The sequence below is a fragment of the Parapedobacter flavus genome, assembly GCF_035818675.1.
In the GTDB taxonomy this organism is placed as follows: domain Bacteria; phylum Bacteroidota; class Bacteroidia; order Sphingobacteriales; family Sphingobacteriaceae; genus Parapedobacter; species Parapedobacter flavus.
In genome coordinates, this window is record NZ_JAYKZZ010000009.1 from 115343 (window position 1) to 173013 (window position 57671).

Annotated in this window: 44 protein-coding genes (2 of these 44 running past the window's edge); 26 read left to right on the plus strand and 18 right to left on the minus strand. The window is 50.8% G+C overall.

Translation table 11 applies throughout. From position 1 onward, the window contains the following. Window positions 1-224 carry the 3' portion of a glycoside hydrolase family 76 protein gene (locus U9S71_RS08605; RefSeq protein WP_326326769.1) on the plus strand. The gene continues 1240 nt to the left of window position 1, outside the view, so the window shows 224 of its 1464 coding nt (coding positions 1241-1464); its start codon lies beyond the left edge, outside the window; its stop codon occupies window positions 222-224. Between the two features lie 24 nt (window positions 225-248). After that, window positions 249-602 carry a DUF4180 domain-containing protein gene (locus U9S71_RS08610; RefSeq protein WP_326326770.1) on the plus strand — a complete coding sequence of 118 codons (354 nt, stop codon included), beginning with the start codon at window positions 249-251 and terminating at the stop codon, window positions 600-602. Window positions 603-606: 4 nt separating this feature from the next. Here the strand turns inward: U9S71_RS08610 and U9S71_RS08615 are convergent, their stop codons facing one another. Genes U9S71_RS08615 through U9S71_RS08630 form a run of 4 tightly spaced genes read right to left on the minus strand, consistent with a single transcriptional unit; the run spans window position 607 to window position 7293 of the window. Beyond that, complete coding sequence (locus U9S71_RS08615) at window positions 607-1731, minus strand: cytochrome-c peroxidase (protein ID WP_326326772.1); 1125 nt, start codon at window positions 1729-1731, stop codon at window positions 607-609. 17 nt (window positions 1732-1748) lie between these two features. Next, a complete protein-coding gene (locus U9S71_RS08620) occupies window positions 1749-3269 on the minus strand; it encodes a DUF6850 family outer membrane beta-barrel protein (RefSeq protein WP_326326774.1) in 1521 nt (506 codons plus the stop codon). A 9-nt stretch (window positions 3270-3278) separates the two neighbouring features. Next, entirely contained in the window at window positions 3279-4478 is a 1200-nt protein-coding gene (locus U9S71_RS08625; protein ID WP_326326776.1) for a DUF4876 domain-containing protein, read from the minus strand. Window positions 4479-4500: 22 nt separating this feature from the next. After that, window positions 4501-7293, minus strand: coding sequence for a TonB-dependent receptor (locus U9S71_RS08630; protein ID WP_326326838.1), 2793 nt, complete (start codon window positions 7291-7293; stop codon window positions 4501-4503). 328 nt (window positions 7294-7621) lie between these two features. Here U9S71_RS08630 and U9S71_RS08635 point away from each other — a divergent pair, with 328 nt between their 5' ends. Further along, a complete protein-coding gene (locus U9S71_RS08635; RefSeq protein WP_326326778.1) occupies window positions 7622-8518 on the plus strand; it encodes a hypothetical protein in 897 nt (298 codons plus the stop codon). An 84-nt stretch (window positions 8519-8602) separates the two neighbouring features. Beyond that, the gene (locus U9S71_RS08640; RefSeq protein ID WP_326326779.1) at window positions 8603-9484 is read left to right on the plus strand and encodes a hypothetical protein; all 882 of its coding nucleotides are present in this window, start codon (window positions 8603-8605) and stop codon (window positions 9482-9484) included. 716 nt (window positions 9485-10200) lie between these two features. Here U9S71_RS08640 and U9S71_RS08645 read toward each other — a convergent pair. Continuing rightward, window positions 10201-10650, minus strand: a complete 450-nt coding sequence (locus tag U9S71_RS08645) for a cold shock domain-containing protein (RefSeq protein WP_326326781.1) — start codon at window positions 10648-10650, stop codon at window positions 10201-10203. A 316-nt stretch (window positions 10651-10966) separates the two neighbouring features. Here U9S71_RS08645 and U9S71_RS08650 point away from each other — a divergent pair, with 316 nt between their 5' ends. Together U9S71_RS08650 and U9S71_RS08655 are read left to right on the plus strand one after the other, a co-directional pair. Beyond that, on the plus strand, window positions 10967-11812 hold the full coding sequence (locus U9S71_RS08650) for a CPBP family intramembrane glutamic endopeptidase (protein ID WP_326326782.1): 846 nt from the start codon (window positions 10967-10969) through the stop codon (window positions 11810-11812). A gap of 488 nt (window positions 11813-12300) precedes the next feature. Beyond that, complete coding sequence (locus U9S71_RS08655; RefSeq protein WP_326326784.1) at window positions 12301-14709, plus strand: FtsX-like permease family protein; 2409 nt, start codon at window positions 12301-12303, stop codon at window positions 14707-14709. 246 nt (window positions 14710-14955) lie between these two features. Here the strand turns inward: U9S71_RS08655 and U9S71_RS21025 are convergent, their stop codons facing one another. Genes U9S71_RS21025 through U9S71_RS08665 form a run of 3 tightly spaced genes read right to left on the minus strand, consistent with a single transcriptional unit; the run spans window position 14956 to window position 15716 of the window. After that, window positions 14956-15306, minus strand: coding sequence for a putative toxin-antitoxin system toxin component, PIN family (locus U9S71_RS21025; protein WP_436410310.1), 351 nt, complete (start codon window positions 15304-15306; stop codon window positions 14956-14958). Window positions 15307-15309: 3 nt separating this feature from the next. Next, on the minus strand, window positions 15310-15522 hold the full coding sequence (locus U9S71_RS08660) for a DUF8507 family protein (RefSeq protein WP_326326786.1): 213 nt from the start codon (window positions 15520-15522) through the stop codon (window positions 15310-15312). A gap of 44 nt (window positions 15523-15566) precedes the next feature. After that, the gene (locus U9S71_RS08665; RefSeq protein WP_326326787.1) at window positions 15567-15716 is read right to left on the minus strand and encodes a hypothetical protein; all 150 of its coding nucleotides are present in this window, start codon (window positions 15714-15716) and stop codon (window positions 15567-15569) included. Between the two features lie 72 nt (window positions 15717-15788). Here U9S71_RS08665 and U9S71_RS08670 point away from each other — a divergent pair, with 72 nt between their 5' ends. Beyond that, complete coding sequence (locus U9S71_RS08670) at window positions 15789-17810, plus strand: M3 family metallopeptidase (protein ID WP_326326788.1); 2022 nt, start codon at window positions 15789-15791, stop codon at window positions 17808-17810. 21 nt (window positions 17811-17831) lie between these two features. On the opposite strand, the gene U9S71_RS08675 is transcribed toward U9S71_RS08670, so the two are convergent. Continuing rightward, window positions 17832-18461 (minus strand): HAD family hydrolase, encoded by a 630-nt coding sequence (locus U9S71_RS08675; protein WP_326326789.1) that lies wholly within the window; start codon window positions 18459-18461, stop codon window positions 17832-17834. A gap of 70 nt (window positions 18462-18531) precedes the next feature. Then, window positions 18532-20604, minus strand: a complete 2073-nt coding sequence (locus U9S71_RS08680; protein WP_326326791.1) for a TonB-dependent receptor — start codon at window positions 20602-20604, stop codon at window positions 18532-18534. Between the two features lie 133 nt (window positions 20605-20737). On the opposite strand from U9S71_RS08680, the gene U9S71_RS08685 reads away from it, so the two are divergent. Further along, entirely contained in the window at window positions 20738-21379 is a 642-nt protein-coding gene (locus tag U9S71_RS08685; RefSeq protein ID WP_326326792.1) for a hypothetical protein, read from the plus strand. A 9-nt stretch (window positions 21380-21388) separates the two neighbouring features. Here the strand turns inward: U9S71_RS08685 and U9S71_RS08690 are convergent, their stop codons facing one another. Continuing rightward, on the minus strand, window positions 21389-22264 hold the full coding sequence (locus U9S71_RS08690; RefSeq protein ID WP_326326794.1) for a Rossmann-fold NAD(P)-binding domain-containing protein: 876 nt from the start codon (window positions 22262-22264) through the stop codon (window positions 21389-21391). Between the two features lie 249 nt (window positions 22265-22513). On the opposite strand from U9S71_RS08690, the gene U9S71_RS08695 reads away from it, so the two are divergent. From U9S71_RS08695 to U9S71_RS08710, 4 genes are all read left to right on the plus strand, one after another. Further along, window positions 22514-23764, plus strand: coding sequence for a DASH family cryptochrome (locus tag U9S71_RS08695; RefSeq protein ID WP_326326795.1), 1251 nt, complete (start codon window positions 22514-22516; stop codon window positions 23762-23764). 119 nt (window positions 23765-23883) lie between these two features. Continuing rightward, complete coding sequence (locus U9S71_RS08700) at window positions 23884-26679, plus strand: 2-oxoglutarate dehydrogenase E1 component (protein ID WP_326326797.1); 2796 nt, start codon at window positions 23884-23886, stop codon at window positions 26677-26679. A gap of 22 nt (window positions 26680-26701) precedes the next feature. Further along, the gene (gene odhB, locus U9S71_RS08705; protein ID WP_326326798.1) at window positions 26702-27949 is read left to right on the plus strand and encodes a 2-oxoglutarate dehydrogenase complex dihydrolipoyllysine-residue succinyltransferase; all 1248 of its coding nucleotides are present in this window, start codon (window positions 26702-26704) and stop codon (window positions 27947-27949) included. Between the two features lie 21 nt (window positions 27950-27970). Then, the gene (locus U9S71_RS08710) at window positions 27971-28990 is read left to right on the plus strand and encodes a lipid A deacylase (RefSeq protein ID WP_326326800.1); all 1020 of its coding nucleotides are present in this window, start codon (window positions 27971-27973) and stop codon (window positions 28988-28990) included. Here U9S71_RS08710 and agaR read toward each other — a convergent pair. Beyond that, window positions 28977-29738, minus strand: coding sequence for a transcriptional repressor AgaR (gene agaR / locus U9S71_RS08715; RefSeq protein WP_326326801.1), 762 nt, complete (start codon window positions 29736-29738; stop codon window positions 28977-28979). The two genes, U9S71_RS08710 and agaR, sit on opposite strands and share 14 nt — an antisense overlap. 137 nt (window positions 29739-29875) lie before the next feature. On the opposite strand from agaR, the gene U9S71_RS08720 reads away from it, so the two are divergent. From U9S71_RS08720 to U9S71_RS08765, 10 genes are all read left to right on the plus strand, one after another. Next, complete coding sequence (locus tag U9S71_RS08720; protein ID WP_326326803.1) at window positions 29876-31486, plus strand: glycerol-3-phosphate dehydrogenase/oxidase; 1611 nt, start codon at window positions 29876-29878, stop codon at window positions 31484-31486. Between the two features lie 407 nt (window positions 31487-31893). Then, entirely contained in the window at window positions 31894-33246 is a 1353-nt protein-coding gene (locus U9S71_RS08725; RefSeq protein WP_326326805.1) for an IPT/TIG domain-containing protein, read from the plus strand. A gap of 17 nt (window positions 33247-33263) precedes the next feature. Then, window positions 33264-36392 carry a SusC/RagA family TonB-linked outer membrane protein gene (locus tag U9S71_RS08730; RefSeq protein ID WP_326326806.1) on the plus strand — a complete coding sequence of 1043 codons (3129 nt, stop codon included), beginning with the start codon at window positions 33264-33266 and terminating at the stop codon, window positions 36390-36392. Window positions 36393-36413: 21 nt separating this feature from the next. After that, on the plus strand, window positions 36414-38462 hold the full coding sequence (locus U9S71_RS08735) for a RagB/SusD family nutrient uptake outer membrane protein (RefSeq protein ID WP_326326807.1): 2049 nt from the start codon (window positions 36414-36416) through the stop codon (window positions 38460-38462). A gap of 41 nt (window positions 38463-38503) precedes the next feature. Next, window positions 38504-39400, plus strand: a complete 897-nt coding sequence (locus tag U9S71_RS08740; RefSeq protein ID WP_326326808.1) for a BT_3044 domain-containing protein — start codon at window positions 38504-38506, stop codon at window positions 39398-39400. A gap of 5 nt (window positions 39401-39405) precedes the next feature. Further along, a complete protein-coding gene (locus U9S71_RS08745) occupies window positions 39406-41409 on the plus strand; it encodes a calcineurin-like phosphoesterase family protein (protein WP_326326809.1) in 2004 nt (667 codons plus the stop codon). Between the two features lie 37 nt (window positions 41410-41446). After that, window positions 41447-42700: a BACON domain-containing protein gene (locus tag U9S71_RS08750; protein ID WP_326326811.1), complete on the plus strand. Its 1254-nt coding sequence runs from the start codon at window positions 41447-41449 to the stop codon at window positions 42698-42700. Between the two features lie 203 nt (window positions 42701-42903). Further along, window positions 42904-44388 (plus strand): glycerol kinase GlpK, encoded by a 1485-nt coding sequence (gene glpK / locus U9S71_RS08755; RefSeq protein WP_326326813.1) that lies wholly within the window; start codon window positions 42904-42906, stop codon window positions 44386-44388. A 16-nt stretch (window positions 44389-44404) separates the two neighbouring features. Then, the gene (locus U9S71_RS08760; protein WP_326326814.1) at window positions 44405-45145 is read left to right on the plus strand and encodes an MIP/aquaporin family protein; all 741 of its coding nucleotides are present in this window, start codon (window positions 44405-44407) and stop codon (window positions 45143-45145) included. Between the two features lie 49 nt (window positions 45146-45194). Then, window positions 45195-47687, plus strand: coding sequence for a phosphocholine-specific phospholipase C (locus U9S71_RS08765; protein WP_326326815.1), 2493 nt, complete (start codon window positions 45195-45197; stop codon window positions 47685-47687). Between the two features lie 9 nt (window positions 47688-47696). Here the strand turns inward: U9S71_RS08765 and U9S71_RS08770 are convergent, their stop codons facing one another. From U9S71_RS08770 to rpe, 5 genes are all read right to left on the minus strand, one after another. Beyond that, window positions 47697-48650 (minus strand): exonuclease, encoded by a 954-nt coding sequence (locus tag U9S71_RS08770; RefSeq protein ID WP_326326816.1) that lies wholly within the window; start codon window positions 48648-48650, stop codon window positions 47697-47699. Then, the gene (coaE, locus tag U9S71_RS08775) at window positions 48650-49246 is read right to left on the minus strand and encodes a dephospho-CoA kinase (protein ID WP_326326817.1); all 597 of its coding nucleotides are present in this window, start codon (window positions 49244-49246) and stop codon (window positions 48650-48652) included. The genes U9S71_RS08770 and coaE overlap by 1 nt, the downstream gene beginning before the upstream one ends. A 20-nt stretch (window positions 49247-49266) precedes the next feature. Beyond that, a complete protein-coding gene (locus tag U9S71_RS08780) occupies window positions 49267-50214 on the minus strand; it encodes a hypothetical protein (RefSeq protein ID WP_326326819.1) in 948 nt (315 codons plus the stop codon). Between the two features lie 85 nt (window positions 50215-50299). Then, on the minus strand, window positions 50300-52564 hold the full coding sequence (locus U9S71_RS08785; RefSeq protein ID WP_326326820.1) for an aconitate hydratase: 2265 nt from the start codon (window positions 52562-52564) through the stop codon (window positions 50300-50302). A gap of 100 nt (window positions 52565-52664) precedes the next feature. After that, window positions 52665-53348, minus strand: a complete 684-nt coding sequence (gene rpe, locus U9S71_RS08790; protein ID WP_326326821.1) for a ribulose-phosphate 3-epimerase — start codon at window positions 53346-53348, stop codon at window positions 52665-52667. A gap of 374 nt (window positions 53349-53722) precedes the next feature. Between rpe and U9S71_RS08795 the strand changes: the two genes are divergently transcribed. The 4 genes from U9S71_RS08795 (at window position 53723) to U9S71_RS08810 (ending at window position 56891) form a co-directional block, all read left to right on the plus strand. Next, on the plus strand, window positions 53723-54367 hold the full coding sequence (locus U9S71_RS08795; protein ID WP_326326823.1) for an outer membrane beta-barrel protein: 645 nt from the start codon (window positions 53723-53725) through the stop codon (window positions 54365-54367). A gap of 43 nt (window positions 54368-54410) precedes the next feature. Next, the gene (locus U9S71_RS08800; protein ID WP_326326824.1) at window positions 54411-54788 is read left to right on the plus strand and encodes a hypothetical protein; all 378 of its coding nucleotides are present in this window, start codon (window positions 54411-54413) and stop codon (window positions 54786-54788) included. A gap of 81 nt (window positions 54789-54869) precedes the next feature. Beyond that, a complete protein-coding gene (locus U9S71_RS08805; RefSeq protein WP_326326825.1) occupies window positions 54870-56120 on the plus strand; it encodes a DUF4934 domain-containing protein in 1251 nt (416 codons plus the stop codon). Window positions 56121-56243: 123 nt separating this feature from the next. Continuing rightward, entirely contained in the window at window positions 56244-56891 is a 648-nt protein-coding gene (locus U9S71_RS08810; RefSeq protein WP_326326827.1) for a hypothetical protein, read from the plus strand. 419 nt (window positions 56892-57310) lie between these two features. Here U9S71_RS08810 and U9S71_RS08815 read toward each other — a convergent pair whose 3' ends face one another. Next, window positions 57311-57671, minus strand: partial view of an Rpn family recombination-promoting nuclease/putative transposase gene (locus U9S71_RS08815; RefSeq protein ID WP_326326828.1) — the 3' portion only. Its footprint extends 590 nt past the window's final position; only the last 361 of its 951 coding nucleotides appear in the window; its start codon lies beyond the right edge, outside the window; it ends in the stop codon at window positions 57311-57313.

Sequence of the window (57671 nt, forward strand, 5' to 3'; positions counted from 1 at the left end):
CCTATCCGATATACCGTGGTGCAGAACCATACCTCCACCCGTTCCAACAAAACCTCGATTATGGCTACACCCATTTCCTGCATCGGGGCATCCTCCCGCCCGACCTGCTAAACGGATGGACGGATGACCGCCGGGTGGAGGGGATGTTTGCCTTTACGTTTGCGGCCCAATATGCGCTTCTTTCGGAATATGCATTATCTTTGACATCATCTTATGTCTTTTAGGAATTGACAATTGGGCGAATGGATATGGAATTTCAGGCAATCGGGAATACAGGAATCGCAGCGGTCATTACTGGCGAAGTCATTGTCAATAACGCGGAAGACGGCGTAGACTTGATTGGAAACGCATACTATCAAGGGTTTGACAAGATCTTGCTTTATAAAGAAAACCTTTCGTCCGATTTTTTTGATCTGAAAACCGGAATGGCGGGAGAAATTCTACAGAAATTTTCCAATTACCGGGTTCGGCTAGCCATCGTAGGTGATTTCAGCGAATATAACAGCAAGAGTTTGCGAGACTTCATCCGCGAAAGCAACACGGGTAAATTGGTTAACTTCCTTTCGTCCAAAGAAGAGGCGATCGATCGATTAACGGTTTAGTGGTTCACCGAGGTAATTCGGGGCGCTGCATACGGTATTGCGTGGCCGTTATGGCACCGAGAAAAGCCACCACAGCTTCCTTTTCATCGGCTGTAAGTTCTAGGGGCCGCAAGATGGGGTCTGTCACCGGATAGAGCGGATCGGCCGCTTTCTCTTCGGCCGATGGATTGATCATGTGCATGCCACTGTTATAAATATTTACGACACCCATGATGTTTGAAAACAGTCCATTATGCATCCATGGATCATTATGCATTACATCGCGCAACGACGGTGTACGGAAACGCCCCACATCTTCCGGGTCTTTCGTTACCTCATAGCGACCTAGGTCTTCGTATTTCCGTTTGTAATACGTCAACCCGATATTGTGGAACTGCTCATCGGTAAAATGCGGTCCGAAGTGGCAGTTCATGCAGCGCGCCTTGGTGCGGAAAAGGTGTAGGCCTTTGATTTCCTGGTCGGTCAATCGTTCATACTCTCCCTCCACAAAGCGGTCGAAACGGCTGCGGCGACCAATGATGGTCCGCTGGAAAGCGGCCAACGCCTCCCCTACACGGTCGAACGATGCCACCGAATCGCCATACGCCTCAGCAAACAGTTCGCGGTATCGGGGGATGGCCTCCAGTTTTTCCCGAATCTCCTGCGGATCTGAGGCCATTTCATGGTGCGCCTCAATGGGGCTGAGCACTTGCGATTCGAGGGTTAGTGCGCGGCCGTCCCAGAATAGCGATTTGCGTGCCCCCACATTCAAGAGCGATGGCGTATTGCGCATGCCTTGCAGGTGGTCGTTCCCCAGTGCTACCGACCGCTGGTCGGCCCACGACCGCTGCGGGTCGTGGCAGCTGCTGCACGATATCTGGTTCGATCCCGAAAGCAACGGGTCAAAGAACAGCAATTTACCCAGCGCTTCTTTCGGCTGGGAGATGATCCGGAAATAGCTGGTGTCCGGGCCGGGCAGTGCTTCAAATTCCTGCCAATGTATACCACTATCGATATCGGGCGTCGGCCACTCCGTTATCGGGCGGCTATACAGTGCCCGCAGGCCATCATCTTCGCCTTCAGGGGTCAGGAAAGCCGACCCCACTACGAAAACGAGTAATCCTGAAACGACGAGAAGCGCTTTATACATGTTGCAAAAATAATGGATTAAAACAAAAAGCCGACATTTACGCCCAGCATGCCGCCACGGTGGTCCGCATCATAGCAGACCAGTTGGCCATCGATGTTCACAAACCCCACCAGTGCCGGGTTTAGCTGTACCTCTGTCCGTAAGGCGGCCTTCCAGCGCTGCTGGCTGGCCGAGAGGTAGGCGAAATTGCCCGCAAGCATTTGATAGATCCCCCTGCCAGGGCTTACGTCGGCCCATTGCGACACGATGGCGGTTGCCGCCCGGTGGTTGTAGCCCAGTTGGGCGGTCAGCCACGTAGCCGACCAGCTTTTGGTAGCCGATAGATGTACTCCCCCATGCAGGTAGCCCACTTCCATCCGCCGGGTGGGATCTACATATGCCCTACTGTTGTACACATAACCGCCGGTGCCGGCTATGGCCCACCGCAGGGACGGGCCTTCCCGCTCGAAAGCGGCGTTAAGCGCAAGGGCATAGTGATCATGGACATAGCGGAGCGCCTCATCAATTTTTGTCATACCCGTCTCCGCATCGCGGTTGTTGAAGCGTGCTTCGTAGCCGTTACGTTGCTGTAGCTGCCCCTGCGCACCTGCATATAACCGTTTGTTACCCCATTCGGTGGCATAGCCAATAGCTCCTGACCAGGTACCTGCTGATATTTTAGCTATGGGATCTAAAATGTTCGACAGTTCCTTATCCATTGAAAAACGGCGGTAGCCGATATCGGCCATCCATCCTTGCCGGCTTGTCGGCGCCAGGTAAACCGTGGGTGCCCAACTGTAGCCGGTATAATACGCATCGGTGCGCGTACCCGCCAGTAGCGTGTTGAACACGCCGAGCCCAGCATCGTGGTACACGAGGGGGGTCCCCACTTCGCTGACAAAGTCGAGGTGGTTTACCTGCCTATACCTGCTACCGCCGAGGCTGGTCGCTAGTTGGTAACGGGAGCTGATGGCCACGCTGGCCGCTAGGGTGGCGTCGATGTCGGCCACCACGGCATTCAATCGGGGGTCGCGGTCGCGGTATCCTTGGTCGCCACGGAAACCCGCCTCGGCACCATAGCCCCAGCGCCCGTGTTGCCACGCATAGCCACCGCGGAATGCGTAGCGCTCGGTTTGGAGGCTGCCCCCCACCGTATCGGCCATCACATAAGGCGCGATGATTTCGTAGTCCAGCGACTCGTTGTAATTCACCCCGAAGGTGCGCTTGTTTTGATACTGGGCATCGCCCCACAGGGTGCCTTTCGCGACGTGGCGTAGCGATGCGGCGCTGACGCCCAGTTGGCGGTAGCCACTTCCCTCCTGGTAGATGTACCTGTCGCTGGACTCGTACCGGTGACCGGCATCAATGGTCGATACATCCCAGCTGCGCAAAAAGCGCTTCAGGGATGGCGAACGGTAGTGTTGGTCGACCAGCCGGACCACCACTGATTGCTCTGTGCGTACCCGCTGGACGATATCCACGGTATCCTGGGCGCATACCGGGTATGCGCCCAAGATCACCAGGGCTAGCACATAGAGGATGGACAACCTACCGTACATCGCAACTAACTAATTGGCCAGTGAAAGTGCTGCTTCCGGTTCGAAATCTTCGGTGGAGTTGTTAGTATCTTGCAATACCTGGCGACCATCTGCCGTAGTGGAAGCTACCTTGCGGCGCACACTCTTACCGTAGCGGTTGTCATCGCTGTTCACTTTACCGCAATACGTCCAGCCCATATCCAATGAAGGGTCCGTCACGATCCATTCAAATTCCGATTCCACGCTGAGGTTCACGGCATCCACGATCCATTCGTTCGGAATTTTGTAGGATGCAACAGTCCGCATGGAGCCGCCACCCCTATCGTATTCGTATTCATACGCTTGTTGGGCTTGGAAAGCTTCCACATCCCCTTCAAATTTGGCCAGCACATAGCTCTTGAAGCCGCGGTTGTGCATAGTGAGGTAAGGCGCTACGTTGACGAGGTCGGTTACCTGGGGATTATCCACATTGAGGGCTGACAGCAGTTCCACTTCAAAATCAGCGCCGCTCAGGTCGATCGAGTTGGCATTGAATTCCCGGTGGTCGATGGCGTTGTTTGCCACAACAACAGAAGCTCCGGGCTGCACAGGATAATCATCGCCATCGCCGGGAATCATCACGATGGTAGCGCTGGTGAATGCCGATGCCATTACATCAGGGGTGTATTCGCGCTTGGTGGTGGTGAGGAAGTCCGATTCGGCGAATACCAAACCATCGGCATACAATACGACGTCTGAGTTGTTGTACACCACGAAATACTTATCACCATTGTACGTTTTGCCTTCCGGGGTTTGCGAACCCGTGAAATAAATCTCGCTGAGTACAAATCCGGTTTTGTTATTGTAGAGAAACAGCTCCAGTGTTAACGCTTTTTCCGTTCCCGAGATGACCACCCCGTTCTGCACACCGCGTACTTCACCGTCATAGTCAAACCCATCGCGCGAATAGCTGACGCTACCGATTACCGTAACGGCATACGATCCAGCGGGTGCATCGATGGTGAATTGGCCGTTCTCGAAGACGGTGGCGCTGTACGTCGCGCCGCTATTGATCTCGGTGAGGGTTAATGTAGCCGCATCGATGGAGACGTTGTCGATGCCTTCGGGGTTGGTCACCGCTACGGTTACCGCAGTACGCTCCAGGGCTGGGACGTCCTTCTTACATGCTTGGAAGGCGAGCGCTATACCCAAGACCAGTCCAAGTGTTTTCAAAATACGTGTGTTACTCATGATTGATAATGTATGATGTTTATTAAAAATTAAAATTTAATTCCATTCCGAAATAAGGGCCTTGGGTATCCCTTCGCGAGTATCGGACACCATATGACTCGTAATCCGGTGAATATACCAGTACCCGATTTACGAACATAGATACGCGTATCTGATCGCGGAACACTTTGGCGGCTTTGAAATTCACTGTCGTTGCAAAGGGTACCAACCGGCGTCGGAACTGGGCATCGGTAACCGGGTCTACGAGCCATTGCAACACCGGGTCGTTTGCCTCCGTTTCGGTATATGGGTGCGTTTGCCCGTCTATCCCTTGGTAGGCCACGGGTATGCCCGTGCGCGGTATGGTCTGTTTTACCTGGAACCATTCGCTTTGCACCGAGACGTACGTATGCAGCCCGATCCGGGGCAGATAGCCGTCGGCCGTCAAGTTTGTGTTAAACAACTGCCGATCATAGCTTTGGGCGTGGTGTTCATAAGTACCCACATACTGGTAAATATCCCCATTACTATCGATAGCCGATACCGGTATCCGCATGCCGTATCTACCCGTATTGCGGTATTTCGTGTGGAACCAGGCGCCGTTTAAGGTCATGCGCATATTCAATAGCGTCATCCGCCGCGATGCGAACTGAAACTCAAGCCCTTTTTTCTCGATGGTAGAGTTGTTTCCTGTTTTACCGTATCCCTCATATTCGGTGACTTCCCGGTATTCAAAGTCGTCTAGCTGCGGCGGCGCCGTTAGCGCACCAGCATCTATGGACGTGCCATCGTACTGGCGATAGGTAAAGGGGAGATAATGGTTCTCCGACCGGAAAGCCGACCCCATGTATTCGTAAAAATAAGTGATGGAAAGGCGGTTGCCCAGCCATTGCCAGTCGCCAAATACTTCCCATTTGTGGTTCACCGCTGCCTGAAGCGCAGGGCTTTCGCGGTCTACGATGTACGTCATTACGTTCGCCTTCCGGTATTCGGGGTTATTGTGGTAAAAATTCAGCTGGATAAAGTCGACGTACTGGGGGGCTGGGTATAATTGCTGGAGGGTGGGCGTTTTGGAATGTCGGCCGTACCCACCCCCTATCGCCATCCAAAGCGGCTGCCCGCCAACGTCTACGGCAGGCAAGTTCCAACGGAGGTTCACCCGCGGATCGAGCAGTACCTTACCGGTCAAGTCGTAGTCGTTGGGCAGGTTAAGCAGCCGCATGCCGCGGATGCCCAGTCGTGCCGACAGGCGGTGGGCGCCCAACGCAAGCGTCGCCAGGTCTTCCCCATAAAGCGCTGCGGTATGCATGGCCGGGATGTCGCGGAAGGCGCGCGGCCGTCCGGTAGTTCCCAATTGGTTAGGTGGGAAATCAAGATCATACACTTCCCCATCGCCAAAATTCTTGCTGTAATTGCTTTCGGCACCCAGCTTGATCGCATGGCGTATGCCACCCGTGCGGGTGTGCAGTTGTAGTTTTGCCTTTACCATGGCAGTAAGTGGCCGGCCGCCCACCCACAGATGCGCCGCATAGCTTGGCGTCATGTAGTGGGCATCGTGTGCACCTTCTTCCAACGCGTTGGCCAGTATGGTGGCCGAACGTGCCTGGATCCATTTCACCTGGTCGATCTCATCCTGTTGGTAGTTCACGTTGGTAGTCACCTCGAGCGACTGCCACAGGGGATGTTCTTTCCACGACCATTGCAGCTGGTTGTATAGTCCGTACCGGTTGTAGGTAGATCGGTACCGATCTACCGGTGCATAGCCATTATCGGGATCCACCTTATCCCGGTCAATGTTGGTTTGATAGTCCAGTGCGGCATTCCAGCGAAGTTTCCCGCTTTCGCGCAGCCAGTCTTTCGTCGTCCGTAACGACGCGTTGATGCGTTGGTAGGTCTCGAAGTTGTTGGTCGGGTTCTGTTTGGCATCCAAAAAACCGGCATCCAGATTAATGGCTAGGTGCTTCTTTTTCACATCGAAGCCCTTGCCTATCGCCACCAGTTTCGAAAAGCCATCGGCTTTCGCACGGAGGGTGTATGGTCGGGCGCCCTTGCGCCGCTCAATCTCAATGAGCCCGCTGGTCAGGTCGCCATACTCGACCGAAGGGATGCCCCGCACTACCTTTACCGTTTCGATATCGTCGGTGGTGATGAAGCGCATGTCTACCCCAGCGTTTACCGCACTCCGATTATAATCGGGCCCCACCTGGTTTTCCCCCGCGGTGCGGACAGTGCTTTGCAGGTTCGCGTTGGTGTTGATTTGGGCGCCGTCGATAACGAATGCCGTGCCGAGCGAGCTTGTCTCGTAGTCGCCCCTACCCGCTAAACCCACCTCGCGCAGGTGAATCCGGTTAGCCTCGGTCAGCAATGGGTCGGCCGATTGCCCGCCGGGTAGCAATTCCAGTAAATCTGTGAAACTCGCGGGCTGAAGAAGTTCCATCGCTTTCCTATCGATCACGGAGGCTGCGGTAAGATCCGTCGCCTCCGAAGCCGTTACATACACCTCGTCAATGGGCCGTTCGGCCGGCTCCAACAGCAGATGCAAACTGTCCTCATACGGTATTTCAAGTGATTGCGTCAACACCGCGAAGCCCAAGGTTTTCACTTCCAGCAGGTAATTGCCCTGGGCCAACCCCGTGAAACGAAATGACCCGTCTTCGTGGGTTATCGTTAATAAGTGTTTATCCCCTAGGTTCAGTCGTATGGTGATGAAGCTGATCGGCTGTATAGTTTTTTTATCCACAACGGTTCCGGCAATTGAATGACTAGCCTGTCCAAATGCCCCTGACGGTACGATCGCCAATAGGCCAACAACAATAAATATAGCAGCGGAACGCACGTATCTCAAACTTTTTAATAGGCCTAATACTATTTAGACTTATTACTAATTGCGCAAAAGTACGGATTTATGTGAAGCCTGCAAGTTAAAATGCAAAAACGTGCACCGCGCTATTTTCGTCGGTTTATTTTTCTATTTTTGGTTTGACTATTTCTTATGTGGTATTCGGTGGCCCGCCGTCAGTTAAGGCCGAGAGGCTTAGGCGGCCGAAATGAGAATCAAATTAAAAATTTAACGAATGATAGGTAAACAATTATCAATCATATTATTATGCCTACTACCAAGCATTTATTCGTGTGCTCAGAACCGCTCCGAAGAACCGCAGCTTATGACAATAGAACAGCGAATCGCACATCTGAAAAATAGCATAACGCACTACGATCAGCAACCGGTATACCGATTACAGATCGAAACAACGAACGCTTATAAAGTGATGATTAACGGTTTTCCCGTAGGCAATAACTTTGGAAACATCACTCCCCATCTCAACGTCATCGTTAATCATGCCTTGTTAGAAAGTGGCGACCAGCGGTTAGCCATCCAGGTGCACCCATCCTACCATGAAGATGGATCGGCGCAGGCACTTTCCGACCGAGACGATTTCAGTTTGCGTATTGTACGGACCGGGTTGGCGAATGGCGAACAGCAAGCACCGGAAACCATCTATGAATTTAACCTGCGGGATCAAGAAGGATATGCCGATAAACCTACATTTGCTCTTGAGGATCATTTTGAAGCGGGTGTCCCCTATCGCTTAAACGGGTGGAGCGAAGCGCAACCTTTCAACGTATCGGATAGTGTAACGATAAAGAAAAAGCTGTACGCCGCATATAAGGAAATGATTGAGGCCTATGAGAAGAAGGATATTGATTTTATCTGGAATGCCTACCTGGATGCAGATGCCGAATGGTATCAGTCTGAATATCTCGATGCCGCGGCGATTGAAGATTTTCAACGTAACTATATGCGACGGGGGAAGACCTATACCTACGGCCGGGCCACCGAAGCGATAGATGGCGTTCGGTTCTTTCCGCTAGAAAATTTCAATTTAGCTTTTTATTGCGATAACAAAATTGCCTGTCTTGAGTTTGCTTCGGATAAATTCAAGGGGGAGTCGAAATTCGCTTACCAAGCGGTGGCCTCTTTAGGCAGGAATGAAGTGCAGTTTTTTGATTTGTTTTATATGCAAGATCCAAAGAGCGGTGAATTGGTCGTTGTGCGGTAGCGTATGAAAGTCGTCGTTTTATTACTGATAACATGCTGCACGTCAATCAGAACGATTGCGCAATCTAATGTACCAGATTTCGCGATGGAACTCAAAAAGCTGTTGGAATTGCATTTTTCGGGAACAGCTATCCGAGATGTAGCTGCTGATTTTATACTCAAATACAATGCTATTAGCAATGAATACGAGCTAGGAGGCGGTATCCGGCAATTGATCGAATCCCCGTCGATCGTCGCTATTGAGCAAAAAACCGCCAGTTTGCGCCCTTCGGCGGATACGACGACCTTCGCAGGCACCGTTTATTTTGATCGTTATACAGCTCATGCGGTCGTGAATGTCCATCCTGTCAATCAAGCGAATAGCGTATTTCATACGGTATCTACTGTACTGAATCCAAAAGGTGGGCTGGAGGCATTTTCCCGACGCTTTCATGATTTCTTAAGAAGCCGACATGGTAGGGAGACCGACACAGAAACCGTTGAGAACCTGTCAACGTTCCGATTTCTGGTAGAGCGGGACGGCTCACTGATGCCGCTGGATACCGGTATAGCCGAAACGTTGTTTCGTGCCTTTGCGCGACAGGAGATAAAGTGGTCGCCCGGAATTTCGAGTGGACCGCCGTCAAGAAATGAAGTGACTTTGCACCTAATCACCGAATTTATCCGTACCGGGCAAGGATGGCCAGATGAATATAATTGGGTAAGCATCCGCAGACTACCTCATTTCGATATCGGCGAACAGCTTACCTATTGCGTAACGAGCAAGGCGTCGCTACCGCCAGGATTGGTGGTCATTTCTGCAATACGCGACCCCATGTTGGGTACCTACCGTTGGCCAATGATCCATGGCGGCCCTGCCGAAGCTGCTCAATTGCTCATTAAGGATATACAGGCGGCTTTCGAAAAAGGAACTCCCCTCGAACATCATTCGTTATACAGACGGGTTTATTTTTATCGAGACAGGTGAAGGTGAAACGGGCGGTAAACGGGGGCAATTCAGATTGTAGCTAGGCAGCTTTCACCTTTAGTATGTCGGTGGCACCCGGGAAGATGTCCCGTAATACACTGTAAAAAACGAAACTGTGGTCCGACACAATGTTGTCTCATGTCAAAACAATACTGTTACATACCGGCATAGCATACGTTCACCCCATTACAACATCGTTTCGAGTGTACACAACGTTATGTGGGGTCAACCCAGCATCGTTCCGACTTGAACCAATACCCTATCGAACCGGCACAACACCGTGTCGAGTCAGCCCGTGCTTGTCTTGCCGCATCCAAGGGCTGTGGTAACGCAATACAACGTTGTCCCGCGTCGCTATAACATTGTAGCGACTAGATACAGCCTTATGTTGACGAGTGACGATGCCGTCTTCACTTGACCTAACAACGTTCCGGCTAGCCACAACCTTGTGTCGATAAGAGACGATGCTGTCTCGACGCGACCTATTATCGTTTCGACTAGCGATAGCCTTGTATTGGGGCAAGACGATACGGTTTCGATGTAACATGTTATTGTGTTGGCATGCTACACGCCGTGCCATATATTATATGTAGGGACATATAATAGGGAGCCGGTCGGACTAATCCGGTGGATAGTTTGCGGGATGAGCAATTGATGGAATGAACAATCGGGGCTTGCTAACGCATACATGACCGAGGTATGAAGGTAATTACTCACTAACGTTTTGCCACTGCCGTAGCCTGCATGCCGCGAGGACTCCGCATGGGGGTATACGATACCTTATCGCCTATGCTTAGTTCCGTAGTTGGCTGGGCAAAGCTGTTCACGTGTACGAAAAGGCGCTCCTGGGTTTGGTCGTTGACAATAAACCCGTATCCTTTGGAAGGATCGAAATAACTGACAACGCCAGTAGGTGTAGCATCGGGGTCTTCAGGGAGGGCTCTGGGGATGTCGATGATAATGTCTTCCGCCGCCACTTTATAAGCGTTTTTCGGATCGGGTGGCGTGTCCGAAAGGTTTCCGTTTTCATCCACGTAAGCCATCATTTCTTCGAGGCTTTTTTGTTTCACCGGCATTTGCCGCCGCTCATCCCTACGGAATTCTTTTTCTCTTCGTCTTTCAATTTTTTTCTTTCGTCGTTCTCGTTTGCTAAATGTTTCTGCCATTAATTTGTCCTTTTTTTTATTTTATGTTGTGATTATTTTTTTAATGAATGTTACAAAGCCACCCACGGCTTTTGCCACAGGTGTACCTCGGGTTTCAGAAAGGGAAACTTATCAGAAAGCGGTGCCGGAAAGCAACGCCAAAGCGTATGTGTAAGCTTGATTCGTCATGGAATTGCACGAATATACGAAAAATTGTCGAGCTTTTGAAATGTGACACACACCCCAAAGGCCGCGAGTACTACGGGATGAATGATTTTATTAAGAAAACGATATATTTGGTGGCATGATGACCGACGAAATAATCTAACCTTTACGCATGTTCCGATCACTCTTCAATGACTTACGGTTATTCTTACGCGATCCGCAGCAAATCGTTGACGGGCCTCACGACCGGCCATTCCGCACGTGGTTGGCCGTATTGATAGTCGATATCGCCATTACGTCGGTCGTTATCGTTCCACTCATTTTCCTTATTGATGAGCACGTACTTCATTTGAGGCCAGGCCCGGAAATCACCAGGCCGATGACATTCTGGTTCATGGTGACGCTCGTTATTGGGGTTGCGCCAGTAATGGAGGAGCTGTTTTTCCGCTACCCGTTGAAATTTGTTAGAAACCGTGTTTTGAAGGTGGCCATGTATATTTCGAGCGTGTTCTTCGGCTTGTACCACCTGTCTAATTATGCTAACCAAGAGGTGTTGTTTTATGCGCTTGCACCGATTATCGTCGGTTCGCAGCTCCTTGGCGGATTCCTACTCGCCTATCTCCGGTTGAAATACGGCCTTCGCTGGGCCATTCTCTTGCATGCCGTATTCAATGCGCTGTTCACCATCCCAACGGTGCTTTTATACCATGGAAAGACCATTATCGACCACCAATCTTCCGAATATTCCCTGGTCGTAACTGAATACGCATATGTGGATCGGCCAGAACGCATGCGGATTTCCCGCAAGGATAATGGGATTGACACGCTCATTGTCCGGCAAATGGGCTTGCAGAGCGTACTGGATTCAATAGGCAAACCCGAAACATATTACATAGAAAACGTGTTGGTCGATATCGACCTCAGGGCCGCCTACCCTATCCCACTAGACAGTTTAATCAATCGCCTCGGGCAGGAATACAAGATTATCCCACATATAACATTGCATTCCAGCAGGTAGTGGCAGAGAATACCAACCGGCTCAGTAATCAGTCGATACATACCTGCCTTTGAAATCCGCCAGTGAAACAGGATTTCCATTTACCTTGCCTACTATTTTGCACTTCCTCGGGTAACGTGGCAAATGGAAAACTACCGTGTCAACATCGGTCGCATAGACATTCAGGGGTGTCACGACTTGTATCCACCTGATACGTAGCCCATATATAGGCAATATGTAGCACTATAAGAGGTACACTACAGGTACACTACAGGTACATATCACCTACAGATGACGCACGGAATAGGTGGGTAAATGACCGTTTTGTAGCGGGTGGCAGTGCACCAGGCCTGCTGCGGAAGCCCAGAGGTACAACAAGGAACTGTTCACAATCGAACAGTTGGTGTTCGATATCGTACACGCGTAAATTCAACGGATATGATAAACAACTTATAAACAGCCGCTTGAATATTTGGCCTAATAACTGCGTTGTTAGTTGGCAGAACGCAATGGTAAAAACACATTTCAAAACAACACTTCGATATCTTTGGCGCAACCGGTTGTTTACGGCATTGCATATCCTGGGGCTGGCCGTCGGCATCAGCGCCTGTTGGATGATCTTCGTTATTGTCAATTACGAGGGGCGGTTCAATAAACGTATACCCGACGGCGACCGCGTATTCCAGGTGGTAAGTAGCGTCGCCAGCGTCCCCCGCCCGATGGTTAAGTTTGTAGCGGACGAAATTGCTGGGGTTGAACTGACCGTACCCGTTCACCTCCAAACCAAGTACGATGGCCATGGCGATATGCCGGGTGCATCCATCATAAACGATCCCGAGAAGCAGATTGCCACGAATAGCCAGTATTTCGATCTGGTTCACTATGAATGGCTAACCGGTAATAAAGCGACAGCCTTGGATGCACCGGATAAGGTCGTGCTGACGCAAAGCCGTGCCAACCAGTATTTCCCAGGTATGGATATGCAGGATGTCCATGGCCATACCCTTTTGTATAACGACTCCATACCCTATATCATATCGGGTATAGTTGCCGACCTACCCTATCAGAGTAGCTTCGAATGGCAAGAGTTCTTCCGGATAGCGTTCAAAAAGGATCACCGACGGGCAGATTCCTGGAATGTGAGCAACGTAAACGAACTACTATACGTAAAACTGAAGCCCCACGTTGTTGCTGAAGAAGTCGGCCATCAGATCGACGCCATTAACGCACTGCACAATAAGGAGAACTTCGAAAAATATCAGTATACACAAACCTATCGGTTACTCCCCTTGTCGGAGTTCCATTATGCTTCCGCCATCGGCGGTATGCGGCATCGCACGGTCGACAAGGCGGTGCTGTACGGACTCACGGGCATTGCCGTCTTTCTCATCTTACTTGCCGTGATTAATTATATTAACCTGAGCACGGCACAACTGCAACAGCGCGCATCGGAAATAGGCATCCGGAAAACCCTGGGCAGCAACCCCCGCCAATTGATCGGCAGGTTTCTCATGGAAACATTGGCCATCACATTCGTGGCGGCGTTATTTTCTATATTGCTCTCCGAGGTGTTTTCCCGCCTGCTGGCCGACTTTATGCCGCCAGACATCAACCTATACGATCATTTGGGGTTGAAATTGCTTTTTCTTGTCGCGTTGATCGCCGTTGTTACCCTCGTGGCTGGCATCTATCCGGCGTGGTTGGTTATACGGGTCCGAACGGTGAACATGCTGAAACCGCAGGCGCTAAATTCCGTAGGTGGTGGCCGCATCAATTTACGCAAAGCGTTGGTTGTTTTCCAATTTGCCGTCGCTATGGTTTTTATCAGCTGTTCCCTCATCATGGGCGAACAGTTGCGGTTTGCCTTGACAAAAGATTTGGGCTTTGCATACGATGCGGTGTTATCGGTGAATATCCCCGAACGTATCCATCAGCAGCCAGCGAACCAGGAAAAGCAGCTGCGGTTGAAGCGGGCGTTGGAACAGTATCCAGTGATTGTTTCTGCATCGATAGGCCATCCCCCAATGGATGATATATTGGGTCACACTACGTTTTTCCGCCAAAGGGATACCGGCTTGATGGAAGTCGCGTCGGGTGCAAAATACATTGATGAAGATTACCTGAAGACCTTTAGCATGGAAGTATTGGCCGGAAGGAATATTGACGTAACAAAGGGTACGCCCGGGTTAATTTTGAATAACGCTGCCGTTAGCGCCTTTGGTTTTAAGTCTCCTGACGATGCTGTAGGAAAGATGCTTCTCAGCGGTTCAAACCCCGAACCGGTGCCTATTGCTGGTGTGGTAGCAGACTTCCATCAGCAGGATTTCAGAAACCCGATGAGCCCAGTAGTACTGATGTTCGGCTATCACATGCAGCGCGATATCCATATTAAGTTAGCTTCGGCCAACCCGGAAGACTGGCACGACGCGATTGCCAAAATTGAGACGGAATGGAAGGAAATCTATCCCGAAGCCCCATTTACATTCCGTTTCTATGATGAGGTCGTCTCTGCATTGTATATAAAGGACCGTCAAACGTCGAAATTGATCAACGCCGCGACAGGCATCACCATCTTCATCAGCTGCTTGGGCTTGTTTGGGTTAGCAACGCTAATGGCTTTCCAACGCACCAAAGAAATCGGTATCCGTAAAGTGCTGGGTGCTTCGGTATCGGGTATTGTAGCCATGCTGTCCAAAGACTTCGTAAAACTGGTCATTGTCGCAATCGTTATCGCGTCACCCATCGCCTGGTGGGTAATGGATAAATGGCTGGAAGATTTCGCATACCGCATCGACATCCAATGGTGGATGTTTGCGTTGGCAGGTTTGGCAGCGGTAGTGATGGCGTTGCTGACCGTAAGCTGGCAGGCCATACGTGCAGCGGTGGCTAATCCGGTGGGTTCACTGCGGGATGAATAGAGAAATTACGGCTCAAGATTTTCGAGATCATTTAAACCCTTTGGACGACCACTTTGTTTTTTGGCTTCCAAGAGACTGTCTTTATGTATCGTACGAATCCGTAAATCATCGTCTTCAAAATAGACGGCATGCTGATAACACTGATCAAAATCCAACCCTTTTACCCGAATCTAATGTCGATAGCAACTGGTGGTACTCCAAAGGTGAACACATCCCATACCCGATGTGATAAGAAATTTTCCATAGTCATATCGAAAACCTGTCAAAAGTGATTAGTGCATCTGCGGCTGCTGAAATTGCCAAATCAGCAAACTTATTGTCATCGGGATCGTCCTCAATAATACTCCATCGATAATAGGGTTCAGTAAATATTACATTCTTGGCAGTACACAGGATGTCAAGTACAAAGTTGGCAGTAACTTCAGAATAGAAACTTGTTACTTGCTCCGCATATTCCGCCAAGACGTCCGTACTTACTATCCAATCGAAAGATTTACTTTCGAAAGCTTGGTAAATGCTGAACTCATGATTAGCCCTATTTATCGTAGTAATAAGAACGTTTGTGTCGATTACAAATTTAGGCCTAGGAGTACCCATTAATTAACCGCGGAGTTTATCATAGTCTTTAGCGGTGATTTTTTTTTCAGCAACCACTCGGTCTACTTCATCTTTTAATTTTTGAGAATAATGTTGCATTAGTAAATCCCGTAATTCCACAGACTCCTCGTAACTCATCTTCCGATTGAACATGCGCAGCAAGCTCAATTGAACTTCGTTTAATCCTTTTATTTGATTATCAATCGTCGCAGCCATCTAATTGCTTGTCTTTATCACCAACACAAAGTTAAACAATCGCTTCAACTTCTCAAAACGATGGGTATCCCAAACCGGCCAAAGGCCTTACGGAGTGTGAGCTGGCAGGCCATACGTGCCGCGCTGACCAATCCGGCAGGTAGTTTGCGGGATGAATGAATCTTGTAGTCGCGACCGGAAAGGCATAATGCCATTCGGTGGATTTTTCATATTTTTGGACTGTTCTTAACCGTTGCCAGAAATGGCAGCCCCAAATTGTAAAATAGATGAGCAACCCCTTGTTGAAGCCATTCGGCACCCCTTTCGATACGATCCCATTTGAAAACATAAAAACCGAACATTTCAAACCTGCTATCCTGCAGTTGATTACCAATGCCAAGAAAGAGATTGATGCCATCGTCGAGAATCCCGAACCAGCTAACTTCGCCAACACCATTGCGGCAATGGAGTACGCTGGCAAAGCATTGAACATCGCCTCGGCCACCTTCTTCAACCTCGATGCTGCCGAGACCAACGACGAGATTCAGCAGCTGGCACAAGAACTATCGCCGATATTAGCGGAGTACAGCAACGACATCATGCTAAACGAGGGGCTTTTCAACAGGGTGAAACGGGTACACGACGAAACTGACCCCGCCAGCCTCACGCCCGAAGCCGCGCGGTTGCTCGATAAAACCTATCAAGGATTCGTCCGCAACGGAGCCCTCCTCACTCCCGAAAACAAGGAAAAGCTCCGTGATGTCGACAAACAGCTGGCCACCCTCACGATGAAATTTTCGCAGCATGTGCTGCAAGAAACCAATGCTTACCACCTGCAGGTGCAGGATGAGCAGGAACTGGAGGGCCTTCCCCACTCCATCCGCGCGGCAGCCAAAGCCGAAGCAGAAAAACGAAAACTGGAGGGCTGGGTATTCACCCTGCATTTCCCCAGCTATGTACCCTTGATGAAATATGCGGCGAACCGCGCGCTGCGCGAGGAACTCTACATGGCCTCGGCTACACGTGCCCTGAAGGACAACGCCAACAACAACGAAAGTATCGTGCGCGACATCGTCGGCCTACGTGGCCAGCGGGCCAGTCTGCTGGGCTTCGGTACCCATGCCGACTTCGTCTTGCAGGAGCGGATGGCCTCCTCCCCTGCCATTGTATCGGGTTTCCTCAACGATCTGCTGGCCAAAGCAAGGCCCCATGCCGTTCAAGAGATCGACCAACTTAAGGCCATGGCCGAAAAGGATGGTATCTACGAAATAATGCCCTACGACCATGCTTATTATGCCGAAAAGCTACGGGAGGAGAAGTTCAACCTTTCGGAAGAAGTCCTGAAACCCTACTTTCCGCTGCCGCAGGTGCTCGATGCCGCGTTCGATGCGGCAGGGAGGCTTTATGGGCTTTCTTTTTCGGCCCGTACCGACATCCCCACTTACCATCCCGAGGTAACCGTCTACGATGTACTCGAAAATGGCCAGCACAAAGCGCTGCTCTATACCGACTGGCATCCGCGTGAGGGCAAACGGGCCGGCGCATGGATGACTGCCTATCGCGGCCAGTGGACGGAAAATGACCGTCAGGTACGGCCCCACATCTCCATCGTGTGCAACTTCGCACGGCCGGTGGGCGATACGCCTTCCCTCCTCACGTTCAATGAGGTAACCACGCTCTTCCACGAGTTCGGCCATGCCCTGCATGGCATCCTGGCCGACACGGTTTACGAAAGCCTGTCGGGTACCAACGTGTATTGGGACTTTGTCGAATTGCCCTCCCAGTTCATGGAAAACTACTGTTACGAAAAGGAATTCCTGCGATCGTTCGCCCGCCATCACCAAACGGGAGAAGTGTTGGCCGATGAAGAAATCGATAAGATCGTCGCCGCCGCCAATTTTATGGAAGGTTACCAAACCATGCGGCAGCTCGGCTTCGGCCTGCTCGACATGGCATACCACACGGGTAAGCTAGCCGCCGATACGCCTATCGAACACTTCGAAAAAGCTTCCATACGCGATACGCAGCTTTACCCCGATGTGCCCGGCACGGCGCAGAGCCCTGCATTCTCGCATATCTTTGCGGGGGGGTATTCCGCCGGATATTACTCCTACAAATGGGCCGAGGTGCTCGATGCCGACGCCTTCGCCTATTTCAAGGAAACCGGCATTTTCAATGCCGATACGGCGGCCAAGTTCAAGGCCCTCCTCAGCAGCGGCGGCACGGTAGACCCGATGGAACTGTACACCCGTTTCAGAGGACGCAAGCCCCAGCCGGAAGCGTTGCTCAAACGGGCCGGACTGGTCTGATATACGTCGTGGGCCCGATACTCAAATAAAGGCGTTGAGTGCATCGAAGTTGGTGATGACGTGATGGTTCTCCAGCGACCCAAATTTCCCGGCGTAATCATATACTACGGTGTCAATACCCAATTCCCGCCCGGCCTTTATCTCCGATTGGAGGTCATCCCCTACCACGAGCACTTCCTCGGGGTTGAGGCGGTATTTATCCATGATCCCGGCAAACACGTCTTTCTTTGTTTGTTGTGATGAGGCTGGGTCTACCACATAGCACGCCTCAAAATCAGCTTGTAGGTTCAACTGCCTTATTTTGCTCCATTGCAATTTGGTGAAGCCGGTGGTCACCAAAAACTTCAGGCAATCGATATCTCTCGTTAACGGATAGTCATCAAACGGCGCCATAGGGCCGTTGTACTCCAAGTCGGCCAGCAGCGCCAAAGCGAGGGCGGTGAGCTCTTCATTAAAATGAAACTCCGCGGCGACTAACTGAAACGGCTTCCGTTCGATGTTGTATTTGATATCTTCAAATTCGCCGGTATACCGCCCATCTGCTCCGATCAACCGGTATAGGTCGCCGAACAGCCCCTTCGCAATGGACGCCACCGGATAAATCGTGTTGTCCAAATCAAAGATAATCACTTTCTTTTTTGTTACTGACATCGTGCACTTCCTGTTTGTGAAGCGCTAATATACGGTTTGTTTGACATTAAGCGGGATAGCGCTATCCGAATCAATACCGGATGGTCAATCCGCCATAAAAGTTGCGGGGCGCCGCCGCGTTGAAGAAGCGTCCGCCGAACGCATTGATATCGTTGCCGAGGCTGTATTGTTGGCTCAGCAGGTTATCGCCCCCCACAAAAAACTGAACCGTCAACCGATTTCCAACCGACTTTTCCCAACTTACCTTGGCTTGCAACAAGTGGTATTCATCAGCAAAGACCGTATTCGCATCGTTCAGTGGGATAGACGCCGTGTAATTGTGCATGAGGTAGGCATCGATGTCGAATGGTAACCGAACCAACAGATCGCTGACCACCGTACTACCGGGCACACCGGTTAGTTTATTGCCTGTGAAATCGTTGTCTCCCACCCGGTAATCACCGAAACGGAACTTACTTAAGGTCAAATTTGAACCCAGTTGGATGCCGTGCAACCATCCGTTCGGGCGTGGTTCGACCAACCATGCCGCCACAGACAGCTCCGCACCGCGCTGCTCAACGGTACCGGCATTGCCAAAATACTCCGCACCACTATCGCGCAGCTGACGGATAATCGCATCATCCATCCGGTAATAGAATAAGGAGCCATCCGCCCGAAACCGACGGTCGGGGCTTTGCCACCGCGCTCCCGTTTCGTAGTTCCAGCCCGTTTCGGCTGCCAGCGCAGTATTGATAATCTTGTCGGACGGGCGCACCTCGGCAATGGTTGGCGGGGAATAGCCACGAGACACGGAAGCCCGCCAGGCCAGTGTGGGGGTAAACAGGTACGACAACGCCACACGTGGCATCCACTCGGCATCGAACCGATTTGCTGTATACTTGGGGTCAGCGACAGGAAAGCTGGATTTAAAGGCATAGCCGTAATAATTGAGGCTCGCCGATGCTTCCAGTACAAGCCGGCTCCAGATATCCGCGCGAACCCGTGCGAAATAAAAATACTGCCGGCTGCGCAGGGCATCGATCGCTTGCCGATCTCCACGTACGCCACCGTTGTTGTCGTAATTGGCAATGTGGTTGTTGCCCAATTGCCATTCCATACCGGCGTTGATACGCCACCGTACCGTGTTGGTGTCTCCAGCGGTATAGTCGATATACGTACGGAAGCCGAGGTTACCCTCATCGCGCAGCTCGTAATTGGTGATAAACGGATTGCGAAAATCGGTGTGCATACCGAAAACACTGGCTACGTGTCTGAATTTGGGGGATATCTGCGCATCATGGACCAAACCGCCGACAACCGTTTGGTTACGGATGCTTGCCCGCTGGTCTGCCGCGCCGGGGGCGGCTCCGGTAGACGGGCGGGCCAGGCGCGGATCTTCGGCAAACTGCGCCGCCGTAAGTCCACCCGGGGTGTCGTAATATAAGTCGGAATACATCCCGATCAGCCGCAATTCGTTGTTCGCATGATACCTCCACCGCTGCACCGTCTGAATCGATTTCCGGTCCATTGCCGAATGTTGCCGGTAGCCGTCGGCGCGTTGGTAAGCTTGGTTAATGCTAAACCCATAGTTGTTCGCCGGCTGCGCCGACACCCCTAGCTGTTGGTGGAACAGGCCATACGCACCACCACTTAAGCGGAGCGTTGCCGAAGGGGAAGTATCTCCCGACGGGCCACCGTGTGGCCTCAGGAGCACCACACCGCCAGAATTGGCTCCGAAGAGGCTCCCATCCGGTCCTTTCAGAATTTCAATGCTACTCAGGCTGCCGGCATCCAGGATATTAAAATACGTATTTCCGCCCGCATCGGTAAGTGGGATCTCGTCCAGGTATACTTTCACATTACGCACACCGAAGGGAGAACGTAATAAGCTTCCGCGAAGGGACAACCGATAGCTTCCGGGCGACCGCTCTTCCATCCGTACCCCCGGTACGGTATTGAGGGCCGGCAGTAAACTTGCACCGCTTTGGTGCGCTAATACCGGTTCGCCAATCACGCCCGCCGAGGTGGTGAGCCGCAAAAGTGGCTGCTCGGCGAAATATGCGCGTACAGTTACTTCATCAAGGTAATGGGTGGTATCCTGTGGTGTCGCCGCAAGCGCACCACCGGGGGCCAACATTAAAATATAAGCTAAAATACGTGTCATGGATTTGGATAAGATGCGCCGAAGTTACGGATTAATACCGAGTTAATCGCCACTGGGATTAAACTTTACGCCTCCCGGGTGGTCTTATGTTATAAGGTAACCAGACGACGAAATGAAATAGGAGGTTCGAACCATGAAAGCAATCATCATTTTTTTATCCATTATGGCAACCGGCGTCGCCATGGCGCAGGATACCCTTACCGTCCGTATCCCTAAACTGGAGATTGAGCGGAATAAGAAAGAAGTCTTTTCAGGCCGGGATTCATCGATGGTCGTCTATATCGACACCTTAGTGATGAAAAACAAAAGCCAGCTGGTGTTTTTCGGCAAAAAAGACGTGCAGCTTCACGTGCGCCATGCCTACATCGAGAAGCGCGGCTACATCTACGGAACCGATAGCAAAAACAACGGCACGGACTTTCAAATCGATATGCGGTTTGACAAACTGGGATCCCTGTATGTGTTGGCCGGTGGCCAAGACGCCAACAACAACGGCTCGCGCACCTACCCGAACGGAAACGGCGGTGACGTTGTCTTCACCTACGATGGCGAAGGCATCGTGCCGCAGACCGATGATAAGAAATCGACCCATTACCTCCATATCGACGCCCGTGCCGGCGGATATCGCGTAAACCCTCAAAGTGAGCTCCGCAACATTTACAGCCTAATGAACCAAGGTACGGCCGGACGGCCACTGGGTAGCCTGTCGCAAGGCATGGTGTATTCCGGATCACCGGGTGAAGACGGCGACATCACACTGAAAGCAAAAGAATAGCTGGTGTGGCTAGGAGGCATCCAGCGCATCGCTAACGGAAGTGCCGTAAGAAGCCAGGGCGACAGCAGGGTATAACGTGTTCAACCCCTTGTTCACCGCTACCAGATCCTTCCGCATATACACGTTGAATGCGGCAGCAACATCCTGCTCGAATTTGTAGATGTACCGGCCCAATAGGAAAGACACGGGCTTACTCAGCCCCGGTAAGGCCAGCACCTTCTTCTTCAGCTTCGCAATATCCATATACCGTTCAAAAGCCTCCTTATACGTCATTACTTCGGGACCGCCGACATCGAATATTTTTCCATACGTGCTGGTATCGCCCATAATCTTATTCAGGTATGCGCATACGTCGAGCAGATGTATGGGCTGGCATTTGCTTACCGCAAACGCCGCGGGAAGCACAACGAGTTTTGACTTGGCTAAACTCGATAGGATGTTCATCAACGCAGACCCCTTTCCGATGATGTTGCTGATTCTCACTATGGTGTAGTTCAAACCGCTTCGATCAAGGTATTCGGTTACCGTATCCACATTGTCATCAGCCAATTTGGTTACGTAGACCAAATGCTCGCATGCGGTAAATTTGAGTGCCCGTATGTATCGTTGCAAGGCAATGAGATCCATTTCCATTCGGATATCGATTTCATTTACGGGCGATTGGTTAAAATAAAAAGCCACATGGGTATCTTTGTCAAAACCGGCAGGCAACGCCCCCCTGAATAAGTCTCCTTCGATGATGGTAATGCCAAATTTTTCGGGCACATGTCTGTAGAAAAACTTCTTGTTCCGTATCAGGCAGGTTACCTCATGCCCCTCTTCCGATAAGCATACCGCGATATTTCTTGCTAAATAATTGTTGAGGCCGGTAATTTGGACTTTCATATGCAAACGTTACTACACTTAATGCGGCGGTCTGGTAATTAATTGTACTAGCTACTACAATTGAAATTCGAATATGTTTCCGATGCGCAGCTATTTTTGCTGCAAACTTAGGTAAATAGATGAAATATGCCAAGGTATAGCAGTCGACCTATTTGTGTTTTAATTGTCAATATTCGTATTCCGACGCATTAAGCCACATTTCTTGACTAATAAAGGTTATATTTGCAACATTTAATCCCTCAACTTAGTATGGACAAGAAGACAATTTTGGTTTGGTTCAGGAATGACTTGCGTATCCATGATAATGAGATACTGCTCCGTGCCGTAGAACGCAGCCAAACGATTGTCCCTGTTTACTGTTTCGACCCCCGCTATTTCACGGATACGGCGTTGGGTACAAAAAAGACAGGTGTGTTACGGGCAGCGTTCCTGCGCGAAAACGTCGCCGCGCTGCAACAAGACCTCCAAGCGTTGGGAGGCGACTTGATCATTACCCAGGGCCATCCCGAGGAAATACTTCCAGCGATTGCCGAAGCCTATAAAGTGGATGAGGTTTACCATCACCGCGAAGTAGCTCACGAAGAAACAAAAATATCTTCGTTGGTCGAAGCGGCACTGTGGAAAATGCAAATCAACCTCCGCCACTTCATCGGCCATACCTTATATCATAAAGAGGATCTCCCCTTCCCCATCAAGGATATTCCCGATGCATTTGCCACGTTTCGTAAAAAAACCGAACGGGAAAGCGATATCCGCCCCGAGTTGGGTCGCCCCGAGGCTGCCCTCACGCCCGAAGGGATGGATACGGGCCACTTACCCGATCTTTCCGAGCTGGGTTTCGATAAGGCAGCCATAGAACATGCTCATCGTCTTCACTTTCAGGGGGGCGAACAGGTCGCCCTGCAACACATGAACGCGTTCCTCTACGGCAACCAAGATACACTGGGGTATTCCCACCTTTCACCCTACATCGCTATTGGCGCATTATCGCCCAATACCTTTTACCACGCCATTAAGGAAGCTGAGCATACAACGCTCGATAGAAAGCGCGGCGAACAGATCATACTCAAGCTATTGTGGCGCGATTACTACCGTTTCATGTTCAAAAAGCACGGCAACCAGTTTTTCCAAGCAGGTGGTATGACCGGAAACCCACCGGCAGCCGTAGCAGACGATCAAAAGCTATTCGAAAAGTGGAGAACCGGAAACACCGGCCACCCCATCGTAGATAGCAGTATGAAGGAGCTCAATGAAACCGGGTATCTTGCCCATCACCAACGCATCATCGTTGTCACCTATTTAATCTACCAGCTGAAAGTCGACTGGCTCAAGGGAGCAGCATGGTTTGAGGAAAAACTGTTGGATTACGGTCCGGCCAGCAACTACGGAAGTTGGGCGCATGCTGCTGGCGTGGGGAGCAGCGTTAAAGATAATAAGCCTGCCGACATCAAAAAATTGGTCGCCCGATTCTACCCCAAGACACCAATCGCGGTCGGATAGACTGCCGGAAATCATAAAAAACACGCTTTCGTCAAATTTTGGCTATAAAATTGTAGCATATTGCTATGGCAAACGATTTAATAATTATAACTTTGACGCAGTATTGCATAAACAACTAAATGGACAAGCTTTCTTACCTAAGTAACGCAGATTCGGCCTATATCGACTCGTTATACGAAGCCTATAAGGAGGACCCCGACTCGATTGACTTCGGCTGGCAAAAATTTTTTGAAGGTTTTGATTTCGGCCAAAATAGTGCCGTTAGCGGCACCTCCACCACACCCGACCATGTCCTGAAAGAAATCAATGTCTTGAACATGATCAACGGTTACCGGGACCGCGGGCACCTATTCACCGAGACCAACCCCGTGCGCGAGCGGCGAAAGTATTATCCGGGCAAGGAACTCGAAACCTTCGGGCTCAGTGAAGCCGACATGGATACCGTATTCAATGCAGGTGTGGAAGTAGGTTTAGGCCCCGCCAAGTTAAGCGACATCCGCCAGTTGATTGAAGATACCTATTGCCGCTCCATCGGCGCGGAATTCAAATACATCCGCAGCCCCGAAAAGATAAAGTGGCTGCAAGAGCGTATGGAGGGCGAACGCAACACCCCCAACTTCCCGTTGGAACGCAAAAAGCGGATCCTCCAGAAACTCAACGAAGCGGTAGTCTTCGAGAATTTCCTGGGCACCAAGTTCCTCGGCCAAAAACGCTTTTCGCTCGAAGGCGCTGAGAGCTTGATTCCGGCACTCGATTCGGTTATCGAAAAAGGTGCCGATTTGGGCATCCAGGAGTTTGTCATCGGGATGGCTCACCGGGGCCGGCTCAATGTGTTGACCAACATCCTCGGAAAATCTTACCAAAGTATTTTCTCCGAGTTTGAAGGCAAAACCTATTCCGAAGAGGCCGAACAGGATTTTGGTGGCGATGTAAAATACCACCTGGGTTATTCTACAGACATCACGACCGACAACGATGCGTCGGTGCACCTTAGCCTTGTCCCCAACCCCTCACATTTGGAAACCGTAGACCCGGTGGTGGAAGGACTGGTACGCTCCAAAATCGATATGAAATACGACGGCGATGCCACCAAGATCGCTCCGTTACTGATCCATGGCGATGCTGCAGTGGCCGGACAGGGCATCGTGTATGAGGTCATCCAGATGTCCAAACTGGAAGGCTTCCGCACCGGCGGAACCATCCATATCGTGGTCAACAACCAGGTTGGGTTTACCACCAATTTCAAAGACGGCCGCTCCTCTACGTACTGTACCGACATCGCCAAAGTGACACTGTCGCCGGTGTTCCACGTCAATGGCGACGACGTCGAAGCGCTGGTTTATGCCATCAACCTCGCGGTAGAATACCGGCAGAAATACCATACGGATGTCTTTATCGATCTACTGTGTTACCGCCGGTACGGGCATAACGAGGCGGATGAGCCGAAGTTTACCCAGCCCGTGCTTTATAAAGCCATTGAAAAACACGCCAACCCGCGCGAAATCTACAATAAAAAGCTACTGGAGCAAGGCAGCGTAGATGCCAGTCTGGCCAAGGAGATGGAAAAAGATTTCCGCAAGCTGCTTCAAGAACGATTGGACGACTCGAAAGAGGACAAGAACCTCACGCATGATAATCCGATGTATTCGGGCGCGTGGAAAGGCCTGCGCAAAGCGAAATACGAAGACATCTTCGTGCCCGCAAAAACCAGCGTTACCGAAAAGACGTTTTTAGCACTTGCTAAGGAATTCAATACGCTACCGAAGGATAAGAAAGTCTTCCGTAAAATTTCGCGGCTCTTCGACGAACGGCTCAAAATGATCGAAACCAAAACGTTCGACTGGGCCATGGGCGAACTGATGGCCTATGCCACGCTGCTCAACGAAGGCTCGCGCGTACGGGTGAGCGGGCAAGACGTGGAACGGGGCACCTTCTCGCACCGCCATGCCGTGCTTACCTTAGAAGACTCCGAAGAGGAATTCATCCCCTTGCAGCAAATCAAGGGTGGCGAACGTTTCAATATCTACAATTCGCACCTCTCTGAGTACGGCGTACTGGGGTTCGAATATGGTTATGCGTTGGCAAACCCGCAATCGCTGACGATTTGGGAGGCCCAATTCGGTGATTTTTATAATGGCGCACAGATTATCGTGGACCAGTATATCTCAAGCGCCGAGACCAAGTGGCGGCGTTCGAACAATCTCGTGATGCTACTCCCCCATGGGTTGGAAGGCCAAGGGCCCGAGCACTCCTCTGCCCGTATAGAGCGCTTTCTGGAGCTCTGCGCCGAAAACAACATGCAGATCGTCAACTGCACCACGCCGGCCAATTTCTTCCATGTGCTGCGCCGGCAGCTGAAGCGCGACTACCGCAAACCGTTAATTGTCTTCACGCCGAAGAGTTTGCTCCGCCACCCCAAAGTGGTCAGCGACATCGGTGAATTTATCGGCAAGTCGCAATTCCAGGAGGTTATTGACGATAGTTTCGTGAAATCGGCCGATGTGAAGCGGGTACTTTTCTGCTCGGGCAAAATCTACTACGATCTGCTGGAAAAACAACAGGCCGATAACCGTAAAGACGTGGCCGTTGTACGGGTGGAACAGCTATACCCCACCCCCATGGATAAACTCCGCGCCATCCGTAACAAATACAAAAATGCGAAAGACTTCTTGTGGGTACAGGAAGAACCCGAAAACATGGGCGCCTGGCCCTACATCTGTCGGAAATTCAGGAACCGCAACATCACGTTAGACGTGGTATCCCGCAAGGAAAGTAGCAGTACAGCCACGGGGTATGCCAAGCAACACATCGCCCAGCAACTTGCCGTGGTGGGCCGTTCGTTTGAAGACAAAGCGGGTGCGGAAGTGCAGGATAACGTAAAGAAAAGTGTGAAAACTGCCGCAAAGGTAGATTAACCGAGAAATAAAACAGTCGTATATGAGCTTAGAAATAAAAGTGCCGACCGTAGGTGAATCCATTTCGGAGGTCACGTTATCGCAATGGGTCAAACAAGATGGTGACTACGTGGAGATGGATGAAACCATCGCCGAACTGGAATCGGATAAGGCAACCTTCGAATTACCCGCCGAGAAAGCCGGTATCCTGAGAACGGTAGCCCAGGAGGGAGATACCCTCGAAATCGGTGCCATAGTAGCTACCATCGAACCGGGTGAAGCCCCAGCTTCCACCGACGGAGCCAAGGACTCCGAAGCAGAAAAAGGTACCGAAGCATCGCAAGCCCCTACCGAACCTGCCGCTTCGGGCCAAGACACGAGTGGCACCACCACCTATGCGAGCGGAACGGCCTCGCCGGCTGCCGCTAAAATCCTCCGTGAAAAAGGTATCGACCCCGCATCCATAAAAGGAACCGGCAAGGACTGGCGAATAACCAAAGAAGACGCCGAAAATGCCGCCGTACCGAAAGCGAAACCGGCGGAAACGGCTAAACCACAGCCTGCTGCCGGTGCGACTGCCGTCCGCGGCGCTCGCGATGAACGCAGGGAAAAGATGTCGTCGTTGCGGAAAACCATCGCCAAACGACTCGTAACGGTGAAAAGCGAAACCGCTATGCTCACCACCTTCAACGAGGTGAACATGAAGCCGATCATGGACCTCCGGGCCAAGTATAAAGAAACCTTCAAAGAAAAATACGGCGTAGGATTAGGGTTCATGTCGTTCTTTACCAAGGCCGTATGCACAGCAGCAAGGGAATGGCCTGCCGTAAATGCACGCATTGAGGACGATGAAATCGTGTATAGCGATTTTGTGGACATATCCATTGCCGTATCGGCACCAAAAGGTCTTGTTGTCCCGATTATCCGTAATGCCGAATCGCTATCACTCCACGAGATCGAGAAAAAGGTGATCGAACTGGCCACGAAAGCCCGTGATAATAAGCTGACCATCGAAGAAATGACTGGCGGTACCTTTACCATTACCAATGGTGGCGTATTCGGATCGATGATGTCTACGCCCATCATCAATGCCCCACAATCGGCTATTCTCGGCATGCACAACATCATTGAACGCCCCGTTGCCGAAAACGGACAGGTGGTTATCCGCCCCATGATGTATGTTGCACTGTCTTATGATCACCGCATCATCGACGGACGGGAGTCGGTCAGTTTCTTGGTTCGTGTAAAACAGCTGCTTGAAGATCCCGCACGTTTGTTGCTGGAGGTCTGATTTGCCGCACCTCACTTGATCATGGCTATCGCTCGCCGTGTATTTTTCCTATCGGCCGCGCTGTTGTCTTTTGTGGCAACGCGCGCGCAGGATGTCGGATGGGACGTTCGCTTCCATGGCTTTGCCGATAATCGGGAGTATGCGCACTCGGGCAGGTATTCCCAATCCATACTGGGTATCCGGATAGCGCCGGAAGTCTATTTTTCGATAGACAGCAGCCATTTCCTCCATGCAGGCATCAACTACCTACACGAATTCGGATCGCACGGAAGAAAAGCCGACCGCATTTCACCGACCGTCTACTATAACTATAAGCATCGCGGTCACCAGTTCTATATCGGCATGTTCCCACGCGAAGGCCTGCTGTCGGGATACCATAAAGCCATCCTCAACGATACGTTACAATATTACCGTCCCAACATCGAGGGGCTGCTGTGGCGCTATGGTCGCCATAAATTTCACCAACAGGTTTGGATCGATTGGACCAGTAGACAAACGGCGATCGACCGCGAGCAATTTCTTGCAGGCATGTCGGGCTATGTCGGGATGGGAATGGCCTACTTTTCGCACCAAATCACCCTGTGGCACAATGCCCGGAGCAAAGGGGGCGCCGGAACCGATCCGACCCCCATCCGCGACAATGGTGCCGCTATGGTTAAACTCGGCGCCGACCTCACACCGATCGTTTTTCTCGATTCATTGGATATTAGTGGCGGTGGGCTTATCGCTTATGATCGGTTGAGAGGCGTGTACGACTGGCGTACGCCGAAAGGTATCATCGCCGAATTATACGCGGAATACCGGAAATTTTTTGTGGCTAATAGGTTCTATGCAGGCGAATCTTTGCCTATTGTATATGGCGATCGTTTCTATACCGCCAGTCGCTACAATCGCCTCGACCTGGGTTGGACACCGTTGCAGTATAAAGGACTTGAGGGCCGGTTTACGCTGAGCCTCCATTTTACCCCCGGTGCACTGGACAATCAACAACAATTCACCTTGCGCTACCGCGTGGGCAGATTATACGTTAAACAACGGTAACCTTTACCCCCAACCGTTCCAGTGCCTTTACGGTATGGTCGGGCACCCCGCTATCCGTAATGATACGATCAACCTCTTCAATGTCACAAATCCGGCCGAATCCACGCTTCCCGAATTTGGTGGAATCGGCAAGTACGATCACTTTCTGCGATACCTCCATCATCTTACGGTTTAAGTGGGCCTCCTGTGCATTTGTCGTGGTAAACCCGAACTCGAGATCAATCCCGTCTACACCCAGGAAAAGTTTACTGCAGAAAAAATCCGAAAGGACCTGTTCCGCATAAGGTCCCGCCACCGAAGTGGAACTTTTCCGGAGAATCCCCCCCAGCTGCAAGATCTCGATGTTGGGATGCTTGATCAATTGCACGGATACATTCAGCGCAGAAGTTACGACCGTCAGGTTACCGATGGGCTTTATTTCCCGCGCCATCGCCTGCACGGTGGTTCCCGATGCAATGATAATGGAATCGTTATCGGTGATCATTGAAGCCGCTTCCTTTGCAATCGCCGTTTTCTCACTGGCCTGTATCTGTTCCTTCTCGAAAACGGTCCGATCGACCGTATACGGATTAATCAACGTAGCCCCACCATGCGTGCGGAAAAGCAGTTGCCGGTCTTCCAATAATTTCAGATCCTTTCGTATGGTAACAGATGATACGTTGAGTTCTTCGCAAAGGTCCATCACATTTACGGTACCTTTTTGCTTCAATTGCCCCATAATGGCTTGGTGGCGTTCTACGCTATTCATATCATTTGCTCTTTTTCAGTACGAACATAGTCATTTCCCCGGAAAAAAGATGATATTTTTTGTTATCTGATAAATTTCATTTACTTTTGCTCTTGTGTTGAAATGTTTCGATTAGTTACGTATTGAAAAACCCAGTTATGCAGTCCCAGTTTTTAAACCGAATTTCGTCGTTAAAGCAGCTTTCCGATAGCCCAGAGTACGATGTCGTGGTGATTGGCGGTGGAGCTACCGGCTTGGGCGTAGCGGTCGATGCCGCCACCAGGGGGTTAAAAGTAGCCCTGTTGGAGCAGCACGATTTCGCCAAAGGCACATCCAGCCGCAGCACGAAACTGGTGCACGGCGGCGTTCGGTACTTGGCCATGGGCGACTTCAAATTGGTGCACGATGCGTTAAGGGAGCGGGGAATTACCTTTGCCAACGCACCGCACATTACCCGTACACAGCCATTTATCATCCCTTGTTATTCGTTCTTCAGCAAGCTCAAATACCTCATCGGTCTCAAATTCTACGATTGGTTGGCGGGGCGCCGGAGCATCGGCAAATCGACAGCGGTAACAAAAGCCGAAATCCAAAAGAATTTCCCCAACCTGAAATCAGATAACCTCAAGGGCGGGGTCCGTTATTTCGATGGGCAATTTGACGATGCCCGATTGGCGATAAACTTAGCCCAAACGGCCACCACGCATGGCGCTACACTGATTAATTACTGTAAAGTCACCGGTTTAATAAAAGCCAACGACGGAAAAGTAAACGGCGTATGCTTTATTGATCTGGATAGTGGGGTTTCGCGCGAGCTGAGCGCAAAAGTTGTTATCAATGCAACCGGTGTATTCGTCGACGATGTGCTGATGATGGATACCGGTAACCATAAGGCCATCGTAAGGCCGAGCCAAGGTACCCATATCGTGTTGGACCATACGTTCCTCGAAAGCGAAGAAGCGCTGATGATCCCAAAAACCAGCGACGGGCGCGTCCTTTTCGGTGTGCCGTGGCATGGGCACCTCCTTATAGGCACCACGGACGTTCCGGTGGACCATCATTCCCTTGAGCCCAACCCCACCTCGTCCGAAGTTGCATTTATATTAGAAACTGCCGCAAACTACCTGACCAAAGCGCCGAAAAAAGAGGATATTTTAAGTGTCTTTGCCGGGCTCCGTCCCCTCGCCGCGCCCGATGATGATAACGATCCCACCAAAGAGATATCGCGCGACCATAAACTCATGGTCAGCCCCTCGGGCTTGGTTACCATTACCGGCGGAAAATGGACAACCTACCGGAAGATGGCCGAAGAAACCGTTAATAAGGCGCTTGATGTCGCCGGCCTTCCCGCGGTGGCATGCCAGACGACAACCACCAGGATACATGGTTATACCGAGCACCGCTATTCCGGCCATTTAGCAACCTACGGTAGCGACGCGGACCGGATAAAACTGCTGGCAGAAAGTAATCCGGCGTGGCAGGAAAAACTCCATCACGATTTCGAACATATTGTCGCAGAGGTCGTCTGGGCGGCTCGGCACGAGATGGCACTCACGGTCGAAGACGTATTGGCCCGCCGGCTAAGGATACTCTTCCTGAATGCCCAGGCGTCGATTGATATGGCGCCGAAAGTGGCCGAAATAATGGCAGCCGAATTGGGTAAGGGCCAAGACTGGATTATGGAGCAGCTGGCTCAGTACCGGGAAGTCGCTACGGCGTACCTCATCAAGGCGCCGCGTCCCCAAGTGAAAGATAACGATACTAAATAAACAATTATGAAAAGGTTGATAATTTGATGAGAACTTCATTGTCATAACGAGGCTATTTGGGGGAACGCATGGGTTTGCCGCACATAATGATGTGCCCGAACAGCACCCCTCATGGTTTCACGAGGTTTAATTTCGTATGATAATGTTTAAAAATATTTCAATTTATTTCTTTTACTTCTCATTTTAATTTCATTACTTTGCGCTTGCACTGATTAGTAACCAATATAAAAACTAAAAACGGACAAAGGAATTTACTTTTTTAATTAAACCTGTATGTTATGAAAGAAAAACGAAACCAGCATTAACGATTCACAATATCGTGATATGCCGTTAACCAAAAATAAACAACAGTACCCGATACTTGCGGCAACAAATAACCACTTGGAAAATTCAAAAATGATTATGCAATGAAGCGCTACTATTTACTGACGTGTATATTAACCGTCTTAACTCTTTTCTTCGCGTGTAAAGACGAAGGAGAAGCCATTCGTAAAGAACACGACCCGAATGTGCCGATTACGTTAACCTCTTTTTCGCCACAGGAGGGTGGCGCACGCGACAAAATCCTGCTGGATGGCGAGAACTTTGGAAGCGATGCCAGTAAAATCCAGGTTTTCTTCAATAACAAGGAAGCGGCGGTGGTCTCTTCCAGTGGAGATCGGATTTACGCCATCGTGCCCCGCCTTCCGGGAGAAGATCCGGTAATCAAAGTGGTTATCGGCGAAGAGTCGGCCGCCTACGACGAAACATTCGTCTACACCGCCCAAGCACAGGTGACCACGGTGACAGGTTCTGGCGACCGGGAATTCGTACCGGGAACCCTTGATCAGGCCCATGTGTGTGCAAAATACCTCGAGTTGGACGCGGAGGGTAACCTGTTCATGACCTGGCGGGATGGCACGGGCGATTCGAAATACGGTGTAGGCCGAATCAGTGAGGCGGAAAACCTGGTGACCTCCATGTATACGGCTGCGAGTTCCCCATATCCGTACGCCAACGGCGTAACGGTCGACCGCAAGACAGGTATGATGACCGTCTCCCACGAATCGGTCGTTGAGGTGTTTTTCTCTTTCGACCCGAAAGAGGGCTGGTATCCCCGTCAGCGCAATGCTTCATTCGCAAGCGACCACGGAATCCCGAGGGGTGACCAATATATGAACTTTGTCTCTTTCAGTCCCTATGACGGATTTCTTTATACCCGTTCCCGTGATGGCAGTGTGGTCAAGATAAATCCAGAAACCTATGAAGCGACACTTGTACACGAAGGGTCGAAAGCCGCTGATTCAAAATGGCCGTACGGATCGCAGTACGGGCAGGGCATCAATCCAAAGAAGCCTTGGGAGCTTTGGATGACCCTCCACTCAAATGCCAGTCCGAATGAATTCAAACAAGGGCTCATGATGCTTGATTTGCGTCCGGAGCACATCAATGAAGGCTTCAAACGGATCAATGCCGTCGGCGGTAGTGGTCACCGCGACGGACCGATCGAAGATGCTGTATTTAACTACCCAAAGGATATTAAGTTTGACAACGACGGAAACATGTTCGTTGCGGACTATAATAACCATTGTATCCGTATGGTATCGGCAGACGGCATCGTTACCACGGTTGCGGGGCAACCCGGAGTAGCAGGCTACAGAGATGGAGGTCCGCTAGAGTCCCTGTTCCGGAACCCTTGGGGGGTTGCGGTCAATGAACAAGGAGATATCTACGTCGCTGACTATGGCAATTCACGGATCCGCAAATTAGTTATTGAATAATAAAGCTGTCTAATACAATGAGAATCATTTATATTTTGTGCCTGTTGCCCTTGTGCTTTTGGCTCACGGCAACATCTGCACAGCAAACAAAGGAGTTAACGGTTGCCGGTACGGTCGTCGACGAAACGGGCGAGCCGCTATCCGCCGTGTCTATTTATGTCAAAGACAAGGCCACCGCCGGTACATCAACCGATGCCAACGGCGCGTTTAGCATCATCGTGGAGTATGGAGACCGGCTGGTGTTTTCGTATGTTGGTTATGAACCCATCGAGCACGTCGCTATCGAATCGACCAGCAACTTGTCCATCGCGCTCACCGGAAAGAGTGAAGCGTTAGACGAAGTCGTCGTGGTGGGTCTAGGTGCTACGCAACGGAAAATCAGTTCGGTCGGTGCCATCACTACGGTCGATGTGAAAGACCTTCAGAGTCCGGCCCCTTCCATGACCAACCTGCTTGGCGGACGGGCAGCCGGGGTTATCTCCATGCAGGCCAGTGGCGAACCCGGACAAAACATCGCCGACTTCTGGATACGCGGTATCGGTACATTCGGTGCCAATGCCAGTGCCCTGGTGCTCATCGATGGTTTGGAAGGTGATCTGAATACCATCGACCCGGCAGATGTCGAGAGCTTCTCCATACTGAAGGATGCCTCGGCCACCGCCGTTTATGGGGTACGTGGTGCCAACGGTGTGGTATTGGTTACCACCAAGAGAGGTACGGTAGATCGTATACAGATTACGGCCCGCGCCAACACCACTCTTTCGCGGCTCAATCGTTTGCCGCAATACCTGCGCGCTCACGATTACGCCCAATTGGCCAATGAGGCCGCCTTCGCCCGCAGTGAATCGCCTGTGTATACCGAAACCGAGCTGGGTATCATCCAGGACGGATTGGATCCGGATATGTATCCGGATGTCAGCTGGCAGGACGAAATCCTTAACAACAGCTTCTGGCGCCAAAGCTATTACATGAGCGGGCGTGGTGGATCTGACGTAGCCCGTTACTTCCTGAGCTTGGGCGGAAAAAGTGAAACTGCCGCTTACAAAATAGACAAAAGCAGTCCGTACAGCTCCAATGTAGGCTTCGATACCTATAACTATCGGATTAACCTAGACATCAACCTGACCCCAACCACCAAAGTATACCTGGGGTCGGATGGATACCTCTCCAAACTGGATCAGCCCGGCGTGGCCAATACCGACTATATATGGGGAGCACAGTCGGGGCTCACCCCGCTGGCCATCCCCACCCAATACTCCAATGGTATGCTACCGGCCATGGGCGGTGGAGAAGGATCGTCGCCTTACGTGCTGATCAACCGTACCGGGAAAGCTACGGAACAGTGGTACAAAGGTAAAACGACCCTCTCGCTGAACCAAGATCTTTCCGGTATACTGGATGGGCTCAAGTTCCGTGTGCAGGGTGCATACGATATCCACAGCCGGTTTACGGAACGTAGATGGATACAGCCGGCGCTCTATCAGGCAATGGGTCGGGACTACGATGGATCACTCATCACCCAAGAAACGGTACAGGAACGGTCTGCGAGCTACAGTAAGGATACACGGCAATACCGCAAGTACCATTTGGAGTCAACGATTAATTACGACCAGAAATTCGGTGAAGATCACCGCACATCGGCATTGATCTATTACTACCTCAGTGATGCCAAAAACACCCTGGACGCCACCAACAACTTAACGGCTATTCCGTTACGTTATCAAGGGGTATCCAGTCGACTGACCTACGGCTTCCGCGACACCTACTTACTGGATGTCAACTTCGGGTACACAGGCTCTGAAAACTTCCAACCCGGCAGGCAGTACGGCTTTTTCCCATCGGTTGCCGTGGGTTGGGTGCCCACCAGCTACGAATTTATGCAGGAAAAGGCGCCTTGGCTAAATTACTTCAAGATCCGCGCGTCATACGGTACCGTGGGTAACGACCGTATCATCAACGACGTCCGCTTTCCGTACCTCACGAAGGCCAATCAAGGTTTCGGCATGGTGTGGGGAGTCGGTGGTATAGAAACCATCAGCGAAACCCGTATCGGTGCGGATAACCTGGCCTGGGAAAGGGCGATCAAATCCAACCTCGGTATCGAAGGCCGGTTGTTTAACGACAAGATCGATTTCGTGATCGACTTCTTCCGCGATCAGCGCAACGGTATTTTCCAGCAACGGGTGCAAGTACCCGAATACGTAGGTGTTATCTCCAACCCCTACGCCAATGTGGGCCGGATGAGAAGCACAGGCGCCGATGGAAACATTAGCTACAACACGCAGGTGAATGAAGACTTCGGCTTCACCGTGCGTGGTAATTTCACCTACTCTAAAAACGTGGTGCAAAATTGGGAACAGGCCTACATGGAATATTCGTACCTGGAATACAACGGCTTCCCGTACGGTTCCATCCGTGGCTACCAGGCCCTGGGCCTGTTCAAGGACGAAGATGACGTGAAGTATAGCCCTAAACAGACCTTTGGTACGGTCATGCCCGGCGACATCAAGTACAAGGACGTCAATGGCGACGGTGTGATCAACACGCTCGACAAAGTACCTTTGACCCATAGCGATTACCCACTGATGATGTTTGGTTTTGGCGGCGAGTTCCGCTATAAAGATCTATCGCTGGGCGTGCTGTTCAAAGGAACCGGAAGAACACCGTTCTATTATGTGGGTATGCGTAAGACCTACAAGGGCGTCACCGAGACCAACGGTAAGGGCTATATGCCATTCTATGACGGTACCCAGGGCAATGTGATTTCGTTGGTAAACGATCCGGAAAACCGGTGGATTCCACTGGAATATGCCATCGAAAACGGTATCGATCCGGCGTTGGCAGAAAACCCCAATGCCCGTTTCCCGCGCCTGCAATATGGCAGGAACAGCAATAATAGCCAATTATCGACATTCTGGCAAGATGACGCGCGCTACATCCGATTGCAGGAAATTACCCTGAGTTATCGTGTTAGCCCGTCTTTCCTGCAACGGGTTGGTGTCAGCTCCATGGACCTCCAGTTTGTGGGAAACAACCTCTATATATGGGACAATGTGAAAATCTTTGACCCGGAACAGGCCGCATGGAACGGCCGTAAATACCCCATACCGACTACGTATTCGGCACAGGTATATATCAATTTCTAGCGAAAGGCATAAATAAACGACATGAAAACGTCAATAATCATAAAGAGAATAGCGAGCGCAGCCCTGATGATTCAGCTGGTTGCGATGATGACTTCCTGCAAGGACTACCTGAATATCGACAGTTACTTCGATGATGAATTTAACATCGATTCGGCATTCAGCAACACCCGGAATATGGAAGCTTATATGTGGGGAGCGGCCGCCATGTTCAATGACGAGTCGCAAACCATCCGGAGCAATTACACGCCGGGGCCCATGGCGACGGACGAAGCATTCAACGGACTGACAGGCACCGGAACCACCAATATCTATTATGGGATGGATTTTGCCACGGGAAACATTACGCCGGATAAATTTGGCGGGCTCAACCAATGGAACAGGTATTACAAAATCATCCGGAAATGTAATTTGATTCTGGAAAACCTGGATCAGCCGTTGGATATGACCACGCTAGATCGGCAACGGATTGAGGGGTATACCCGTTTCATACGGGCCTATGCCTACTACAATATTCTGGTGGATTACGGCCCGCCAATATTGCTCGGCGATGAAGTGCTCAACACGAACGAATCCATGGAATACTATGACCGGCCCCGGTCTACCTATGACGAAGCGATGGACTATACCTGTGGTGAGTTGGAGAAAGCAGCCCAACTGATGCCGACAGATGTGGGACTCCTGAACTTTGGACGCCCCACGAAAGGAGCAGCATTGTCGCTGGTTGCCCGTTTGCGACTGATACACGCCAGCCCGTTGTATAATGGCGGCGAAGCTGCCCGCTCTTACTTTGGCAATTGGAAACGGAAGACCGACGGAGTGCATTATGTTTCCCAGGAATATGACGAAGCACGATGGGCGGTAGCCGCTGCGGCAGCCAAACGCGTGATGGATATGGGACTGTATAAACTCTATACCGTACCGGCAGATGATAAAACCCCTATGCTGCCAGCAGGTGTCACCTCCGACCCCGATTTTTATAGCGCCTTCCCGAATGGCGCCGGCGGTATCGATCCCTTTAGGTCTTATTCGGATATCTTTACCGGTGAATCCGTGGCCGCCATCAATCCGGAGATCATCTGGGGAAGAAGTGCTCCGTATATCAACACCAATCTTAATCAAGGGGCTTTTCCGCCAACGCTCGGCGGTTGGGGACGCTTCTGCGTGACGCAGAAAGTGGTCGATGCCTACCTGATGAATGATGGCCGGACTATCCAAGAGGCCCGTGGCGACACGTATTTTGAGCAAGTCAGCGACCTGCCTGCCGGTAGTACATTTGAAGACCTCTTCACCGAACAATCGAAGAGCTTCTCGGGATACCCGCTCAATTCGGGTGTATATAAGATGTATGCCAACCGGGAGATGCGCTTTTACGCATCCGTCGGATTCAACGAGGCGGTGTGGCAGGCCCTGTCTTCCACAACCCTCTATAACCACACCGCCAAATACTACTTCCAGGATTTGGATGGCCGTGGCGGCGTTAGTGCAAGCTCGCCCAACTATCCGATTACCGGGTACATCATCAAAAAATGGGTTCACCCCTATGATGCGAAAAATGGTACAGGAGCACGGCAACTTCCTAAGTTTTATGCCATCATCAGGTATGCCGAAATCCTGCTGTCGTATGCCGAGGCACTCAGCAACCTGACTGGCAGCCACACCGTTCAGTTGGGCGACAAATCATACACCCTGAGCCGCAATACCGATGAGATAGCCAGTGCGTTCAATGCGGTCCGCTATCGCGCCGGACTGCCCGGTTTGTCGGCTAGCGAGCTTGCCAATCAAGCGGAACTACAGGAGGCAATCGAACGTGAGCGCATGATCGAGTTTCTGTGGGAAAACAGGCGTTTCTACGATGTGCGTCGTTGGGGCATCTACGAGGAAACCGAACGCGAGCCCATCATGGGTATGAACCCAGACGGAGCGACCAAAGAGGCCTATTACAGACGTGTCATTCCGGGTACCTCCTCGTTCCTGACCAGAGAAGTCAATAAAAGAGCCAATTGGGTGCCGTTACCGCGTGCCGAATTGAGAAGATTGCCTTCGGTCGATCAAAATCCGGGTTATAATTAGGAACGGATTATAATTAGGAATGAACGATAAAAGATAAAAAAATGAAAAGACGCTATATCGCAATGCTTGCACTGAGTACAGTGCTCGTATCCTGCAAGGACAATGAAGTGTTCGAAAAGGAAATGTATAAAAACGAGGTCTCCTTAATCAGCAGCGACGATCACAATGTTTTTCTGGAGGTCGTCCAATTGACCGGAGACGAAATCATCGGGTATGTAGCCGCCTCTGTTGGCGGTACACATGCCCCCGAGAAAGATCTGGTGATCGGATTGGAGGAAGATCCCGCACCCCTGGAAGAATACAACTGGTCGAATTTTGACGCGGCGGAAGAATTGTATGCCAAACTGGTACCCGCCGATAAGTACGAGCTTCTTGACGACAAGATCGTGATTAAAGCTGGTGAGCGTACGGGACGGACCATGATCAAATTGCGCCCGGAAGGCCTATCGCCGGACTCGACCTATTTTATCGGATTAAGGGCTACCAATATCGCGGATGTGGAGATCAACCCAACCAAGAACACCATGCTCTATCAGGTATCGTTCGAGAATGAGTACGCCTCCCAGGTAACCAACTCCATGTATACGATGACAGGGATTAAAGACGGCAACATACCCGTGGCCGCCAATAAGGAGCTTTTTCCGCTGACCCATAATAGTGTACGGATGGTTGTCGGCAATGAACTCTACGAGTCAACGGTAGCAGCAATCGAGAAAAAAGGTGTCGTGTTGGAAGTAGACGATTTCAACAACGTGACCATCAAACCGTATAAGGACATCGAGATTACGCAATTAAACAACGACCCCGCGTATCCGAATATATTTAAGGTGGAAGAGGCTTTTGGAAGAGAAACCAACGTCTTTCTGTTGTCGTACGAATACACCATAGATGGTGTAACGATGACCATGAAAGAACGCGTGGAGTTGCAGGTCAGGTAGCATAAATGGAAAAGAAAGACCATTTCACCCGGCGTGCTTTTATACAGGGCACTATCGTCACTGGCTTGGGGCTGACCCTCAACCTGGGGAGCTGCAAAAAGCCGTCCCTGCCGGAAGAGCCAACCGAGCCGACCAAACCCGATGAAACGCCGGAACCGGACGACAACGAGGACACCTTCAAGGTGACCGATGTGTCGTTCCCTTTCCAGACCGACGTATCCAAAGGGATGGCGCTTACCATCGCGGGGGTCGGGTTTGCCACGGGCGACGGGATTGTCTTTCAGCCGGTAGCCGGTACCAACCACGAGAAAGTTACCGTGGAAACCACCAGTGTCACCGATCTTGCCGCCGTGGTGGTACTGCCCGACACGCTCCACTCGATCCGGTACGAAATCTACGTAACCAGGGGTACGGAGTCGTTGTATTTGGGCGCTACCAACTTGAATGTTGTCTTTAATGCTACGATTCCCGACCAGCCCGGGATGACGGTAAAAGGTACCGTCTACGCGGCAGGTGCCGGCTTAGCTGGCGTGGTGGTCTCGGACGGCCATGTGGTTTCGAAAACAGACGCCGAGGGTATCTATTACTTGCCATCGGCAAAGAAGAACGGCTATGTTTTCGTGTCTATCCCGGCAAACTACGAGGTCGCGACCGACGAGCGCCTGCCGCTGTTTTTCAATCGGCTGGCCCGGGCTGAGCATATTGTGGAAATCATGGATTTTGAGCTCACCGCCGTCGACAACAACAACCACGTGGTGATGGTATTGGGCGACATGCACCTGGCCAACAGAAACCAGGATGTCAGTCAATTCCAATCGGGATTCCTGGCCGACGTAAACCAGTCGATCAGCCGCTACCAGCAGGCCGGAAAGAAGGTGTATGCATTGACCCTGGGCGACATGACCTGGGAGACCTATTGGCAATCGAATAATTATTCCCTGCCCGATTATCTCCAGGAAATGAATAAGATCAATGCCCCGGTATTCAATACGATAGGGAACCACGACAACAACCCCGCCAAGACGGGCGATTGGGAAACTGCCGACAGGTTCCGGACCATCCTCGGCCCTACTTATTATTCATTCAACATCGGGAAGGTGCATTATGTGGTTCTTGACAATATCGAATACCTGAACACCAATAACCGCAACTATAATGGTACCATCGTTGCCGACCAGATGGCTTGGCTGATCAAGGATCTCGACATTATTACCGATAAAAGCACGCCGATTTTCGTTGCGATGCATATCCAGCTCGCGTCAAATCCGAACATCGAAAACGGCGGATCGGCAAACCCGAGAATCCGGTTGACCAACGGGCAGGAACTGATCGACGTGTTGAGTGCCTTTGATACCGTGCATGTGTTTACCGGGCACACCCACATGAATTACAACATCCGCTATTCACCCTCGCTCATGGAACATAACATTGGCGTGGTATGCGCTACGTGGTGGTGGACCGGCAGACTGGCCAACAACCACATCTGCAAGGACGGCACACCCGGCGGATATGAAATATGGGAAGCGGACAACCGGGACCTGAAATGGACCTATAAAAGCATCGGGTATGACGAAGACTATCAATTCAGGGCTTACGACCTGAACAAGGTCCACATCACGAAAGATGCCTATGCACCGGACTACACCGGAACGTCGTGGAACACCTATGCGGTGGAGTATGCCGATCAAAACCAACGCAACGAAGTGCTGATCAATGTATGGAACTACGACACCGATTGGACCGTTACTGTAACGGAAAGCGGTAGCCAGCTACCCGTTACGCGGGTACATGTTAGAGACCCGTTGCACATCATATCGTATGCGGCAAAACGGCTGGATACGAATGCAGTACCGACGGCAGATTTCGTAACGGCGAAATCGTCGCACCTATTCAAGGTGCAGGCGTCATCGCCCACCAGCACACTGGAGATTACCGTTACGGACGGTTTCGGAAGGGTATACACCGAGCAGATGGTCCGCCCTAAAGAACTGGAATACCTCATGAGGTAAAACCATATACTTAACTGATTATCTTAAAATCACAACAATGAAAGTAACTGATTACACTAAACTAGGAAAGGGTTTGATTACGTCCTTAAGCGTGTTATGCTTGGGCATTTTGGTCTTCTTTTCTTCCTGCGAAAAGGAAGACGGCGGTGGTACCGCGTTTTCACTGAAAGACAACCCGACGGAAATGATCGTTTCCGCACAGGGCGAATCCCAGACCTTTACCGTACAGACTTCAGGGGCATGGGAAGTTGAGCCCCTACGCGACGAGCCGTGGATGACGATCGACCCCATGGTAGGAACCGGCAATGGAACATTTACGGTTACGGTCGACCGGAACACGACGCTGGAAGCCCGGGAATCGGTGCTCACCTTTGTGGTCGATGGCCGCAGAAAGAATACCGTGTTGCGTATCGACCAGGCAGCGCGTGAACCAGAAGACGGAACCGCCGATCCTTATTTAAATCTCGACGGGATGGAACGTTTAGAAGTACCCGAAGAGGGCCTGTATGGGCGATATACTGTCCGCTCTACCGGCGAGTGGAAAATAGAGATTCCAGAAGATGCGGACTGGCTAACCATCGAACCGATGACAGGAAGCTTCGACCAAGGCGTAACGGTGAATGTCGATTTAAACAAGACACCTAATGCCCGTACAGCAGATCTCGTTTTCTACCTCAATGGCGAGCAAGTTCCCGACCCTTTTGAAGTCAGCCAGGCAGGTATGCAAATCATCCTCTATGAGGATTTCAACTGGTTGAATTACGGAAGTTCCATTTTTTACACGACCAGTGGAGAAACCCGGATAGATAAATGGACCGACGCTGAGATGGAAAATGGGTGGTCTTGGAACAACCCATCTGCCGACGGTGTCCCGTCTACCTATGCCCGTGACGGTTTTGTGAAGCTCGGGAAAACGAATTACGGATCGGATATACTCAGTCCGAAACTGGCTGCGGTAGAAGGTACAAAGAACCTGCAGGTATCGTTTAAAGCGGTTCCTTACCAAACCGCTGGCGGCACCAGGGATGCTACCTTGCTCAAGGTAGGCTTGATTGGCCCCGGTACGATCAGTACAGAAACGTTTACTATCGACAACTGGCCCAATTATGACCTCGACCCAAGTTGTACCGAGATCTGGTTGGCCGAAGAAACAACGCGTTCGTTCACCATTACCGGCGCTACCGCCGAAACACAAGTCTGGTTCTTGGGCGGTGATTATGACTTGCGCGGTGCCAGCCCCAATAAAAACCGCATATTTTTAGATGACGTCCTCATCTCGGTAATCAAGTGATGTCCCCAATGCAATGTAAATATGTGCTGTCAATGGCCGGTTTTTTCACCGGCTGTTGACAGCACTTTGTTTTAAATCAAACATTTTTTAGCTTTGGCAGCACTTGCCATGTTTATGAACCGTGTACATCCAAATTGCATGTACCATGCAAGGCACAAAAAAGCATGACAAGGTGAGGTAATCCGAAACAGTAAATTGAAATTATGAGTCAATATATCTTAGCATTAGACCAAGGGACCACCAGTTCACGCGCTATCATCTTCGACCAACAAGGGAAAATCGCCGCATTAGCCCAAAAGGAATTCAAGCAATATTACCCCCAGTCCGGATGGGTGGAACATGACGCCCAGGAGATCTGGTCGAGCCAACTCTCCGTCGCTACCGAAGCGGTGGCGAAAGCCGGATTAAAGGCGTCCTCGATCGCTGCGATCGGCATCACCAATCAGCGTGAAACCACCATCATCTGGGAGCGGGCCACCGGCCGGCCGATACACCCCGCTATCGTTTGGCAAGACCGGCGTACAGCCAGCTACTGCGATTCGTTAAAAGAGCAGGGCCATGCCGACACCATCAGGGAAAAAACAGGCCTCCTCATCGATGCCTATTTTTCTGCCAGCAAAATCAACTGGATGTTAGACCATGTGGAAGGCGCGCGCGAGAAAGCTGAAAACGGTGAACTGGCATTCGGAACGGTAGATTCATGGCTGATATGGAACCTTACCGGTGGCGAAAAGCATGTGACCGATGTGACCAACGCCTCCCGTACCATGCTCTACAACATCAACACCCTGGCATGGGACGATGAGCTGTTGGCGCTGTTTGAAATCCCCCACAGCCTATTGCCCGAAGTCAGAAGCTCGTCGGAAGTCTATGGAGAGACCGCCGCGAATATCCTCGCGGCAACCATCCCGATTGCCGGCATCGCCGGCGATCAGCACGCCGCCCTTTTCGGCCAGTTGTGTACGCAGCCCGGCATGGTGAAAAACACCTATGGCACGGGATGTTTCATGCTGATGAACATCGGCGACAAGCCCCTGCTCTCCAAAAACAACTTGGTCACCACCATCGCCTGGCAAATTGGCGACAAGGTACAGTATGCCCTCGAAGGCAGCATTTTCATCGGCGGCGCGATTGTACAATGGCTACGGGATGGTCTGGGCATTATCCGCAACTCGGCCGATGTCGAAGAGCTGGCGGCAAAGGTTAAAGATACCGATGGCGTTTACCTGGTGCCGGCGTTTGCCGGCTTGGGCGCTCCCCATTGGGACCCCTACGCCAGGGGTACTATCGTCGGGCTCACCCGGGGCAGCAACGCCTCGCACATTGCGCGTGCCGCTTTAGAAGGCATTGCCTTCCAGACCGCAGATATCCTCCGGGCAATGGAAGCCGACGCACAAACCGAGATCAAGGAGCTGCGTGTCGACGGCGGCGCTACCGCCAACAACCTGCTGCTCCAATTCCAGGCAGACATCCTCGAAGCGAAAGTCGTGCGTCCACAGATCACGGAAACAACGGCCATTGGGGCCGCTTATTTAGCCGGACTGGCCGTGGGGCTTTGGAAAAGCACCGACGAAATCCAAAGTCAGTGGCAAGTAGACCGCACATTCGTTGCCGACCCTTCGTACGATGCCGAATCGGCAACCCGCAGCTGGCACAAGGCCGTCGAAACGGCAAAAACGTTTAAATAAATCAAGTAGATAAGATATGACACCATTCATTGCAGAGATCCTCGGCACGGGCTTCCTCATCCTGCTGGGAGGCGGCGTGGTTGCCAACGTGGTACTGAAAGGCACCAACGGAAATAACAGCGGCTGGATTGTGATTACCACCGCATGGGCACTCGCCGTATTTGTGGGCGTAGTCATCGCCGGCCCCTATAGCGGTGGGCACCTCAACCCGGCCGTCACGTTAGCGATGTGGATGGTGGGAACCATAGACACGGTCGACGCATTGTGGTACGTATTGGCTCAATTCATCGGTGCCATGGGCGGCGCTTTCGTGGTGTGGTTGATTTATCAGGATCATTTCAAGGCAACGGACGATGCCGGTGCCAAGCAAGCGGTTTTCTGTACCGCACCTGCGATCCGAAATTTACCCGTGAATCTCATCAGCGAAATTGTGGGTACCTTCGTACTCCTGTTTGCCGTTTTTTACTTCACGGACGCCCAACTGGGCGATGATACCCAAGTGACCCCCATTGGGTTGGGATCTATCGGTGCCATCCCCGTTGCCTTTGTGGTGTGGGTCATCGGTTTGGCGTTAGGCGGCACCACCGGCTACGCCATCAATCCGGCGCGCGATCTGGGACCACGCATGATGCATGCGTTATTACCCATAAAGAATAATAAGGCCACGTTCAATATGTCGTACGCCTGGGTGCCCGTTGTCGGCCCCCTCATCGGGGCGGCGCTCGCGGCAGGGCTGTACTTGCTATTAGCCGTATAATACATTCAATCCAAGCGCTTACGAGTTCATATCAAAGAGCGAATCATCGATGGAAAACCGAAGAGATTTTTTAAAGAAATTAACGGTACTGGCCGGTGCAACGGGTATGGCCACCGGAATCCCGCCCGCCATCCAGCGGGCATTAGCCATACCACCAACCCCGGGAAGTACCTTCCTGGATGCCGAACATATTGTCATCCTGATGCAGGAAAACCGATCGTTCGACCATGCACTAGGAACGCTGAAAGGCGTACGCGGATTTAACGACCCGCGTTATGCCGCACAACCGAACGGCAACCCGGTGTGGTTCCAGTCGGATCTCAAGGGCCACACCTATGCCCCGTTCCGCCTCAACCTCCGGGAAACGAAAGCCACCTGGATGGGCGCCGTACCACATTCGCGGGCCAGCCAGGTAGACGCTTATAACGAGGGCGGGCACGACAACTGGATTGAATCGAAACGAAGAGGTGGCGAGTTGGGCAAAATCCCGCTCACCATGGGTTACTATAACCGCCAGGATATCCCGTTCAATTATGCCCTGGCCGACTCGTTTACCGTCTGCGACCAGAATTTCTGTTCGGGCATGACGAGTACATGGCCCAATCGTTTCTATTTTTGGACGGGCACGATACGGGAAGAGCAGACCCCCGACAGCAAATGGTGGATACGGAACGACCTCGGCCTGGGACAAGGTCGGTGGAAGACGTTCCCCGAGCGCTTGGAGGCGGCCGGTGTCAGTTGGCGGATGTACCAGAACGATGTCAGCTGTGGCGGAGGCTTCGTGGGCGAAGAGCGCTCGTGGTTATCCAATTTCGGCTGCAACCCACTCGAACGGTTCGAGCGGTATAACGTGCAGTTTACGTCGCGCTACCTCATCGGCTACCGGAACCAACTGCGCGAATTACCGCAAGAGATCGCCGAGCTCCGGGAGAAAATCGCCAAACTGGAAGTAGGAAGCGATGCCCGCCAAAAAGCCGAAACGGCCTTGGAAAAGAAAGCGGATGCCCTCGAAAAGGCACAAACGAACGTGAGGCGCTGGGCAGCGGAAAATTTCGACAAACTCGACGAAACCGAAAAGAACCTCTTCCACAAAGCCTTTACAACCAACCAGGAAGATCCCGACTTCCACAGCCTGGATGTATTAAAATACACCGATGAGGCCGGAAAGGAGCAAGAACTCGTCGTCCCCAAAGGCGATATGTTACACGCCTTCCGGAAAGATGTAGCGGCGGGAACCCTCCCCACCGTTTCGTGGATGGTTCCTGCACAAAGGTATTCGGACCACCCCAGCTCGCCCTGGTATGGCTCGTGGTATATTTCGGAAATCATGGACACCCTGACGAAGAACCCGGAAGTGTGGAAGAAGACGATCTTAATCATGACCTACGATGAGAACGACGGTTACTTTGACCACATCCCCCCCTTCGTACCACCAAACCCGTATAAAAAAAATACGGGCAAATGCTCCGATGGTATCGATCCACGCATCGAATACACCACCTTGGCGCAGGAACAGGCCGAAGGGAAAAAGAAGAACGACGCCCGCGGCGCCGCCATGGGATTGGGTTACCGCGTACCCTTGGTTATCGCCTCGCCCTGGACAACCGGCGGGCATGTATGCTCACAAGTATTCGACCATACCTCTACCCTACAGTTTTTAGAATCCTTCATCAACCAAAAGTTCAAGACAAACATTCGGGAAGATAACATCAGCGCATGGCGACGGGCGATATGCGGAAACCTGACGGCAGCGTTCCTGCCTGCCGACAAGCAGCAGGGGGGTAGCGATGGTAACCTCCCCTATATCCAACGCGACACCTACCTGGCCGGTATCCATCAGGCACAATTCCGGGATGCCCCCAACGGTTTCCGCAACATCGAAGGCGATGAGCTGGCCAGCGCCAAGGCCCGCCCCTGGAACCTGCCCGATATGCCGCGACAGGAACCGGGGATTAAACCGGCGTCGCCGTTGCCTTATGAGCCTTATGCCGACCTGGTATCCGACGCAAGCGGGTTGACACTCGGCCTCGCCGCCGGAAATACATTCTTCGGGAAAAAAAGTGCCGGTATGCCGTTCACCGTTTATCACCGTGGCCAGGTCCGTTCGTATGCTGTGGTTGCCGGCGACCGGCTCACCGACGATTTCGACATCGATGCAGCAGGTTATGACATCAAGGTAAGTGGCCCCAATGGGTTCCACCGCCATTTCAGCGGTCCAAAGCTTCCGAGCCTTGCCGTTGAACTCCGGTATGACACCCGCAGGGGCCAGCCAACGGGAAATGTATCGCTGGTGTTGAAGAATAACGGCAACGCCGCGTCGACCGTCCACATCAAAGACAATGCCTATAACAGGCCCGAGCAAACGCATACCCTGAAAGCCGGCGATACCAAGACGGTGGTTCTGCAACTTGCAGACAGTCACAACTGGTACGACCTAACGGTCACCGGCAGTGACAACACTGCTGGTTCCTGGAAGTATGCCGGCCGTGTAGAAACCGGCAAGACCGGTTTTACGGACCCGCAGATGGGCCATTTGGCCTAACGTAAGGGTTTATAGGTGCAGAAGTCGCTTCACGGGGATGTTTCCTGCAAAATGATTTGCCAGGTGCTGCCCCTCGCCGTGAACGGTCCAGATTTCGCGCGGCTTTACTTCGCCAATGCAGTACAAAATATCGTTCCAATCCACATGGTCGGAAATGTACAACGACAGGTCGTTCTGCCGCTGTAAGCGCTCCCACCCCGATGCAAATGCCCGAACGAACGGGATTGCCCGAAAATAGCTGTTGAACGCCATCGGTGGCACCAGGTAAACCAGGTGGCCGGTACCCGCTTTCAGTGCCCGCTTGTCGTAAGGTTCATAACGTAGCTGCGTTATCCCCAAAGCCGTATATATCCGGTGGAAGGGCAATATACCGTGGTGGACCAGCACCCGCCGATCGGGGCAATGGGTATTGAGCAGCGACGTAAGCCGCTGCGCCTTTCCCAACGCGTAGGTACCCATCAGGATATGGTGCGGTGTGTTGTTGATTTTCGACAGCTCTTCAACCGGATCGGGATGAACAATCCGTGGATCGGCAAACGTACTTTCCGTGATCAGCACATCGGCCGTGACGGTTTCCAACGGTTCGCAGGTATCATCGGCTTGTCGTTTATAATCGCCCGTAAACAAGTAAGTGACGCCCCGGTAAACCATCTCCACCTGCGCCGACCCCAGCATGTGGCCGGCGGGGATAAAGCGAAGAATCACATCCCCTATCGAAAATGGCTGATGATAAGGCGTTTCCATGAAGTTCCGGGCGGCATGCTGGCGGTAGCGGTAGCGTACGAAACTCGCCGTAGGCACCGTACAGAAAACCGTATCCTGACCGCGGCTCGCATGATCCGCGTGGGCATGGGTAACCACCGCCCGGTGGACCGGCAACATCGGATCAATAAAAAAATCACCGTATTTACAATAGTAGCCCTCGGCACGTTGCACCAGGAAATCGGATAAGATCGCTTCCATTACGACTGCTTAGCGCGAAAAAAACGGTCCAGCGCCAACACCTGCGGAATAATCGCCTGTTTGCCATCGTTCACAATCGTCAAATCAGCGAGCCGGGCTTTTTCTTCATCCGGCCATTGGCGCTGCATGCGTGCCCGCACCTGTTCCGGCGTTACCCCATCGCGCTGCACCACCCGCGCAATCCGTACGTCCTCCGGTGCGGTTACCAAAATCGTATAGTCGTTCAACTTGAACGACCCGCTTTCAAACAGCAATGCCGCTTCCTTCACACTATAGGGGCCTTCCTGACGGTGCGCCCACTCCTCCCCTGCACGTATGGCCACGGGATGCACCAGCCCATTCAATCGCTCCAGACGCTGTGGGTCATTGAACACCTGGCTGGCCAGGTAGCCGCGGTTTACCGACCCGTCGTCATGGTAGGCTTGGTCGCCAAATTCCGACCGGATGGCAGCCATAAGATCACTATCCGTGGCCATCAGCAGCTTAGCCTCGCGGTCTGCGTCAAACACCGGTATTCCCAATGTCTGGAACACCCTGCACACCACAGATTTACCACTACCGATACCACCGGTCACTCCTACTTTTATGGCAGGCATACCTATTCTTTTAAAAAACGTTATTTTCGGACAAAAAAATCGACATTCTGCGGCTCCACCTTTACCAACTTACAATAATCGGGTTTCTGGGTAATGATGACCGGCAGGTTCGTTACCCCATCGTCCACCCAATTATCCATATTGACGACCGCTTCAAAGGCACCGGCCGTCACCTTCGTAAAATCCCTTAGGGACACCATCACGGTGAGCCTCACCTTACCGGGCAGTAGCTTCACAGAGCTGAATGGCTTACCGTTCTCTACTTTCAAGGGCACCTCCAATACCTTTTCGGTGACTTCGCCAACCGGAATATCGACCGTTACGGAGGTCGGGTAAACACTGATATTTGCGCGCTGATTATGTTTCAATACGGCCACCGTATGCAGGTCGCCGTTCACATTCGATGCCCGGATGGTATCGGTTTCCCATTGTTCAATCTGCACCACATCATCAAGCGGACCTGTAATCGTCACAAACTCCGGCGACACGCGTACTTCATCGATGATGTCGTACTGCTTCCGGAATCGGAGACGATGCAGTGCTTTTACCGGCACTTTACGCTCGGTCTGCTTGGAGAAATCAAAATACAACGTATCCGGCGATACCGATATCACCTGCTTATTGGTTGGAAATTGCCGGTTAATAAACCCCAGCTGGTTGGCAAAAACCACCCAATTCCTATTCCGTAGGCCACTCAGGTCCACCTGGATCACTTCGGATGTCGATTGGAAGGACGAGAACAGCAGCTGCCACCCATTGGCTTCCAATTGTACATTTACCGTGTCTGATTGCAGTGGGTGGAATGCCCGGTTATCCGGCGCGTTTACATATTGCATGCCCGCTTTGATGGTATAGACGTACGTACTCGAAACCGCGAAAAGCGCCCAGGCCAAAAAGGAAAAGATGAGGCATTTTGCGAAAATGCTCAGTTTACGTCGTTGGGTTTTGTTTAAATTCAATACCGGCATGCCAAACAAACGTAACAAAAAAAAGCCGTCCCGGCAATACTGCCAAGACGGCTTTCGTTTAGTTTAGTACATGTATACGATGCGCCTAGGCCTGTCCCTGGCGGATGATATTCAATGCCCCACCCGCTTTAAACCAGCCGATCTGCTGCGCGTTGTAGCTGTGGTTCACCACGATTTGATCGGTGGTACCATCGGCATGATGGGCAACCACGGTCAATGGCGTGTTCGGCGCGAATGTCGTCAACCCAACGATATCGAACGTATCGTCTTCCCGGATTTTATCATAATCTGCCTTGTCGGCAAACGTCAATCCCAGCATCCCCTGTTTCTTCAGGTTAGTTTCGTGGATACGGGCGAACGACTTCACCAGTACAGCGCGCACGCCGAGGTGCCGGGGTTCCATGGCCGCGTGTTCGCGCGACGACCCTTCACCGTAGTTTTCATCACCCACCACGATGGTACCGATCCCGGCAGCCTTGTAGCTCCGCTGCGTCGCCGGCACGGGGCCGTATTCACCCGTCAGCTGGTTCTTAACCGCGTCTGTTTTATCATTGAAAAAGTTGACTGCCCCAATCAGCAGGTTGTTGGAAATATTATCGAGGTGCCCACGATACTTCAACCACGGACCCGCCATGGATATGTGGTCGGTCGTACATTTTCCCTTCGCCTTGATCAGCAGTTTCAAACCAGTCAGGTCGGTGCCTTCCCATGCCGCAAACGGATCGAGCAATTGCAGGCGATCGGACGTTGGCGAAACCGCCACCACCACACCGCTGCCATCCGCCGCCGGGGCTTGGTAACCGGGGTCTTCCACATCAAACCCTTTCTGCGGGAGCTCGTCGCCCACAGGCGCGTCCAGCTTCACCGCTTCACCGCGGTCGTTGACCAAGGTGTCGGTAAGCGGGTTGAACGACAGGTCGCCCGAAATCGCGATCGCAGCCACCAATTCCGGTGAGGCCACAAACGCATAGGTGTTGGGGTTGCCGTCGGCCCGTTTCGCAAAATTACGGTTGAACGAGTGTACAATCGTGTTCTTTTCGGCCTTTTCCGCATCCACGCGTGCCCACATACCGATACATGGGCCACATGCGTTGGTGAATATCGTGGCGTCCAGGTCGGTGAACGTGTCGAGCAAGCCATCCCGCTCGGCTGTATACCGCACCTGTTCCGATCCGGGGTTAATACCGAACTCGGCTTTCGTCACCAGTCCTTTGTCCACCGCCTGCTTGGCAATGGATGCCGCGCGCGACAGGTCTTCGTAGGAAGAGTTCGTACACGACCCGATGAGTCCCCATTCCACTTTCAATGGCCAGCCGTTCTTCGCGGCTTCCTCTTTCATTTTCGACACCGGCGTTGCCAGGTCGGGTGTGAAAGGGCCATTCAGGTGTGGTTCCAATTCCGACAGGTTGATTTCGATCACCTGGTCGAAATAGCGTTCCGGATCGGCATAAACTTCGGGGTCGGCCGTGAGGTGTTCGCTTACCGCATTCGCCGCATCAGCTACGTCCGCACGGTTCGTTGCCCGCAGGTAACGTTCCATCGACTCATCATAGCCAAACGTGGATGTGGTTGCTCCGATTTCCGCGCCCATATTACAGATGGTGCCTTTGCCCGTACACGACATGGACTGTGCACCTTCGCCGAAGTATTCGACGATGCAACCCGTACCACCTTTTACGGTGAGGATACCCGCTACTTTCAAAATCACATCTTTCGGTGCTGTCCAGCCATTCAGTTTGCCGGTCAGCTTAACGCCGATCAATTTCGGGAACTTGAGCTCCCAAGGCAATCCGGCCATCACATCACAAGCATCGGCACCGCCCACGCCAATGGCGAGCATGCCTAAGCCGCCCGCATTCACGGTGTGCGAATCGGTACCGATCATCATCCCACCCGGAAACGCGTAATTCTCCAACACTACCTGGTGGATGATACCCGCACCGGGCTTCCAGAAGCCAATGCCATATTTATTGGAAACCGACGCGAGGAAATCAAACACTTCCCTGCTTTCCGTTGTGGCTACCGCCAAATCTTTCTCTGCACCTTCCTTCGCGCGGATCAGGTGGTCGCAGTGTACCGTAGAAGGTACCGCCACCCGCGGTCGTCCGGCCTGCATAAACTGTAACAGCGCCATCTGGGCGGTCGCATCCTGCATAGCCACCCGGTCGGGCGCAAAATCAACGTAAGAAGCACCGCGCTCATACGCCTGTGTGGCGCTTCCATCCCATAAGTGGGTGTATAAAATTTTCTCCGTTAGTGTCAAAGGCCTATCCACCACCTTACGGGCGGCGGCAATCCGCTCGCCGTATTGGGCGTAGACCTTTTTAATCATGTCAATATCAAAAGCCATCTATCGTATAAAATATCCTTATTTTCTAATTGTTGCGAATTTACAAAAAAAAGATCGCTTCCAGCGGGCAGCTTGGATAGCCAATCAATTTGGAAATGTTCTAAACAATTGAAATCGAATCCGGCGTCATCCGTTTCAGTTCAGCGATGGCATGTGCTGGGTTCTTATCCGAGAAAACCGAATTACCCGCCACCAACACATCGGCCCCTGCTTTGAGGAGGGCGAGTGCATTGTGGCTGCTCACGCCGCCATCGATTTCGATGAGCAGGTTGTCGTTCCGGCCGGCGGCCAAATCGCGCAGTTCCCTGATTTTACGGTAGGTGGTTTCGATGAACTTCTGGCCACCGAACCCGGGGTTTACCGACATGAGCAGCACCAGGTCTACATCTTCGATAATTTCATGGAGCTGCGAAACTGGGGTAGCCGGATTGATGGCCACGCCTGCCGTACACCCCAGTTCGTGGATCGACTGCACGGTGCGGTTCAGGTGGGTACACGCCTCGGCATGTACCGTGATGTTATCCGCGCCAATGGCCTGGAATTGCTCCAGGTAGCGATCGGGATCGACGATCATGAGGTGCACATCGAGTGGCTTCTTGGCATAGTGGGCTATGGATGCCAGCACCGGGAACCCAAACGAAATATTGGGTACGAAGACACCGTCCATGATATCGACATGGAACCAATCCGCTTCACTTTGGTTAACCATCGCCAGGTCATCATAGAGGTGGGCGAAGTCTGCGGATAATACGGAAGGTGCAACCAGGTGTTTACGTTTGGGCATGGCGTTTTTTTTTGACAAATGTACAGGAAGTTTTTTTGAAACGTATTAACGTTTACACAATCTTTTAATACGCTATTCAGTTCAGCGCTAAGCCATCACCGTCATCAACAAGCAGGCACAATAAAATATGGCATATCGTCTGTTTTAAACCGATTGGTAAAAATCTTTGGAACATTGACAATTTTTTATATTTTTACAGACGTAGATATACCTAATTATTGTATTCAACAAGACAATACTTTTTATTTCTACAAATTATAAATCGAAAGAGAGCGAAACATTTTTATCAACGGGTGCGGGTTCGGGTCGTTATATAACGGACTAAAGAAAACGACAATTCATTCGTCATACAGCTGACCGTCCATCAGAAAAACATGAAAAAAAGTCTATTCCCACTCATCTTCATCCTGCTATCCACGACAATTGTCCATGCACAAACCGATTTCGGCATCAAAGGCGGCGTTAATTTCACTAATTACGGTTATGGCGACCAGCATGCGCCATCAGAAGCGGAATCGATAACCAGTTTTCACCTGGCTGGATACCTGGTCACTCGGCTAGCACCGGCTCTTTACCTTCAACCAGAGGTTTCGCTACAAAACAAAGGCGCGCGCGTAATAAAAACCGATGCTGTGGATGGTGCCGCTGAAATCATACAGCGCACGAAATGGTTGGATATACCCATCAATGTGCTTGGGAAGATGCCGATTGGCAATAACGGCAATGTCTTCGCTGGCGGCGGCCCCTATATCGGGTTTGCTATGAGCGGTGAGAACACCTATACTGATGGCTCTACGTCGGCCGTAATCATCTATAAAGACAATGACTTGAGAAGCGTCGATTACGGAATCAATTTTTTGGCTGGCATAAAATTCGGTTTCCTTTCGCTTCATGCAAGCTACAGTTTCGGTTTGGCCAATATCACTTACGACACGAATAATTGGTCGAAAAACCTGAAAAATAGGGCGCTATCGCTCGGCATAGGCATATCGTTTGCTTCCTTGCATCAACAAATATAAATCGCAATCAATTAGAGTGAATCTATTATAAAATTTTAAGGTTATGAAAAAATTGCAAATCATTTTAATAGCAGGTGCATTTTGCCTGTTAATCTTTTCAACCAAGGGCAACCTATCTGCACAGTCTCCAGATGGCAACAGTTGTGAGGTGGTAATATCAGACCTGGAGGGTTACGAAATTTGGGAAGAAAATACGATCGACGACTGTTGGCGTTGCGAACTGGATCCGGAACCTGAACCCGTCTATGACCAATTTGGAAATTATATCGGGCTTTTATATACCGCTGTAAGGGTGAACGAACCTGTAGACGAAATTATATGCAACGAGACTTTTAACCCAGAAGACTTTTGTCAACAGAAACAAGTCTTTACTAGTAGTAATGATGAATGTGAGGACTTATTTGTTCCTGACACACCCTAAATACAATTAATCAAGAAAACAACACAATATTCAACGATAGATCACTCTAATTTTTTTATTTAAAACCGTTCCGTTATATCCATGGCTTGTACAAATTACGTTTATTATATTCCTCTATTCATTTTCATAATAGGGTGTAAAAATCACAATCCTAAATCCCTATCAGAAGAGGTTAACAATCGACAAGATTTCAAAACAATAGATATACAACCACAGAAAAGCATTTCGTTAAAAACTGATGATTTTATAAACGCGGTTCATTTTGTCTCTTTAGAAACGACAGAGGAATCTGAGTTCTCAGAAATAACCCAATTAGAAAGTCTAATTGATCGCTATATCATCTTAGATAAAACCACAAACCAGATTTTATTCTTCTCCAAAGAGGGAAAGTTTTTAAAAAAAATTAGCCCTGATGATGATGCACTACCGATGCCATATGAAAAGGTAGTCGATTTCGCGCTGGATCATCAAAATAAAAAATTGTACTTTAACGATCTACATTCTGCTAACATCTTTGAATTTAGCCTTAATGGAGATTTCTTGCGCGTGTATGAAAAAAAAGAAATAGATTACAACATACGAGAAAACCATCACGTAAATGAATATCAATTAAGCTATTTGGCTTTTAGAAAATCTGATAGAAATCAGGAAAACCCACATAATATTATCGTTTTCAAAGATAACCAAATACGTAGACAATATTTACCTTTTGATGCCTCCATTATCAACAGAGACGATGTCTACGGGGCGAACAATTATTTTTTCGAATCGGGCCATTTGGTTTTTTTCGTGAAACCCTACAGTGAAAATATCTACTGTTTCGACGAGTCCGGAGAAATGTTCAGGGCATTCCGATTTAATTTTCCAAATCATTTGAACATACCGAACGATTTTACCCAAAATGAAAAATATAGTAAAAAGAGGAAGCTTTTCGTCAAAAAAAATGGGGCTAAAATATACCTGATTACCGATTTTTTCCAGTTAGATGACAAGTTGGTATTCAAGCTCAAGGGAGGAACATATTCAGACGCGTTTCTGTACGATTTATCAAACAAATCGCTGGTTAGTTTAACAAGATATGTCTCGGATTCGACCACGAATTTTTTGCCTATTTTAGGAAATGATATTCTTGGCGTAGATGATGAAAAGATACTTTCATCCATCTCATCTAAGAATTTTATCGACTTGGTAAATACTCGTAGTGCACAGGGGAGCAATATGCATACTATGCCAAAAGAAATCAAAGAAATATATGCGCGAGGTAACGACCAAAACCCCATTTTGTTATTAACGGATTTAAAAAGAGACATATTATACAATAAGGAATTTTAGGGGCACCACGCAACGCCACATTTTATTGTTGTTGGCTTAGTGACGGACCATTGGTCTATAATTGGAATCGCTAAAACTCAGCAATAATCATCCCGCATTTAGGTTTTCCTAATCGAAATAAAAATGATGATGAAAACAGAAATATACACTAAGTACAGATACGTCTGGTTGACTATAAGTATATTAACCGCGATGGCTTTGGGATTTGGTCTGGGCAAAACCAAAAACAATTTTATCGAAAACGAGAACGAAAACACGCCACCTCCTGCCTCAGTCAACGATAACCGAACATTTTTTTGGGAAATTTATCCGGAGCTTGTTATCCCGAGTACCGGAAGAGAAATAGATGGTAACATAAGTTTAGTAGATTCTAATTTAAACGTCACCCCCTTAATCGGTGTCTTAAAGGATTTTCCAATATTAGTATTAAGGTATTCCAAGTTCGATTGCCATGTATGCGTTAACCAGGTTTTGGATAAATTAGTAAAGCGATTTGAAGGCAACGAAGAGAAGGTCTGCCTTTTAGTAGATGGATATAGTGCTAGAGAATTACGTCTCAAATACAGAGGCAAATCTTTAAAGTTCCCGATATACATCCTTGAGGACGAAAAGCTAGGGCTTAGCTTAGAAAACAAGAATTTGCCTTTTCTTTTTGTGTTCAAAGATTTCGATTTAGATGTTGATAAAATTTTCGTGCCTTTTAAAGAACATAGTGAACAGACAGACACCTATCTGGAACATGTTTTTCAGTATATGGATATGGATCAGTAAAATTGTTTTTGGACGGTATCTTGCTCCCTTCGTCAGAATGACTCAACGATATTTTCTAGACTAATTGTCGGCAACTTTTTCCGCGCCATCGAAAATGCCCAGTTTAATTCGGTTGATCACGAATCACGTCTATCCCACACGCGGTCCTCACAAACAAACACAGTGTCTGTTGCGTACAAATCAGCATACCTGCTCGACAATTATACCCATTGATTACTGAAAATCAAAATGATGCTTTTTTTTGAAATCAACAACGATATGGCGGGTGGCTTGCAGCTCATCGATTGGTCACGTTAAAACTCTCCTTACCCATCAGCGGCCGCAGGTCAGACTCCACCAGCCCCTGCGGGCTGGCTGTAAAAAAACAAAACCGCCCAATATGGGTGGTTCGATATTATTATTAATGAGCGCCTGAATGGCTACAGCTTGTCGACTTCCTCAATAGACAACTCCAATATATCGGCAATCATCGCATTATCGAATCCGCTTTTCTTCATCTTCGCGGCGGAGCGTATTTTTTCCGTATAAGCTTTGGTCCGCTCTTGTTCTGCCTTAGCCCGCTCTTGTTCAATCAGCCTTTGGGCTTTAATACGTTCTTCTTTTCGGCCCTTTTCAACCGCCATTTCGTATGTACTCATGACTTTATCTTTAATCGCTAATGGTAATTCTTTAATCATTTCCATTATCCTTTCCTCGGTAAATTCAACCTGAACGAAACTGTACATCAAAAACGCTTGCTGCAACTCCTTACTTCCTGAAGACAATGCCATCAAAAGCACC

What these genes read in the sequence shown, in the direction of transcription:
- U9S71_RS08610 (WP_326326770.1), top strand. Translation starts at nt 249, where the DNA reads ATGGAATTTCAGGCAATCGGGAATACAGGAATCGCAGCGGTCATTACT.
- U9S71_RS08615 (WP_326326772.1), bottom strand. Translation starts at nt 1,731, where the DNA reads ATGTATAAAGCGCTTCTCGTCGTTTCAGGATTACTCGTTTTCGTAGTG.
- U9S71_RS08620 (WP_326326774.1), bottom strand. Translation starts at nt 3,269, where the DNA reads ATGTACGGTAGGTTGTCCATCCTCTATGTGCTAGCCCTGGTGATCTTG.
- U9S71_RS08625 (WP_326326776.1), bottom strand. Translation starts at nt 4,478, where the DNA reads ATGAGTAACACACGTATTTTGAAAACACTTGGACTGGTCTTGGGTATA.
- U9S71_RS08635 (WP_326326778.1), top strand. Translation starts at nt 7,622, where the DNA reads ATGACAATAGAACAGCGAATCGCACATCTGAAAAATAGCATAACGCAC.
- U9S71_RS08640 (WP_326326779.1), top strand. Translation starts at nt 8,603, where the DNA reads ATGGAACTCAAAAAGCTGTTGGAATTGCATTTTTCGGGAACAGCTATC.
- U9S71_RS08645 (WP_326326781.1), bottom strand. Translation starts at nt 10,650, where the DNA reads ATGGCAGAAACATTTAGCAAACGAGAACGACGAAAGAAAAAAATTGAA.
- U9S71_RS08650 (WP_326326782.1), top strand. Translation starts at nt 10,967, where the DNA reads ATGTTCCGATCACTCTTCAATGACTTACGGTTATTCTTACGCGATCCG.
- U9S71_RS08655 (WP_326326784.1), top strand. Translation starts at nt 12,301, where the DNA reads ATGGTAAAAACACATTTCAAAACAACACTTCGATATCTTTGGCGCAAC.
- U9S71_RS21025 (WP_436410310.1), bottom strand. Translation starts at nt 15,306, where the DNA reads ATGGGTACTCCTAGGCCTAAATTTGTAATCGACACAAACGTTCTTATT.
- U9S71_RS08660 (WP_326326786.1), bottom strand. Translation starts at nt 15,522, where the DNA reads ATGGCTGCGACGATTGATAATCAAATAAAAGGATTAAACGAAGTTCAA.
- U9S71_RS08665 (WP_326326787.1), bottom strand. Translation starts at nt 15,716, where the DNA reads ATGGCATTATGCCTTTCCGGTCGCGACTACAAGATTCATTCATCCCGC.
- U9S71_RS08670 (WP_326326788.1), top strand. Translation starts at nt 15,789, where the DNA reads ATGAGCAACCCCTTGTTGAAGCCATTCGGCACCCCTTTCGATACGATC.
- U9S71_RS08675 (WP_326326789.1), bottom strand. Translation starts at nt 18,461, where the DNA reads ATGTCAGTAACAAAAAAGAAAGTGATTATCTTTGATTTGGACAACACG.
- U9S71_RS08680 (WP_326326791.1), bottom strand. Translation starts at nt 20,604, where the DNA reads ATGACACGTATTTTAGCTTATATTTTAATGTTGGCCCCCGGTGGTGCG.
- U9S71_RS08685 (WP_326326792.1), top strand. Translation starts at nt 20,738, where the DNA reads ATGAAAGCAATCATCATTTTTTTATCCATTATGGCAACCGGCGTCGCC.
- U9S71_RS08690 (WP_326326794.1), bottom strand. Translation starts at nt 22,264, where the DNA reads ATGAAAGTCCAAATTACCGGCCTCAACAATTATTTAGCAAGAAATATC.
- U9S71_RS08695 (WP_326326795.1), top strand. Translation starts at nt 22,514, where the DNA reads ATGGACAAGAAGACAATTTTGGTTTGGTTCAGGAATGACTTGCGTATC.
- U9S71_RS08700 (WP_326326797.1), top strand. Translation starts at nt 23,884, where the DNA reads ATGGACAAGCTTTCTTACCTAAGTAACGCAGATTCGGCCTATATCGAC.
- odhB (WP_326326798.1), top strand. Translation starts at nt 26,702, where the DNA reads ATGAGCTTAGAAATAAAAGTGCCGACCGTAGGTGAATCCATTTCGGAG.
- U9S71_RS08710 (WP_326326800.1), top strand. Translation starts at nt 27,971, where the DNA reads ATGGCTATCGCTCGCCGTGTATTTTTCCTATCGGCCGCGCTGTTGTCT.
- agaR (WP_326326801.1), bottom strand. Translation starts at nt 29,738, where the DNA reads ATGAATAGCGTAGAACGCCACCAAGCCATTATGGGGCAATTGAAGCAA.
- U9S71_RS08720 (WP_326326803.1), top strand. Translation starts at nt 29,876, where the DNA reads ATGCAGTCCCAGTTTTTAAACCGAATTTCGTCGTTAAAGCAGCTTTCC.
- U9S71_RS08725 (WP_326326805.1), top strand. Translation starts at nt 31,894, where the DNA reads ATGAAGCGCTACTATTTACTGACGTGTATATTAACCGTCTTAACTCTT.
- U9S71_RS08730 (WP_326326806.1), top strand. Translation starts at nt 33,264, where the DNA reads ATGAGAATCATTTATATTTTGTGCCTGTTGCCCTTGTGCTTTTGGCTC.
- U9S71_RS08735 (WP_326326807.1), top strand. Translation starts at nt 36,414, where the DNA reads ATGAAAACGTCAATAATCATAAAGAGAATAGCGAGCGCAGCCCTGATG.
- U9S71_RS08740 (WP_326326808.1), top strand. Translation starts at nt 38,504, where the DNA reads ATGAAAAGACGCTATATCGCAATGCTTGCACTGAGTACAGTGCTCGTA.
- U9S71_RS08745 (WP_326326809.1), top strand. Translation starts at nt 39,406, where the DNA reads ATGGAAAAGAAAGACCATTTCACCCGGCGTGCTTTTATACAGGGCACT.
- U9S71_RS08750 (WP_326326811.1), top strand. Translation starts at nt 41,447, where the DNA reads ATGAAAGTAACTGATTACACTAAACTAGGAAAGGGTTTGATTACGTCC.
- glpK (WP_326326813.1), top strand. Translation starts at nt 42,904, where the DNA reads ATGAGTCAATATATCTTAGCATTAGACCAAGGGACCACCAGTTCACGC.
- U9S71_RS08760 (WP_326326814.1), top strand. Translation starts at nt 44,405, where the DNA reads ATGACACCATTCATTGCAGAGATCCTCGGCACGGGCTTCCTCATCCTG.
- U9S71_RS08765 (WP_326326815.1), top strand. Translation starts at nt 45,195, where the DNA reads ATGGAAAACCGAAGAGATTTTTTAAAGAAATTAACGGTACTGGCCGGT.
- U9S71_RS08770 (WP_326326816.1), bottom strand. Translation starts at nt 48,650, where the DNA reads ATGGAAGCGATCTTATCCGATTTCCTGGTGCAACGTGCCGAGGGCTAC.
- coaE (WP_326326817.1), bottom strand. Translation starts at nt 49,246, where the DNA reads ATGCCTGCCATAAAAGTAGGAGTGACCGGTGGTATCGGTAGTGGTAAA.
- U9S71_RS08780 (WP_326326819.1), bottom strand. Translation starts at nt 50,214, where the DNA reads ATGCCGGTATTGAATTTAAACAAAACCCAACGACGTAAACTGAGCATT.
- U9S71_RS08785 (WP_326326820.1), bottom strand. Translation starts at nt 52,564, where the DNA reads ATGGCTTTTGATATTGACATGATTAAAAAGGTCTACGCCCAATACGGC.
- rpe (WP_326326821.1), bottom strand. Translation starts at nt 53,348, where the DNA reads ATGCCCAAACGTAAACACCTGGTTGCACCTTCCGTATTATCCGCAGAC.
- U9S71_RS08795 (WP_326326823.1), top strand. Translation starts at nt 53,723, where the DNA reads ATGAAAAAAAGTCTATTCCCACTCATCTTCATCCTGCTATCCACGACA.
- U9S71_RS08800 (WP_326326824.1), top strand. Translation starts at nt 54,411, where the DNA reads ATGAAAAAATTGCAAATCATTTTAATAGCAGGTGCATTTTGCCTGTTA.
- U9S71_RS08805 (WP_326326825.1), top strand. Translation starts at nt 54,870, where the DNA reads ATGGCTTGTACAAATTACGTTTATTATATTCCTCTATTCATTTTCATA.
- U9S71_RS08810 (WP_326326827.1), top strand. Translation starts at nt 56,244, where the DNA reads ATGATGATGAAAACAGAAATATACACTAAGTACAGATACGTCTGGTTG.